The following is a 57,671-nucleotide window of genomic DNA, read 5'->3' as shown; positions in this document are numbered from 1 at the left end:
TCTCATGCGTTAAAGGAATTCCAGGACTTAAGACAATTGTATCTAAATTTTGCCATCTTGAATCAGATAAAGCAGCGATAGCAGTTTTACTATATAATTCTTCAAATATATCTCTATTTGCTTTTAAATCATCATAAACAATTACATCATATTTATTTTGCAATTCCTCGTAAACCGATATACCGGTTTTACCAAGCCCAAAAACACCTATTTTTTGTTTTGTATGAGAATTCATGAATTAATTTGAAAAAACATTGCAGTCTTAGTATTCAAGAACAGGTATACTTGATTAACTTCAAAAAGAGCAAGGAGTTTACAAGTCGAGGAGCAGAGCATATACTTAATACGTAAGCACCGCAGATCTTGTAAAACGACGTAGCCAATTTTTGAAGTTAATCAAGTATACTAATGCATGTCCTGCATTAATGCTTGTTCACCTTCATTAAATTCACCTTGTCCTTTTACATTACTGTAAGTTGTTTTGCTATGCCCAGGATCAGGTAAATAATAATGAGGCGGAACTTCTAGTGCTTTAGCACGCTGTACTTGATACTCATTAGGTCCAACTGTTGATATACCTACGGTTTCTTTTAACTTTTTACTACAAGCAGAAGTAATTAATAAAACAGTAAATAATACAAAAATCTTTTTCACTTAAACACCTATAAATTAAAATTAAAATAGCCTCCTTGCAAAATGAACTTCTAGAGGTAATTTGTACGTCAATCCGGTACTTGAATCCTCACGTAGGTCTACTACGCTACGGTTCTGCGTTCTGTGTTTCCTTCAAATTCCTCTCTATAAGTTTAATTTTGCAAGGAGGCTATTTTATCGTTACCACCCTTATCGGTATTACGAATTTTTTCAGCCATAGCTTCAATTTGAGCATTATCATAATTCCCTTTAGCCTTTTCTTCAATAACTTTTTTAGTACTATAATAATCTTCTATTAAGATAATTACTCCTATTGTAATAAAGCAATCAGCTAAATTAAATACGGGGAAGCTATAATTCTGATAATGAAAATGGATGAAGTCAAAAACTGCTCCTCTAAAAAATCTATCAATTAGATTACCAACAGCTCCGCCGATTACAAAGCTATAACCGGCAAAGCTTCCGATCGTTTTTGAACGTATCATCAAATAATATAAATAACAGACAATAATCGTGTTCGTTATTAAGAAAATAGCATTGCTATATTGATAATATTCACGCATTAGACCAAAGCTAATACCGTAATTCCAAGTATAAACCATATTTAAGAAAGAAGTAACCTTAAGCATTAAGTCCGGCTTCCATCTCAAATTATCAATAAACCACCATTTACTTAACTGATCAATAATCACTAAGGTTATTATTATACGACTACTACGAGCAAATGTGAGATATAGTTTTTTTAATAGTGGGAGCATAATTGTAAATGTCATTCCCGCGAAAGCGGGAATCCAGAAAAAATAACCTTAATATTAATACAAAATTATATATTTGATAAAATAAACCTATAAAAAACAAGTTTTTTATAGGTTTTACTAGATTCCCGCTTTCGCGGGAATGACATAAGAGTCGTACAACACCAAGTTGATTACGATATGACAAGGATTCACTCTACAATGAAACTGTAGCTGCTTTATCAGCTTGCAATTCCTTATCAAGCTTAACACTTAAAGTTTTTATTTCTTTTTTAAATTGTTTAAATTTCTCTAAATTTTTTCCGTTTAATTCTATACCCGGTGTTGTTTTAACTGACATAGGATTAACATGTTTGCCATCAATTTTAACTTCATAATGTAAATGTGAAGCTGTAGCTCTGCCGGTACTTCCAACATATGCGATGATTTGTCCTTGTTTTACGATACTTCCCACTTTTAAATTTTTTGCAAAATTTGAAGCATGCGCATAAGCAGTAGATAGCGTACCGCTATGTTTTACCTGAATAAATTTTCCATAACCCGACTTCCAACCTATTTCTGTTATAACTCCGTTTCCTGCGGAATATATAGGCGTACCGGTTGGAGCTGCAAAGTCAACCCCCCTATGCATTTTAGTATAACCGAGTATCGGATGCTTTCTATTACCGTAATGTGAAGAAACTTTTATAACTTTTAGCGGAGTTTTAAGTAAGCTTCTTTTTACGCTTTTACCGTCTTCGGAAAAAAATGCATGATTATTTGCGTTATTATCATGAGAATAACGATATATATTATATTCTTGCCCTGAAAGATTTAATGAAACATATAGAATTTTACCGTGGTGGAAAAATTTACCATCTTCCGTTACGTATTTTTCCGTTATTACGGTTGCAGTATCACCGCGTTTTATTTGACGCTGAAAATCGATTTGATAAGCATAAGCATTAATCAGCTCTATTATACTGTTATCCGATAAGCCCAGTTTTTTAAGAGCTGACATAAAATTTGCCTCAATACTTACCGACGATTTAGCAACTTTTTTACTTAAAGGTACTACAATTTCTTCAACTTTAAAATTATCACCTTCTCTAATTACTTCAATAGTTTTTAGCTTATCGATAATTATAACGATTTTATTTAAGAATGCTACCTCTGAGGTTAAATCTTCATCCTCGTTTTCGATAATTTTTGTTTCATATTCAAAAGTAATTTGCTGCCCTATTTTAAGAGCAGAAGATAATTTTCCCTCCTTTATTAAACTTACAATTTTGTCTATTTCATTTTTAGGGATATGTTGTTCTATCAAAATTGACTTTATAGTATCGCCTTTTTTTACTACTACTTCTTTAAATGAAATTGTTTCTTCTTCACTACTATCAGGTTGTACTAAAGTTATAGATAAAGTGTTGTTAACATAATTATTAACAGCAAAAGAGACAAAAACAACTAATCCTATAAATAATAATAAGGAGGCAGAGGTGAGGATTTTCCTGAGACGTGCACTAATAAAAGATGATGGCAATATGCCATTAAAATCATAAGATAGTGCGGTATCATTCATTAAAATTGCTCTGAAGATTATTTGAATCAATTTTTCATTACTAGTAATAATATGAACTATATACAAACAAATTACAATAGAAAATTGTAAAATTTTGTTTTATTTCTGTCTTAATTAGTTTTTTATTGATTAAAATTTAATTTTTTATATAAGTTAATTTTTATTAACTTATATAGATAAATATTATGTCCTGCTCATCTAGCCATAATACTGTCAAATTACCTAAAATAGAATATTATGAGAATATTTCTTTAAATAAAAACTGTCCTGTAAATAGTGAAATAGTTCTAGTAGGCGGTTGTTTTGATTTATTACATTACGGTCATATAGAATTTCTACGCAAAGCTAAAAAACACGGTAAATACTTAATCGTTCCTTTAGAGCCGGATGAAACAATTATTAAATATAAAAACCGTCAACCTATCCATAATCAATTACAACGAGCAAAAATTTTAAGTTCTTTCACATTTGTTGATAAAGTACTTATATTACCTAAACTAAAAGATTTTAATGATTATGCTCGGTTAGTGCAAAATATTTGTCCTTCTGTAATCGCCGTAACAAAGCACGATCCTCAGTTAATAAATAAATTCAAGCAAAATTAAGAAATGCGAAAGTAATAGAAGTTATTGACTGACTGCAACATCCTAATATAGGTACACTTTCTAGCTCAACTTTCTAGCTCAAATATTATTAAAAATATGTAGTTTTTACAAAAATTTATCGATTTTTACTTTAATAAAACTGTATATCCATTTATATTAAATGTAAATAACTTTATATGTGCTATGAAAAATATTATTAGACATCTTTCCAAACCAGCTTATAGAGAGGAATTTAAAGAAGACACTTCCCCTCGAATCGCAGAGTACAAAAGCGTAAGTGAGGATTCGAGTACCGGATTGGCGTATACATTACCTCCAAAAGCAAAATTTGGAAAAATGTCTATTGCTTTAATTTGTTTTTTGATTGTTAGCAGTAATTGCTTTGCTTCCGAGCCGTTACCTTGGCAAGTAACGTTCCAGCCGCCGGCAAGCCCGATTATGGAGGAATTACATCATTTTCATAATTTTCTGCTTTATATCTCAACAGCTATTGTTTTATTTGTTGCCGGATTACTTGGCTTTGTATGCATCAGATTTAATGCAAAAAATAATCCCGTACCGGCAAAATTTTCACATAATGTTTTAATAGAAATAATTTGGACTGTAATACCTATAATAATTTTAGTTATTATTGCAGTGCCGTCTTTTAAAATATTGCGTCATGCCGAAAAAATACCCGAAACGGATTTAACTATTAAAGTAGTAGGTTATCAATGGTATTGGCATTATATATATCCTGATCATGATAATTTAGAATTTGATAGCGTAATGATCTCTGATGAGAATTTAAAACCTAACCACAAAAGATTATTAGACGTTGATAATCGAATTGTTATCCCTGAAAATGCTACCGTAAGGTTTCTCATTACCGCAGGTGACGTAATACATAGTTTTGCCGTTCCATCACTTGGATTTAAAATAGACGCAGTCCCCAGGCAGAATAAACGAAACCTGGACAAGAGTGGCTAAAAAAGGCGTATATTACGGACAATGCTCCGAACTATGCGGCATCCATCACGGCTTCATGCCGATTGCTATAGAAGTAGTACGTAAAGAGGATTTCGACAATTGGATTGCAAGCAAGAATAAGACTGCTATGAATGGCAAGAAGCCAAAATTGGTAGCTAACTAATTATATTTAGAAGTTCTATGGAAAATTATAATACAAAAATATCTGAACTAGATAAATTACTAAACGATATAACCGATTCTAATCGACATCAAGAAATTATTAAGTAGTAATGATTCAGCAGGTAAAGAAGCATGGTAATTTATAACGCAAGTATTTTATAAACTAAAACTATTACTTTAAATTTTTTAATATATGACCAACCACAATAACCCTTATCCCCATCTTTTTCCTAAACAAGCAAAAGAAACGATATTTTTAAAACATTTTATCCATAATCTAAATATAATAGTCGGAGGTTACACTTATTACAATGACGCTAATCACCCTGAGAAATTTGAATATGAAAATGTTAGAGGAGCTTATTTTGTTAAATTGATTATAGGAAAATTTTGTGCTATTGCTATGGGTACTAGTATAGTATTGTTGTCGGTAATCCTACAAAGATATAGATTTCCTGATGAGATAGTTGAGCAATTACTTGAAATTCAATGGTGGGATTGGGATTATGATAAAATCACTCGGAATATTCCGGCAATTGTTGGAGCAGATATCGAACAATTAAAACAGGCAGAATAATAATTATGGATATAACTACTACCGAAATTTATCACGATGGCCACCACACCCCACACGGTTGGAGGCGATGGCTTTTTTCTACCAATCACAAAGATATCGGCATTATGTATATCATATTTGCCGTTTTTGCCGGAATTGCCGGAGGTTTGTTTTCACTGCTTTTTAGGTTAGAGCTTGCAATGCCCGGCGGCACTTTCTTAAATCATGATTTCCAGCTATATAATGTGCTTATCACAGCACATGCGGTTATTATGGTATTCTTTATGATTATGCCGGCTTTGTTCGGTGGCTTTGGTAACTATTTCGTACCTCTGTTAATAGGAGCTCCCGATATGGCATTTCCACGCCTTAACAATATCAGTTTTTGGCTACTAGTGCCTGCTTTTCTTTTACTTATGGGATCAGCTTTTGTTGACGGTGGGCCAGGAACGGGCTGGACGCTCTACCCTCCTTTAAGTAATTTAAGCGGTCACCCCGGTGCAGCCGTTGATATGGCTATTTTCAGTTTACATTTAACCGGTCTATCGTCAATCCTTGGATCAATTAACTTAATCGTTACTATCTTTAATATGAGAGCTCCGGGAATGGGCCTTTTCAAGATGCCGTTATTCGTTTGGTCTATTTTAGTTACCGCATTTCTAATAATTCTTGCGATGCCGGTACTTGGTGGAGCTATTACTATGCTACTTACAGATCGTAATTTTGGAACTACTTTCTTTAAGCCTGACGGCGGCGGTGATCCTGTATTATTTCAGCATCTATTTTGGTTCTTCGGTCATCCTGAAGTATATATCGTAATACTTCCAGGCTTTGGTATAATAAGTCAAGTTATTTCAACTTTTTCACGCAAACCTATATTCGGCTATCAAGGTATGATCGGGGCTATGGTGATCATAGGCTTTGTTGGATTTATCGTATGGGCTCACCATATGTTTACTGTTGGGCTTTCTTATAATGCACTTATATATTTCACTGCCGGAACGATGATTATAGCAGTTCCGACGGGTATTAAAATATTTAGCTGGATAGCGACTATGTGGGGTGGTTCGATTACATTCCCAACTCCTATGCTATTTTCGATAGGATTTATTATATTATTCACGATCGGCGGCGTAACCGGCATAATCCTATCAAATTCGGCACTTGATAGAGTTCTGCACGATACATATTATGTTGTTGCACATTTCCATTATACGATGTCGCTCGGCGCTTTATTTACGGCATTTGCAGGCTTTTATTATTGGTTTGGCAAAATATCTGGTAAACAATATCCGGACATTTTAGGCAAAATTCATTTTTGGATTACCTTTATAGGCGTTAACTTAACTTTCTTCCCGCAGCATTTCTTAGGTCTTGCGGGCATGCCAAGAAGAATACCGGACTACCCTGAAGCTTTTGCCGGCTGGAATATGGTTTCGTCGATAGGAGCAGGTATTTCTATGTTTGCTGCCCTTTATTTTGTATTTATCGTTTTCTATACGCTAAAATACGGCAAAGATTGTCCAAACAATCCTTGGGGAGAAGGAGCAGACACATTAGAGTGGACACTTACCTCACCACCACCGTTCCATACTTTTGAAACACCACCGCATATTGAGGGGTAATAGTGGCTTTGCTGCGTGGATGCCAAGTCATCATCATTGCGAGGAGTTGCGTTAGCAACGACGCGGCAATCTCATAAGATAATATAAAAAAAACTCCTGAGATTGCCACGTCAGCATAAATGCTGGCTTGCAATGATAGGACCTTTATGAACTGTCCGGTACTATGAAGAATGACATAGCTGACAGAAAAATAATAAAATGTATAAAAAACCGATATTAGGTGTTACACCTGATTTAGCTCAAAATTGTGAAAAATATACTTACGCTGCTTTTCCATGGTACGCCTTGCGAAGAAACTATACCGATGCGATTATTGCAGCCGGCGGTGTACCGCTATTATTACCTTATCAAAGTGATACAATAAATCAGCTTATGGAACTTGTTGATGGTGTTGTAATGCCAGGCGGTGATGAGGACATACATCCTAAATTTTATGAGCCGGAATACGCCGAAGATATAGTAGTTTCCAATGAAGAACGTGATAATTTTGAGATATTAGTTTTAAAGAAAGCATTAGAGAGAGATATTCCGGTTTTAGGAATATGCCGAGGTATGCAGTTATTAAACGTTATTTTTAAGGGTACGCTTATTAAACATATTCCTGATTATATTGAAACTGTAATTAATCATACACAACCTTCGCCTAAAAACATCGTTTCGCATACAATTAATATAGAAGCAAATACTAAACTTGCTAAAATAGCTAATAATCAGCTACAAACTATGGTTAATTCGACTCATCACCAGGCTGCTAAACAACTTGGTAATGATCTTATCGTATCTGCAACAGCAGAAGATGGTATAATTGAAGCCATTGAATCAACGAAACATAAATTTGTTATCGGCGTTCAATGGCATCCTGAATATCTTAACGATAATGGAGTAGATTTAGAATTATTTAAAGAATTCGTAAAAGTTAGTAAGTAAATATTAGTTTTTAACATCATTAGATGAACATATTACAAACGCTTTATTATATTCATATCCAAGCGGCCAACAACATACGGAATTTTTAGAGCATTCATATACGAAAGTAGAACCTCTACCATTGCCTTCTAGTTGATACTGACCATAAATTACAGGTCCACATTGTTCTTGCCAAGCAATTGAATATTTTACCCAATTATCTTGCACATCCCATTGTTGTAAACAGCCGCTAATAATACAATTCATTTCAGTCACAAATAGTTTAACCAATTTTTGTATTACCAAATCTTCTTGTTGTTCTACTTGTATATTATCACAATAAGCTATATGTGAGTTTAAATTATTAGCATAAGCTCGTGATATTATAGAGACTATAATAGTAAATAATATAATAAAAATTTTCATATGATACCTTATTTATTAAATTTAAATTAATATATTTAAAAATACTTAATAAGAAACTAATAATCAAATATTATTTATTGTACTATATTATCATTTTAAATAAGATTTCGGACCTTTGATCTGCTATATTATCGTCAAAAACATTATTTATGACTGCTGATTATTCTTTTTTGAAAAGTTTTGCTGAGTATATCATTGATAAATTAGGTAAAGATATAAAAGTTCAAATAATATTGCCTAATAATTTCTCATGCCTAGAATTAAAGAAGATTTTAACCGATAAATATAAAATTAAATTACCTATCATTATTCCTTTTAATTCTCTTATTTCAAAAAAAATCGATTCGGATTATATATCTAAAATAGAAGAATTACTTATTTTATCATCAATTATCACCGAATATAAAGAATTACCTTTGAATAAAAATGAATCATTAAAAGCTGCAGAACTTTTAAGAAAATTGTTTAATGATCTTATAATCAATAATATCGATATAAAATTAATTGAAGTCTATAACAATTCTAACTATTGGCAAAAGATTTATAAATTTCTAGAATATTGCTTTTTAAGATGGCAAGAAGAAATATCGTTTACTCAAAAACAAACTAAAGCAGTTTATAAATTAAAGCTATTACAAGAAGAAATAATAAAAATAAAAACAGGACATAAGCAGGTAATACTCGCCGGAATATTCAAGCCTAATGTTTTTTTTAAAAGATTTGAAGAAGAATTAAAGGATTACATAATTCACTATAATCCTGCCTCCAAGCAGATTAGCAATGGTATATCTTATTATGAACCTAATGACATTTATGAAGAAACTAAACAAATATCTTATATATGTAGCCGTAATAAAGACAGACGGATTGCAATCGTTACAAATAATAATAAGCTTAAAAGAGTATATTGTAATTTTTTAGACAAATATGAAGATCTACTAGGTAATGACTTAAGGCTTACTAATATAGGTGAATTACTAACGTCCATTATTAACATATTATGTAATAATTTTGATTTAAAACTTCTATTTTTATTACTTAAAAATCCTTTAATTAACTGCCCTACTGTGCAGCAGTTAGAGTTAATGCTATCTAATAAAAACCGTTTTATATCCTCACCGAAATATTTATTGCAATTACAATTTGATAATGAGGATATAAGAGAGTATTGCCGTAACTTAATAGATATTTTATTTACCGATACTCCACACAATATACAAGCTATTCTAACCTTAACTAAAGAAATAACTGAAAAACTTTTGCCTACTATTTGGGAAAAAGAAGGAGGAGCAGAACTACTTGAGTTTTTAACAAATTTAACTGCATATAGTAAATATATAAATTCAACAGATAAAAAGGATTTTCCTAAAATTTTTTCTTTTTTACTTTCTAATATCAAATATTACAAAAATACCGACGCTGCTAGTATTATTATAGGACGGCCTGAAGATTTAGCATTATGTGAATTTGACTTAATTATATTACCGCATTTTAATAATGAAAACTGGACACTTAGTGCTAAAGCTCACCCATGGCTTAGCAAGAAAGCATTGCAGATACTAAATATAGATTACGATGAAATTGCCCCTACTCTATATTCAGATTACTTCAATTTATTTCTACAAAATAAGCAAATAGTTATACTGAATGCTAAAAAATATGATGGGAAACTGTCAGTACCGAGTAATTTATTTTTGAAGCTAGAAAAAGGTTCTGTGTCACCCCGTGACTTGATCACGGGGTCCAGTAATTATATGGATACCGTGGTCAAGCCACGGTATGACAAGAGTATTGAGATCCACAGCCCCTCTTTCCCAACCACCTTATCAGTAACCGAAATAGAAACATTAATAAGAAACCCATACGGTTTTTATGCTAAGAAAATTCTTGGACTACGTAAAAAAGATCATATATGGGAAGAACCTAAAATATCGGATTTCGGTAATTTGATTCATAAAGTTTTAGAGGAATATTCTAAAAATTACGACAAACAATATATTAATTTAAATTTGCTTGATAAACAAAATGCTTTAATAAATATCGGTAATCATATTTTATATAGCACTATTTTACCAAGCTACACAAAAAAAACTTGGCAAATAAAACTCACGGCTTTCAGCAAAGCTTTTATTTTATTTGATATAGAACGCCGAAAAAACTGCAAAGAAATCTATTTTGAAACTAAAGGGGAGTTACGGCTAAATATTGTAGGTCAAGATATAAAAATAATCGGTATAGCTGACCGAATTGAAATAAGTAAATCCAACAATATCACTATACTAGATTATAAGACCGGTACTATTCCGACTAAGAAAGAAATAGAGCTTGGACTCTCTCCGCAACTTATCATAGAAAGTTTGATGTTACTAGAAAACGGATTTACGAAATGTAATTCTCTATCCCTTTTATGTCATTCCCAGCCCCTTTTGTGTTATTCCCGCGAAAGCAGGAATCCAGTTATAAATAACAATATTACTATCGCCTACGTAAAAATAACTAGTACCGAACCTTATGTGCACACAACGGAAATAGCTTTAAGCATCGAGACTTTAAATAGACATAAAGCAGGCTTAGTAAAATTACTTGAACATTATATTACAAATAAATTCTTTTCTTATGATTTGAATTTATCAAAGTATACTGATTATTTGCATTTGAGTCGATAGGCTAATTATGTCATTCCCGCGTAGGCAGGAATCCAGTACTTTAAAACTTTTTTTAAAGCTCGATTTATCTCGCTTTACCCTAGGATTCCCGCCTACGCGGGAATATGGCATAAACAAACCATGCAACAAGGCTTTCAGTTGCTCGCAATGACGGCTTAGCAACTGCTCACAATAGTGCTTACAACCCCATCACTAACTTAAATTCTTTACTTTTAATAATCTTACTATTCGTATTATAAATAATCGGATCGTTAATTTTTTCATGACCGAATCTATTTGTTTTAAATACCGGTATATCTAAACTATCTGCAAAATTACGAAGCACTAACATTGTGGCATCAAGATCTTTACCAAATGAACCAAATATTATAGCCTTAACATCCTCAAGTAACCTTGCTTGCTTTAAGTGTAAAAGCTCACGCTCTAATCTAAAAGGAACTACATTCACATCTTCTAAAAAAAGAATTTTGCCCTTAGTCTTTATTTGCCAACTCGTTCCTATACTAGTCTGCACCATAGTTAAGTTACCGCCTGTTAGTTTGCCATTAACAAGATCACTTGATTTTGCTATATCGTTAAGAGGCACTAAATTATCTATAGTAACCTGCTTTACTTTACCTTTTAATATTTCAGCAAGCTTGGTAAAATTACCTTGATCTTGTTCCGGCTTTAAGAGATCGGCTATATTACTGCCGTGAATAGTTTTCCAGCCCCATTCTTGTGATAGAAAAAGATGTAACGCTGTTATATCGCTATATCCTATAAAGAATTTCTCTTTATTTGGTTTTGATAGCTTTAGTAAATCGGGAATTATTCTCGCAGAGCCGTAACCACCTCGTAAACTCCATACTATATTATCAGACTCATCAAATAATGCATCCCGCAGGCAATTAAATCTTACTTCATCGCTACTTGCAAGAAAGGGTAGCTTACCTTTAGCAAAACACTTAGAAGAAATTTGTAAATTTAGTCCATTAATATTTTTTAAATCCGACAAGGTTTTATTATCCGCTCCTGTTGCCGGAGCAACAACAGTAATAGAGATATTTTTTAGACTATGACCAACAGAAAAAGTTGATATTGAAAAAAATAATATTATTAGTAAAGATATATTTTTAAGAATCATGAATATAATTGATAGGTATTGTTGAACAGGTAAACCTACTATGTCATGCCGTGGCGCTTGACCACGGCATCCAGTCTTTATTTTATTTTTTCTAGATACCGTGGACAAGCCACGCTATGACAGAGGCAAGCACTGGATTCCCATTTTAGCTAGGGACAGACATGACATAGAAAATGCGAATAACCTATAAGAAGCTATTCTAAAGCAGCAGCATCACCGGCAATCTCTACTGCTTTAGCCTTGATTTGGTCAATAGTAAGGCCACTATATTCTACAGACCCACCTAATACAGTATCGTCCTGACCAAAAAAATTAATGTTCTTAACAACAGTTGCTTTATCTATATTACCTTTCCTCATATCATATACAAGCTTTAATGCTTCTTTTTGTGCTGGTAGTTCATGAGTATTAGATAGTGCTAAAGTCTTTACTTTTGCTCCAAGTTTATTCGCCGAAGCCTCTGATATTTCATCATCTTCAGATTTATCAGTTGAATTTTCGCTTATTCTAAGGTTTTCTATTATAGGTTCAACAAGCTTTGTCCATAGCTGGTCAGTTGAACTACAATCACAATCGGCTAGATATTGTCTACCTTCTTCTCCAGTTTTTACAGCATTATCAACAAACTCTTTAACTATCCACTTATTGTCAAATTTGTTATAAGCAGCTTCTATGAATAGTTCTAAATGATTAGAACCTAAATCTAAGAATTTTTGTTTAAGGTCCACAGGGATATGACTTTTTGTATCTAGCCATGTTTGCATTCCTGATAATATTTCTGACATTACCTTATTAGTGTCTTGTATCGGTACAGTAATATTATTACTCTTAATAGTAACCTCAAGTACATTTTTAGTACTAGCATCCAAGTTAGATACTAAGTTTTCATACTGGGCTGGGTTACTTTGAGCTTCTTTTAAAATGCTTACTATTTTCTTAAATCTTGGTACTATTTCTGAATGACTACCCATAATGCTTGTCATCCAATCCCATTTAAAATATTCAAAACCGCCGGTAGCATGATTTGGAACTGCAACATGTGCAAATTTATGGTCATATCTAATGCCGATTACATTAAGATCGTCTTTATATTTCTTTACTTGAATATCGTTATCATTGCGCTGTTTTTAAAGTGTTGCTCTAATTTTTTCATATTCTCCTCCTTAATTCATAGTTTTTAATTAGTGTCGATATTATACTTACATATTACTATATGTCAAAATAAAACACTAATAGAAATTAACTTTTTGCTATATCACAAGCATGTAAGTCATGCTTAAAGTACAAACTACTATTCTTATTTAAGATTACCCGATAAATCTGAACATTTTCAAGTACTCTTTGAACGTAATCTCTTGTTTCTCGATAAGGTATAAGTTCTATCCAGTCAATAACTTTTCTTGTATCTTTTATATCCCTTGGATCACCAAACCTATCTATCCATTTTACTACATTATGACTTCCGGCATTGTAAGAAGCAATGGATAGAATATAAGAACCTTTATGATTATCTAATAATTTTTTGAAATAATGCGCACCAAGTTTAATATTATATACCGGATTTCTAGTTAAGTCTGCTACATTACATTTAACATTTATGGATCTTGCGGTATCACAAGCAGTACCTTTAATAAGTTGCATGAGCCCCATAGCATTTGCATAACTTACTGCTTTATGATCAAAAACCGATTCTTGTCTAATTATTCCATAAGTTAAATGAGGTGGGATAGGCAAACCTACTAGATTATAAGGCGTTGGAAAAGCACAATCCAGAATAAAAGCATTATTTTGGGCAGCAATTTTTGCCACCTCAACCATATGATTAGTATTATTATTGGCTTTAATAATATTCGCAATTATTTGAATTTCTGCAGAATTTTTAGTATTTTTCATTGCTGCTTTGGAATATATCAGGGCTAAGTAGTTTTTATTATATTTAACCAATAACCTTATTGCTTTAATAATCTCTTTATTTTCTATAATTTTCCTTTCTTCAGAAGTTATTACGGGAATAGGAGGTAAAACTAACTTTGTCCTATTTAATTCAATATTTGCTACCTGCCCATAAAAGGTAAAAGAATATTTAGCTGCCTGCTCGTAAAATTTTCTAGCCATTTGCTTATCGCCTTTTGCTGCATAAGTATGACCGAGCCAATAAAACCCACGTGCCAAACTAATCGGAGTCTTAACAACTTTAATAAACTTATTAAAATGTACTAATGCTTGATCAGGCTTTTTTAAAAAACTTAAAGAAAGCCAGCCCGCAAGCCACTCCTGCTCCCTTATAGTTTCAGGACAAGTAGCAAAAGGAAGCGTTGCCATTCTATAGCTATTAACAAAATCTTTGTACTCGATGAATTCACGAGCATAATAGGACTGAATACGACACCATTTAGCAAAATGTTTACGGTTATTTTTAGCTTTCTTAAATAAAGTAATAATTTCCTTTGTCGGCTTTTGCATTTTTTTAAAATCTAAATAACGATATAATAAACCGGAAGTATAGTATTTTTCAGGAACACTTTTAAAAAGCTTTTCAGCATTTGGCGATTTACCTATAATCGCAATTTGGACTTTAAAAGAATTACGGTAACCTTGCTCTACATATTTCAGGGATTGCTCAGCAGATCTAATATCATTTTTCCATAAATGTTCTTCTATTCGCTCTAAATGATCACTCGCAGTTAAATATTTATGCCACTTATTGTAATATGCATTTTCTTCTTCAGGAGTGAAATTGGCGTATACCCAAGCCTCTTTAATAATAGGTAGTAATATCTTCTGATCTTTGATTAAACCACTTGCAGCTGCTGCATAAAATTTATAACCTTTACCGGTAAGAGGAGAATGTTTACTAAACCAATCAACAATTACTTTTTTATTTGTATTATTATTTAGATATTCTTCTGCTCTTTCTTCAAGCAGCTTATTTTGAGGCCAATCCGGGTTATTGCATAAAAACCTTATTACATGTTCAAAACTATTATCTGAATATTTATTATCTAAATATTTCTGAGAAAGTACAATTTTTGTTAAAATTTTATTATTTACTTCTAAAGATAAATCTTCGGCTTGTGACCAATTTTTTTGATCGATATAGGTAAAAACTTGCTTAACATTATCTACAGCATCAGAATTAGCATTTACTTTCAAAGCTAATAACAACAATATAGAGGTTAACAATTTTATTGTGATTTTCATAAGTTTTATGATTTGTTGCGTGGATACCTAATAGTCATTACGAGCTACTAAAAGCGTTGTTACATGGCTCGTTAATGTCATTCCCGCGAAAGCAGGAACCCAGTAAAACCTATAAAAAACTTATTTTTTATAGGTTTATCTAATATGTAATTTTTGTATCAATATTAAGGTTATTTTTCTGGATTCCCGCCTACGCGGGAATGACATAGAGACCCACTAAACACCGGTAGAACCAAAGCCACCGCTACCACGCATCGTTTCCATAAGACTACTACTTTCTTCCCATAATATACGTTCGTACTTTGCGATTATCATCTGTGCAATTCGCATGCCTTTTTCTATAATAAAATCTTCTTTACCGAGATTAATAAGAATGACCTTTATTTCACCTCGATAATCTGCATCAATAGTACCGGGTGAATTAGCAACCGTGATACCGTGTTTAACGGCAAGACCCGAACGGGGTCTTATTTGGGCTTCAAACGAATCCGGTAGTGCTATAGCGATGCCTGTTGGAATTAGCTGTATTGCGGCTGCTTTTATTGTTATAGGTTGCTCGTTTGCGGCTATTAAATCCATCCCCGCACTATGCTCTGTAGCATATTCCGGCAAACCGCCGGAAAAATTTTCTAGTTTTTTAATTTTAACGTGTGTTAGTGTCATATTATTTCATATCAAATTTATCGTTAATAATTTTATTTTCTACCGCATCAATTAAAGAATTAGCAAGATTATCGGTTAATATCTTACTTCCCATGCCAAGTTTCTTTTTAAGCCAAGGTTGCTTAGCACACAGATATTGAAACTTAATATTATCACCGAATTTTTCTTTCATGACGCTATACATATCACCTATGCCATCAATTAAGCCGTAATCAAGCGCCGTTTGCCCTGCCCAAAATGCACCGTTAAATAAAATTTCGTCTTGCTGAGTTAACTTCCCTGCTCTTCTTGTTTTTACATATTCTATAAAATGTTCATAAACCTGCTTTTGCAAATCTTTGATAATTTTAAGATCATCTTTATTAATAGGTTTAAACGGATCCAATACTGATTTATTCTTGCCTTCCGTATAAACTCTTCTCTCTATCCCAAGTTTATTAATTGCTTCATGAAAACCGAATCCGCTTGATACTACTCCAATACTACCGATAACCGAACTCGGCAAAGCATATATCCGGTCACCGCTGCAAGCCAGCCAATATCCGCCTGAAGCCGCCATATCTTCAATAAAACTATAAATTTTTATTTTATTTTCTTCAGCGAGATCACGAATACGTGTTGCAATAAGTTCAGATTGTACCGGAGAACCGCCGGGAGAATTAATAATTAAACATAATGCTTTTAATTTCTTTATTTTAAAAGCTTTTTCTATTAGTGCATTTAATGATTCTAACGTAAGTCCCGATTGCATAGTACTTACTTTACCGATAACACCGCTAAGGCGTAAAACGGCAATCACCTCTTTAGAATTACCAAAAACCGAAGCAAATAATTGGTCTAATTTACTTATCTGTCGTTTGGTTATTATCTGATCAAATTCAGCATTCGCCATAGTTGATTTATTTACTTCATTCATTAATTTTACTCATTTTTAATTTAATATATTCGTTTCATTTGAAAAATTGGCTATGTTGTCTTATAAGACCTGTGGTACTCACCTATTAAGTATACGCTCTGCTCCTCGCCTTATAGACTCCTTGCTCTTTTCCAAATTACACTGCGTCTATTTACTTGGAGTTACTATAGAGCATCCTTTTTTATTGGCAGCAAAGGCTTAGCCGGTTTATTCAGAAGTTGCGCGTTATAACTATTTTTAGGTTCAGGATAATTGCCGGAAATGGCAGATAGAATAGTACCTCTAACTTTTTCGTCATACCAATTTGTATTGCCAACAAAGCTAGTTACTATTTTGCCGTTTGGGTCTATTAATATACTAGTCGGCAAACTAACAACCCATAAGGCTTTAAATAATTCATTTCTATAATCATGATAAAGCGGCAAATATCTTATTTGATAGCTTTTAAAATATTCTTTCACAACTTTTATGTCTTGATAATCTTCTGAAATCGGAATTACTGAAAAAGGTAATTTCCTAAAATCTTTTTGCAACATATCAAGGTCAGGCATTTCTTTGACACAAGGAGCACTCCAAGTAGCCCAAAACACTAACAATATAGTCTTTCCTTCAAACTGATCAAGAGAATATTGATTTTTTTCTTCATCAAAAAAAATTATATTATCAGGAACGCTTGAACCTCTTAAAAATGCTAATTTATCCTTAGGCTGCTCATAGAGCCTAGCATGAATTTTAGGAATAAAAATTATTATAGATAATAAAAATACTATAATATATATAAGATATTTATTATAATTTCTTAAGGTCATATAATAATTTATAGTAATGAAGACATTTTATTTATTCGTATTAGCACTTACATTATGTAGTTGTGGTATAAAAAAGCCTTTAGAAACACCGCAGAAAGAGGCACAACGTCATTGCGAGCAGTCGTAGACTGCGTGGCAATCTCGTCAAATATCCTGAGATTGCTTCGTCAAATTACTTCGTCATTTTCCTCGCAATGACGTACTGTATCAATACCTCTTAAGCGTCGTACCTTGCAAAACTAAGTCAACACAATAAGACGGCATATTTTCCTGCAGTTCGATCAATATCGGATTTACTTCACCGCACTCATTATCACACATATTTTGATCAGATAAGTCTAAGCGTGTTTCGAGAGTAGTAAGACTAGGATGCTCTATTCTTATATTTGCACTTCTCAAATAACGAGCAGATGTATAAGGCAACATACTAATAAAGTAATATTCTCCTTTATTATTAGTAGTAGCAATACCGGAACCGGTAAAACTTGAATCGCTTTTACTTGTAAATCTTCTTTTATCAACTCTAGTTTTTAAAGGTTCGTAAGGATATTTACCCCCGCTTCCTGCTTGCCATAAATAAACTGTAGCATCCGCAACCGGCACGCAATTTTGATCTAATACTTTTCCTTTAATTAATATCCTTTCACCGTAAAATTTTGATAATCTTCCTGTTTTACGTAATAAATTATTAGTAGTTTCAAAAACTTTCGGTTCATAATCATTAAATATATTTCTAGTAATTTTACAACGATTAAGCTTATTAGGGTAAGTTTTAAAAGCAGCAAATATGTTTAATGTCCATAAACATAAAAAACAAAATATAAATTTTTTCACTTTTCACCGCTATATTTATAAAATTCTGCATCTAAATTTAAATCAATTATTTTTATTAATCAAATTATTTTTATTCTCATTTGATTATTAAGTAATGGATTGTTATAGTACACTTTGTTATACTAAAAATATTATATATATGCAAAAATTTTTATCTTTAATAATTGTAATTCTAATACTTTACAATATAGTAAAGTTAAAAATATCTCCCGACAACAATAATCTTACAACTGTAGAGCAAACGGCTTCAAATAATTCATCTACCGATGAAAACCAAACTAGTATAAATAATGAACCTCCTATTTCATTAAACGGCAACTTATTTGAACGTACGGTTTCAAAAATAGTAATAAATGCTCTTAAAACCGAAGAAGGGAAAGCATTTTTTGAAAATATTTTACAACCGTTAAATGGACCTATCAATCCTAATGATTACACTATTGAAGTACGTAAGGATTTAGTAAAAACACTGTTCAAAATTAATACGCTCGGTAGCGGTAATATCGGTCCCGCTTCTTGCGGACATGTAGTTACCGTATTTTATCAAATATCAGATATGAACAATACTTTAATATCTGAAGATACTAAGACTTTTACTTTAGGCTCTGCTCCTGTAATGCTTGGCTTAGATAATGTAATAATCGGTATGATGGTAGGAGAAGCACGAGAAGCTATTATTCCGGCAAAATATGCTGTTAATAATAGTAATAATATTATCTTCGATGATGCTTATAATTATAAAGTTAATGTAATTTTAAAATCCATATTACCGCAAAATTTTGTTAAAAGTAATGAAGTTAAAATTTATGACGATGAGATAGCTTATCGTGTTCCTTTATTATGTGGTGAAAAAGTAAGCTTTAATGCTAAAATTACTCGCTTATCAAACGGTAAAATACTATATGATTCAAAAGCAACAGGACAACAAATAGATATGAAAATCGGCGATATTACATATCCTTTAATTTTTTCTTACGCCTTGCAAGGTAAAGTAACGATTGGAACACGCAGTGTTATTGCTGCAGGCAAAACATTTAAAACTTTAGGTTCTAACATAAATAAAATTATTTCTCATGAATCATTACCAACAAATGAATATCTTTTGCTTGAACTAGGAGACTTTAAACAAAATTAAATAAATATGAAACAAAATAAAATTCAAAGACAAAAAAATTATATTTTATTATCTATCCTTGTCATAATGATAATAATTGTATATCTTATAGCATTAATAAAAATTGCAGGATAAATTTTGTAATTATTAAAAATTTAAAACTCAAATTAAACGAGTATATAAGCATCTTACTTTAAACTTTAATTATAGTATGGAAATTATTAAAAAAAACAAAAATATTATTATATTAGCAGGTTTAATATTAGCAGGTTTAATATTTTTAGCAGTAATTATTTATATCTCTACAAGTAAGAGTTCCGATAATAAAACAAACAGTAATATATTAGAAGTAAAGATAGCTATACAAGATCATAAATTTGTTCCGAATATAGTTGAAGTACCAAAATCGACTAAGATAAGGTTAATTGTTCATAATGAAGATGATACTGTAGAAGAGTTTGAAAGTCATGATTTACATCGTGAAAAAATAGTTATGCCAAATGAGTCAATACATATTATACTTGCACCTCTCAAGTCCGGAAAATATGAATTTTTTGGAGATTTTCATCAAGATACGGCTCAGGGTTTTATAATTGTTAATGATTAGATAAAAAATATGTTTAAAATTGCTTTAGTAGTGTTTCGTGAATGTTTAGAAATATCCTTATTACTTGGTGTAATACTCGTCGTAACAAAACAAATAGAAAAATCTCGTCTTTATATTATTGCTGGAGTAATGCTTGGAGTAGTATTTGCTTCAATTTTTGCATTTTTTACACGTAAATTATCTTTATCTTTTGGCGGAATAGGCGACGAGTTATTCGATTCCGGAATTATGATACTAATAACAATTCTGATTAGCTGGACAATAATATGGATGCAAGGTTACGGTATAAAAGTAAAGCAACATATAAACGACTTATCAGTAAAAATTCATGAAGGTAATGCCAGTTATTTCATGTTGTTTTTTTTAGTTGCCACTACTATATTACGAGAAGGTGCAGAAATTATTATTTTAGTATATAGTATATCTTCAGTTGAAACAATATCAAGCAGTATTTACTTGCAAGGAGTGATAATAGGTGCTACAAGTGGCTTCTTACTTGGTTTAGTAATATATTTCGGTTTCATTAAGATTGCTAATCAAAAATATATTTTTAAAATCTCTACCATATTATTAATGCTAATAGCAGGTGGATTTGCAGCAAGTGCTGCAGGTATTTTAACCTCTTCCGGTCTAATTATGTTTTTATCCGATCAACTTTGGGATAGTTCATGGTTAGTAGCAGATAGAAGTATGATAGGTAAAATCTTACATATTGTTACCGGTTATATTGCAAGACCTAACGGGCTACAAGTACTGGCTTATTTTACTACTATATTACTGATAAATATTTTCATACAAATAAAATTAAGATATTCCAAAAATAACTTATAATATCAGTACAAAAAAATGAATCAAATTAATTTTATCAAAGAGAACAATTAAATTAAATATGTTAAAACTTTTATCAGAAATTGGTCCGGTAATAGCATTTTTTGCAGGCTTTTTTTATGGAGGCGGTATACAACACGCTACTCTTTATATGCTTATTACCTCTGTTATTTGTATTACCCTTTGTTATGTTATAGATAAGAAAGTATCCAAACTTTCTATTATTTCTACGACTGTTTTATTAGTTTCAGGAAGCATTACTTTAATTAGCGGCGATTCAATGTATATAAAAATCAAACCTACTATATTATATGTTATTTTTGGAATAATATTTCTCATGAGCGGTATAAGAAAAAATCCTTTTATCAAATATGCTTTAGAGAGTATAGTACGTCTTAAAGAAGAAAGTTGGATAACCTTAAGCTATAGAACAGCGGCTTTTTTCTTTTTTATGGCTGTAGTTAATGAAGTAGTTTGGCGTAATTGCTCAGATGAAACATGGGTAAAATTCAAAGTATTCGGTGTAATACCTATTACTTTTATATTTATTTTACTGCAATTACCTCTTTTATTAAAGAATAAATTACCGGATAGTAAGATATGATATATAATACCTTACTATTTTTACTTTATGTCATTACCGCATCGGTGTTATCTCTGTGAAAGCAGGGATAACACCGATGGCTTTTTTAAAATCGTAGGGTACTATTATTATGATATTACGAGTTCTAATTTTTATAACTCTTTCTTTTAGTCTATCTGCTTGTTTACCTGCTATTTTTACCGCAGCAACCACTACCGGTATTGTTGCTTCAAAAGATCAACCAATATCTGAAACATTAAATGATTCAAGGATTTCTGCCAGCATTAAAGCTGATTTAGTAAAAAATAATTTTAGAGATTTAGGTGCTAAAATAAAGATTGAAGTATCACAAGGAAGAGTATTATTAACAGGAAATATTCAAAAAGAATCTGATGCGTTAAAAGCCGTAGAAATTGCTTGGAATCAAAAAAGCGTAAAAGAAGTGATTAATGAGTTGAAAGTAACTAAAAACAGTAATCATTTTGACTTGGCCCAATATACTAAAGATAGTATGATAACCACGCAAATTAAAGCTAAAAATTTAGTCAGAAAAGATATTAAATTTGCTAATTATACTATTCTAACTATAGATAATATTGTTTATTTATTTGGAGTTGCAAGATCAGAAGAAGAGCTAGAAAAGCTTGCTTCTATTGCATCAAAAATAAAAGGTGTTGAAAAAGTTGTGTGTTACGCTAAAATAATGAATAACTTTAACACCAATAATGATAATAGTGAAGAATCATAAATTCGAATTAGACCTCTTGCAGAATGAAGCTAATAAAGAGAAATTTGAAGGAAACACGGCATGTAGTACTGCAGCATACACTTTAGTACGTGAGGATGCGAGTACCGGATTGACGTATACCGCAGATATTTCAAAAGTTGGAACTCAAATAAGTGGTGAGCCTGCACAGCGTATAAAAATACGTGAACACATGCGAATCCCGAAGTTTGACTTACCAAATCTTAAAGTATCAAAGGTATACAAATTACCTTTAGGAGCAAGTTATGCAAAGGGTTTATTACTTTTGTTAATTTTTTGTTTTGGTCTAAGCGGTTGTAATACCTCAAAAAGATTACCTTATTCCCACAAATATTCTTACAAAGAATTATCAAAAGATGATCCTCATAATCTAACTTATAAAGGACATTATAAAGTCGGTAAAAATTATAAAATAAAAGGAAAGACTTACAAACCTCACAACCCTAAATCTTTTACCGAAACAGGTTATGCCTCATGGTACGGTGGACTTAAAGACGGTTTTCACGGTAAAAAAACAGCTAATGGCGATAGATTTAATAGACATTTATTAACTGCTGCACATAAAACTCTTCCGCTCCCTTGCTTAGTTAAAGTTACCAACAAAGCCAATAATAAAGCAGTAATTTTAATGGTTAATGATAGAGGTCCTTTTAAGAAAAATCGTATAATAGATGTTTCTCAAAGAGCGGCTGAAATTTTAGCATTTAAAAATCAAGGTACAACTAAAGTAAAAATAGAATATTTACCTAATGAAACTGAGAAATTTCTAAAAAATATTAATCTAAAAAAACCACAAAGTAAAACTTTAGCTAAAAACTCTAAAAAATCTTCATCTAATAAAGTTACAAACAACAATAAATGTAGCGTTAATTGTCATATAAAACTTATAAATTTAAAGTATAAATTGGCAGTAACTCCCTTAAAAGATGCGTGAATATTAAATCGTCAATAGTCGTAGGCGTTGTTGGATGGCTCGATTTTTAACGTCATTGCGAGGAGCCACTTAAGTTTCGACGAAGCAATCTCAGGAGTTTTTGTATTACCTCATGAGATTGCCACGACCACTTGTGGTCTCACAATGATGATACATATCAACTACGTATATTCTTTTTCTTTATTATTTTTGATTTAGCTTTTGTAGTAGATTTATTATTAGAGGCAAGCTTGATTGAAGGTTTAGGGACTATAGGCTTAATATTAAAATGCTGATCTAATAGCCCCATCATCTTTTGATCACGAGATGCGGCACTTTTACCGCCTGTAACAATGGCAATCAATGATTTACCGTTCCTAGAAGCAGTAGTTACTAAATTATAACCTGCCGGTGTATGAAAACCTGTTTTCATCCCTTCTGCACCTTGATAATTTTTAGTAACCCTATTATGTCCGTTTACTACATTTCCACGAAATACAAAGCTGGTTTTAGCAAATAACGGATAAAATTTAGGATAATCTCTCTTCAAAGCCATAGCAAGTTTAGCCATATCTCTTGCGGTAGTTTGCTGCAATGGGTTATGCCAACCTGAAGCATTTTTAAAATAGGTATTCTTCATACCGAGCTGTTTAGCTTTAACATTCATTAAATGAGCAAAAGCTTTCTCTGAACCTTTCATGCCCTCAGCAACCGTTACAGCAGCATCATTAGCAGATTTTATAATTAATCCATTAATTGCCTCTCGAACGGTTATAGTTTCCCCTGCTTTTAAACCCAGCTTACACGGTGGCATTTTTGAAGCTTTTGCTGATACAAGTAATTTTTTATCTAAAGGTAACTTACCGGCTTCAATTGCTTCAAACATTAAGTATAGAGTCATTAGCTTAGTTAAAGAAGCAGGGTAAATCCGAATTTGTGAATTATGGGCCTGCAACACTTTACCGCTTTTTGCATCAATTACTAAACTAGTTTGAACAGGAGGTTTAGGGGTATTTTTTACGGTTTTTTTTGCTTCGCTTATAGGCGCAAAGAAAAATGTTACGACAAAAATATAAGGTAATAAAAATTTCCTAAACATTTTAAATAAATAAAATATTATTCAAATTAAACCAAGTGTGATTTTTCGTCATTGCGAGGACAAATTGAAAATTTTGACGAAGCAATCCAGTAAAAAATGCTATGCATTTTCTTATTATTTTCCTAGATTGTCACGCTTCCTACGGTCGCTCGCAATGACAATGAAAATAATACTTACTACACATTAACCTTTTTATTAAGATACATGAATATAAATAAAGCAGGCAAGGCTAAAATTATAGTAAAGAGGAAAAAACCGTCCCAGCCCATCATATTTACGAGTTTTCCAGCATAAATAGTGACAGTATTGTTACATAAACTACTAGCACTACTAAGTAAAGCATATTGTGTTGCGGAATATTTTTTATTACATAAATTACCTATATATCCGACTAAAGCAGTAGCACCCATAGCGGCAGCAAAATTCTCTATAGTAATAGCAATTAATAAAGCTTCAAAAGAAGGAGGCTGATGGTTAAGCCAAATAAATGCAAAATGCGTTAAGCTTTGGGCAATACCGGTAATAATCAAACCTTTAAAATTCCCCACCCTATACATTACAATACCACCGACAAAACCGCCGACTAAGGTTGCAATCAATCCATAAAGTTTAGCTATTATTGCTATTTCGCCTTTTGTATAACCAAGCTCTATATAAAAAGGTGAGGCAACCGCTCCAAGCATAGCATCACCTAATTTAAAAAATATTACCGCAAGTAAAATAGTTACAGCAAATTCTCTTTTGAAAAAATCCTTGAAAGGATCCATTACTGTAGAAATCCATGAAGTAATAGAAATAATATTAATGTTTTCTCTTACTAATTCTTTTTCGTTTACGGTTATTATAAATATCGTTGCAACGACAAATATTATAGCTATAACACAAAAAGTTAGTTGCCAATTATTTCCAGTTATTTCTGCAAGGTACAAAGCACCTGCCCCTGTAATAAGCATACCGATTCGATAACCGAATACAGCGGTTGCACTAGCTATGCTTTGTGTTTCTTGATCAAACTTATCTATACGCAACGCATCAACGGCAATATCAAACGTGCTAGATAAAAAGCCTAATAATATAGTCAAAAAATAGAAAGAAGTTAAAGAAACTTCAGGATTTTCCTTGCTCATAGCAATTAGTACTAAAGCCATTAAAGAGCTACATAATATAAGCCAGCTTTTGCGATGTCCCCACCTACTTAAAAAAGGTATTTTAAAATTATCGACTAGAGGCGACCAAAATACTTTTAACGAATATGATAACCTGGCAACCGCAAAAGTAGTAATAACGGCGATATCTATACCAGATTCTTTTAACCATACCGCAAGAGTAGAAAAAATTATAACCAGCGGCATACCGCTAACTATTCCTAAAATAAATATTTCAAATAATCGATAGTCTTTAAAAATCTTGGTAATGCGCATTGTGATATTTCATTAAATCGTCATTGCGAGGAGGGGCATAGTCCCAACGTGATGACAATCTAGGCAAATAATAAAAAAATGCTATGCATTTTTTACTGGATTGCTTCGTCAGAATTTTCAATTTGTCCTCGCAATGACGAAAATATTAGTGTTGCAATAATAATTAATAAATATAAGTTATTTACTTTATAAATCAACCATTTTCTCTTAACTCCTTATTATACAACCTATAATATTCATCTTTATTCTTAAGCAATTGTGTATGAGTTCCTTGTTCACAAATCTCACCGTTTTTCATGACGATAATATTATCAAGATCGGTAATACTGCTTAAACGATGCGTAATAATTAAAGTGGTTTTGCCTTGGCGTAATTTCTTTAACGATTCTAGAATTTTCTGTTCGGAAGCTTGGTCTAAGCTGCTTGTTGCTTCATCCCAAATTAAAATAGGGGCATCTTTTAAGAAAGCTCTAGCAATAGATAAACGCTGACGCTGACCGCCTGAAAGAGTCGTCCCCTGCCCCCCTATCTGCGTGTCGTAACCATTCGGCAGATGCATAATAAACTCATGAGCATCGGCATATTTTGCTGCTCTAATTATTTCTTCTCTTGTAGCGTTTTCCTGACCGTATGCTATATTTTCTGCAACGCTTGTATCAAATAAATGAGTATCTTGAGTCACTAAGGAAATCTGACCTCTAAGTGAAGTAAGCTTAATATCTTTAATATCATGATTATTAATTAAAATTCTTCCTTCATTTGGATCATAAAAACGCACTAATAAATTACTAAGCGAAGTCTTAGCACTACCTGAACGCCCGACAAACGCAATAATTTTATGAGGTTCTAGCCTTAAATCTATATATTTTATAGCTATTTTACTCTCAAACCTTAAAGCTAGTTTTTCAAAAGTAATTTGTGGATTATATAAATCTACGTCTTTAGCATCTTCATGATCTTTAATAAGAGGCTCGGTATCCAAAATACTAAATACCCTCTTAGCTGCTGCTATTCCTTCTTGCAAATTAATATTTAACGATACCAAACTTTTAAACGGTCTATAAGCCGCTGCAAAAGAAGCCAAAAAAGCAAAAAGAGCCCCTGGCGTACTTTTCCCCTCCAGGACTAGATTACCTCCATACCATATCATCCCTCCAACTGCAAGACCGCTTAAACCCTCCATAATCGGTGAAACCATCGCATCTAGCTTAGATGTTGTTTTGTAGAACTCTAAAATATTATTAATAATCAACGATGCTCTATTACTTTCTATTTGTTCGCCTACAAAAGATTTAATAATCTTAATTGACTGAAATGTTTCATCAAGCCGAGAGGTATAATGCCCAAGCTCTTCTTGTGACTGTGCAAATATTCTTCTCATCTTTCTACCCATCCTTTGCACCGGATAAACAGCTAAAGGGAAAACAAGAAAAACTACGCAAGATAATAGCGGTTCTAAATGAAACATTGTTGCTATTAAACATACTACAGTTAGGAAATGTTTAGCACATCCGACAAGTAAGTTAGAAACAGCTCCACGCATCAAAGCAATATCATTAGTAAAACGAGATATTAAACGTCCTGAAGATTGGTTTTGAATAAAAGAAATATCGGCAAATAACAAATGCTCATACATTTTTATCTGTAAATCGTTTAGTACCCTCTGCCCAACAAATTTTATTAGATAATTCTGATAATACTCTGAAATTCCTTTTATAACAAAAGTTACAGTAAGCACTATAGGCATTATTATAAGCATTTCCTTATCATGCATTAAAAAAACCTTATCAATAATAGGTCTAGCCGCATGTACGATCAATGCCGTACAAAGTGCTGCAACAACCATACAAAATATCGCAAAATATATTTTATTTGCGTAAGATTTAACATGATCTTTTATCAGCCTTTTTATAACATCTGCGGCTGTGTAGTTATCATTTAAATTATTGTTATTCATTCTCGTTAAAAATATTAAATTGATGATGTGATTGATTCGGTACAGGCATTTTCAAATGCTCAAAAGCGGCAATCGTGATTATCCTACCTCTAGGAGTTCTTTGTAGTAAACCTATCTGTATAAGATAAGGCTCTATGGTTTCTTCAAGTGCATCACGTTGTTCAGATAAGGCAGCTGCAATCGTTTCAATTCCGACAGGACCGCCGTTATAATTATCCGCTATGAATTTTAGATAACGATAATCATTGCTATCAAGTCCTATGCAATCAACTTCCAAACGATTTAACCCAAAATCAGAGATTTCCTTATCTACTCTTGATTTACCGTCAACTGCTGCAAAATCTCTTATACGACGAAGCAATCTTAATGCAATTCTTGGCGTTCCTCTACTTCTTTTAGCTATTTCTTTAGAACCCGAATCGGTCAAATCAATATCAAGTAGTTTACTTGCTCTATTTAGAACTTTCTTCAATTCCTCGGTATTATAAAAATTTAGCCGCATAGGGATACCGAACCTATCACGCAAAGGATTACTAAGCAGCCCGAGGCGTGTGGTAGCACCGATTAAGGTAAATTTCGGCAAGGTTATTTTCACTGACCTTGCGGCAGATCCTTCACCGATAATTATATCAAGCTCAAAATCTTCCATAGCAGGATATAAAACCTCTTCAACCGCAGTATTTAAGCGGTGGATTTCATCAATAAATAATACATCGTTCTTTTCAAGATTGGTAAGAATAGCAGCAAGATCAGCGACCTTAAGTATAGCAGGACCGGAGGTGGATTTAAAATTACCGCCGATTTCGTTAGAGATAATTTTAGCAAGCGTAGTTTTACCAAGCCCGGGCGGACCGTAAAATAAAGTATGATCAAGATGCTCATTTCGAGATTTTGCAGCCTTAATAAATACCGAAAGATTTTCTTTAATCTGCTGTTGACCGACAAATTCTTGCAAATATGACGGCCTTATCGGCAATTCTTGATCATTTTCACTTTTTTCAGGTGATAATATATTAGTCATTATTTTAAATCGAATATAATGACTAATAATAGCCAAAAAATAGTTTTATGCTATAAATTATTTTAGACTTTTATATTAGCCCTCTTCATAGAAACTAGTTACCCCTTCTCTAAGTTTATCTACGGTTTCAAAAAATTTTTCTGTATCAGTGACGCCTAAGTTTTGTAATTCTTCTTTAAGGTAATTTTGATTTAATCCTTTACATAACTTGAAATAATGGCCAAATATCTCATTTGATAATATTATATTAGGATTTTCATAATAATTTTTCAAAACTTCTGCTACATCTTTTAGAGTAAGGTTATTTTCATCAGTTATTTCTGTAATTTGTGCGTCCAATTCTTGTCTATCTTGAGATTTCATTCCTATCTTATAACCTAAAATATTACATCCAATTAAGCTTTTATTCTATTTTATAGCATCCGATAAGACTTTCTTTTATTCCTTGCTTACTTCTGTACTTAATGAAAAATTCAATCCGGCAAGTTTAGTATTTTTAACAAATGAGGATCAGGCAGGAACATTATTATCAAAAAATATCCCACTTATATCTAAATCGCTTATTTTTGTTTCGTTTACTCTTAAGGTATCTAAAAGAACATCTATCTTATTAACATTATTCAAAGCATTTATAAAACTAATGTCAGTAATGCGGCATAGCGGATCTTTAAAAAATTCAGCAAATAACTTTATTGATTTTAAACTCCACGCAAAACTATCAGTACTTAAGTACTTTATAGTAGCGTCTCCTTGTAAAGCATCAAATAACCCATTTTAAAGCATCTTCAGGAATTTTAGAGTATCCAGCAGCTGCAAATACCGGTGATTGTGGTACAAAATTAACCTCGGTAATACTTAAAGTAGCAGGGTCTTTCCATAGGCTCTTTTAATATTTCTTCAGCCTGTATTTTTTCTAAATATTCTATTAACTTGGACACATATTTTACCTATTAATTTTAGTAATTAAAATTAATATAAAATGACTGCTAATTTATCAACTAAAAATTAGAATTTCGATTTTTCAGGGCTGTTTTGATTAATTCATCAATAGAGATTTCGGGATTTCGGGTAATGATGCCTTGAACAGCATTTTGAGCTTCAAATCTAGAAAATCCTAGATTTACTAGAGCTTTTATTACTTCATTACTTGCAATGGGTGTGATATTCTTAATATTTAAGCTCTCTTTAATAATAGCTGAACCGCTTGATATTTTCGCTACTTTACCTTTCAGCTCTAACACTATACGTTCAGCAAGTTTAGCCCCTACTCCGGATATTGCTTTAAATATATTTTTATCTTCATTATTTACAGCAATTTGAATATCTGAAGGCGTAAGGCTTGATAAGATAAATAAAGCCATTCTTGTACCTATACCGTTTACTGATTGTAGTAAATTAAAAAAAATCTTCTCTTCTAGAGTCAAAAAACCGTAAAGATGAATATGTTCCTCTCTAACATGGGTTTCGATAAATAGTTTATAAAACTCCCCTTCAGCAAGTTTACCTAAAGTTTTACCTGAAGCATAGACTAAGTACCCTACCCCGTTTACGTCAATTATAACGTAATCATCGCCTTGGGCATCAACTTTACCACTTAATTGACCGATCATATATTTACTTTTTCTTTTTACTATATATTAAAATTAGTGTCGGTAAAGCGGTAACAATTGCTGCTAAGATGTAATGAATAACAAACGGTCTATCCATCATATGACACTGCCCATCATTAGGAATAGTTTGAGCTAAAACCATATAAGCAACTATTATCGTCACTACTATATATAGACCGGTGAAAAACAAATATTTTATAAAATTTTTCATGTTAATCTCTTTTTGAATCAGTGATATGATGTTATTCCTGCGAAAGCAGAAATCTAGGGGTAAAGCAAGATAAATCGAGCTTTTAAAAAGCTTTAAAGTACTGGATTCCGGCTTTCGCGGAAATGGCATCAGAGGTTTTTTCTTCTCTTAAGTTAACACTCATACACGAAAGCGGGAATGACATTAAAAACTACACAAACTTATAATAAGTTTGATTCTTATACCCTTTACTTATTAAAAGTTTACGCTCTAAACCATATAACAAATCTCTACTAGCCGTTGCCGTAGAAATATTTTTATGTACAGTAATATAATCTTTTCTAGAAAACCATTGATCTATTAAATTAACCTTAGCAAATTCCATTCTAGATAAAGGCGTATTTGCCTCATATGTAATATTATTACTATATAATCTTAATGCTGCAACTATTTTATCAAGCATAAACTCGATAAATAAGGTCGATTCACCAAGCTTATCACACTTACTTAAAACACTATAATATTCACTTTGATTATTCCTTATCAAACTTTCAACGGAAATATACTCAAAAATTTTATTAGCTTGCATTAGTAATAATTGTTGCCATAATCTACCGATTCGTCCGTTACCGTCTGAAAAAGGATGGATAAATTCAAACTCATAATGAAATATACAAGCTTTAACTATTCCAGAAATTTGCTTATCTTGTGCTATAAACTCAAATAAATCCTGCATTAATAAAGATACACGGCGTGCCGTAGGGGCAAAATATATAATCTCTGTGCCTTTAAATATAGCGGCATTACCTTTACGCCACTTTCCGTTATCTTCTACTAATCCTTGCATTAATATCTCATGTGCTTTTAATAATGATTCAATTTTGAAGGGATTAAATATAGTCAGATTAGTATATAGTTTTATAGCATTTTTTACTTCTACAATATCTTTTTCAGGTGCAAGTACACGCTTGTCGTTTATTATATCGGTTATCTGCTCTACGCTTAAACTATTTCCTTCAATTGCTAAAGAAGAATGGATGGTTTTAATTTGATTATTTTTTCTAAGTTTTATAGGTTGAGAGTAAAGCTTGCTACCGGCTAAAATACCAAGCTCATAAGAAATATCTTGTGATAACTCCAAGATTTTATTAGTTATTTGAAAAGACGGTTTACTATTCATTATATGATAGTATCATATGATATTATCATTGTCTACCCAGAATATTTTTGCTATATCATTCGCATAGGGTATTAGCCTTATTGCATGACTCCAAAATCGTCATTGCGAGCAGCCGTAGGCTGCGTGGCAATCTCATGAAATAATAACAAACTCCTAAGATTGCCTCATCAATTGCTATGCAATTTTCTCGTAATGACATACATCTCTTTATTTTACAATACTCTCATTAGACTACCTACCTCAATATCTTCTATAACACCACTTTTACGATCTTTTAATTCAACAATATTATTTGCGGCTTTTTTAGAACCAATTATAATTTGATGAGGTGAGCCTATAAGATCATGCGTTGCAAATTTACTGCCTGGACGTGCTTCGGTATCGTCATATAACACTTCTATATTTGTATCTGATAGCTCTTTATAAGCCATTTCCGCAAGCTCTACGCATTTACTATCATGAATATTTAAATTAATTAGAGAAACTTTGAAAGGAGCAACGCTAGAAGGCCATATGATACCTTTCTCATCGCAATTTGCTTCTATGATAGCAGCAACTAACCTTGAAATGCCTATGCCGTAAGAACTCATTTCTATAGGAGTTAGTTTACCATACTCATCATTAATAAGTGCATTCATATTAACCGAATATTTTGAGCCTATATAAAAAATATGCCCGACTTCTATTCCTTTACTGTTGGTTATTTCTTGCTCAGATATAGGTAATTTATTTACTTCATATTTTTCTTCAGCTGCTGCGTACCAACTTTTAATTTCCTCTACATCGATATCAGGATTATCTTTTAAGGTCTTAAATTTTTTATCGTAATAAATAGTACTTTCACCAGTTTCAGCGATTATATGAAACTCATGGCTTAAATTGCCACCGATCGGACCGTTATCGGCAATAACAGGGATAACAAACACGCCTAAATCCCTGAAAGCATTGATATAAGCCTTATACATTTGATTATAGGTTTTAACGGCATTTTCTTCATTTATATCAAAAGAATAAGCATCTTTCATTAAAAACTCTCGTCCTCTCATAACACCAAAACGAGGTCTAATCTCATCACGAAATTTCCATTGGATATGATAAAGATTTTTCGGCAAATCCTTATATGACTTAATATTATGACGAAAAATATCCGTAATCATATCTTCGTTAGTAGGACCGAATAGTAAAGTATTATCGTGGCGATCTTGAAATTTCAGCATTTCTTTACCGTAATTATCAAAACGTCCCGATTCCATCCATAAATGTGCCGGCTGAATGCAAGGCATTAGAACTTCCAAAGCTCCCGCTTTATTCATATTTAAGCGTACTATATTCTCGATATTTTTCAATACTTTTAAGCCAAGCGGAAGCCAAGTATAAATCCCTGCTGCTTGCTGCCTAATCATTCCGCTTCTAAGCATTAATTTATGCGAAGTTACTTGAGCTTCACTTGGCTCTTCCTTTAACACAGGTAAAAAATATTTTGATAATAACATATTTTATTTACTTTCTTGCTATATTTATAATCATTTATTTGGTTATCCCGAGGCCTCGCCACGGGATCCAGTTTTTTTAAATTTTGTTCTGGATACCGCGATCAAGTCGCGGTATGACAAAATGACTGGATTCCCGCTTCCGCAGAAATGACATTAATAACGTATCACCTTTTAGTAGTAAGGTTTAAAAACTCATGACGATATTTCTGCTGTTCGGCAAATATACCCGTATAATGCATGGTACTCATAACGCTATTATCTTGCATTACGCCACGCATTGACATACAGCTATGTACGGCAGAAATCTTAACGGCAACGCCAAGCGGCTTTAAATTCTCCTGCACGCTTTCTGCTATCTGTACCGTCATTTTCTCTTGGATTTGTAGTCTTCTAGCAAAAATATTTACTATTCGTGCTAGCTTACTTATGCCGACAATACAATTATCAGGAACATAAGCTATATCTACTGTACCGTTAAAAGGTAATATATGATGTTCACAGAAAGAGGTAAATTTTATATTCAGTAAGATAAAATCTCGAAAATTACAAGTTTCATAAAACTTGGTATTTAATATTTCTGCTACATCCTTTCCATAACCGGAAAATATTTCTACGTAGCTATTAATTACTCTATCAGGCGTTTGAAGCAACCCTTCTCTGCTTGGATCTTCACCAATGAATTTTAGTAACGTTCTTACTGCCTCTTTAGCTTCTTCTCTAGTTGGTTTACTCATGCGCTAGTTTTATACTTTTAAAAAATATTACTTTAACACAAATATATACAAACATCAAGCCACCTACTATAGCAATAACCCCTCCTCCACCCATCATTCCCATTAATAGCTTAGCTGACATCGGCATTACACTATTTGGGTCTTTTCGCATAACACTGTAACCACCGGCGAATGCTAGACCTAGTATGTGCAGAATCTGTCCGAATGTTAGGAGGTAAAATGTAAAATTAATAATATTGTCATTGTAAAATTAATAATATTGTCATTGCGAGGAGGCACGAAGTGCCGACGCGATAATCTAGGGAGTTTTTGTATTACCTCATGAGATTGCCACGCTCTTTTTAGTCGCTCACAATGACGTTGATACCTCCCAATACCCAAATAACTACACCCCATACAAGCAATGCTAATCCCTACTATAGACCCGTGATAATGAGCAGGAATTGCTACATTTATCCCTGTGATATTCATTGCTATAAGCCCGCCAAGTAAGAATAAAGTAATAGAGCAAAGTAAGATGGTTTTGATTACTCTGTCATTTATTGTAACCGTGTCATCCCGCGGGATGACAAATACCCACACCAACTCAACCCCCATACCTATTAAACATAAAACAGGAGCAATGCCGCCTAGATATTTCATATGATTTGTATAGAATACTTTGAAGGCTCCATCGATAATATCATAAAATATATGACCGAAAAGTGTAAGAATTCCGAAAATAAAATTTAAATAAAGTAAGAAAAGATAGAATTTTGACATTTCACTTCTCTAGCTATTAACTCTCTAAATAAACTAACCCAAATAAATATTAATATTTGAGTATATATAAATTGCAGTAAATGACCTCCGCTCCAAAAAAGTAATTCATAATAAAATTCTATCTCGATTGGAATAAGTTGAATGATGTTTTGCAAGCCATTATAAGACCATCCAAAACAAACAAAGCTTAAAATAAACATTATAATAGTCGATAATACGGTAAAATTAACTAGACTATTTAAGTTCGTCCAATCGAAGAAATATAAAATATTTATAGCGTACAATAGCAACGTAACACCAAATAAGCTTAACCCCCCAATAAATACGATATTTTCAAGCATCGGTATATAATTATTCATCACCGGATTATGCCCGGCTATTGGGGAGATGGCGATTAGAAGAGTAGCTAGAAAAGCAAGTTTGGGGTAAAGGCGAAACACGTCATTGCAAGCGAACGTAGAGAGCGCAATCTCAGAAATTTTGTATTGTTTCATGAGATTGCCGCGTCGAGGCTTTGCCTCTCCTCGCAATGACGTTTCACCCCCCCAAACACTAGCCGTAACGGACAATAACCAAATCAATACCGATAAATTAACATGAATAATTAAAGCAGATTTGAAAATATGCGGATTTGGGAAAAAGCTTGATAATTGCGGGGTACGTAGTACCACCAAAATAATTGAATATAAACCCGCAAATCCCAAAGATAAAATACCAAGCTTAAGCCAAGAATTAGTTAAGCTATTATTTTGTAATTGATTGGTAGAATTCATAACTACAGGTAAATATTAAATATAATCTACAAATAGCTCACAGTATTTAAATAAGCAATATTTTTTTATTTGCTTTAGAAGCTAACATACGATATTAATCAGTCAATCCAGAGTTAATAGTTAGATATGACTAACCACCTACGCATCGGTATCGGTATTTTAATCTTTGAATAATAGGAATGAAATTTTATTAGGTAAACATATTAGTTCCCATGGTGAGTCTAGTTATGCTCCTGTCGGTGGACATTTAGAATTTGGAGAAACATTTGCAGAATGTGCTATCCGTGAAGTTTTAGAAGAAACAAATCTGATCATTGAAAATCCACAATTGATAGCGGTGACTAACGATATTTTTGAAAAAGAACAAAAAAGTATTACATCTTGATTTGCCTTAAAGCTCATTGTTTAAATGAGCATGAATTACAGAATCTTGAGGCTCATAAAGTAGAAAACTGGTAGTGGTTTACTCTTGATAATTTACCCTCTAACCTTTTTCTACCTCTAAAAAGACTCATTGAGAAAAAATGTTATTTATATAAAAAAAGTATTGATTAACTAAGTTTATCTAATTTTAAATATCCGGACGCGTATTTGTGTAAAACACTAGCAATAAGAGTTTGATAAGACATTCTTTCTTGTGCTGCAATTCTTTTTATATGATTTAAATCGTATAACGGCAATCTAATATTAATTCTTTCCGATTTTTAAAAAAAATTAGCTGCGGCAATTTTAGCTATATTTTTTGGCTCTCTAACTCTTTTTTAGGCAACTCTAAAAGCTCATCTTGTTCAAAATAATCTAGTACTTCTTATTCTTTTTCAGTAAATTTGTATTTTTTCATAATCTAATCCTTAGCGTGACAATATCATCCTAACTTAGCAATATTAATAAATGATCACCTTGATTTATAATTATGATAATACAGATTTTATTGTTGTAGCGGATTGAATGGTGGGTTTGAGAAGACTTGAACTTCTGACCTCACGCTTATCAGGCGTGTGCTCTAACCAGCTGAGCTACAAACCCACAGTGTAGAACTATGGTGAGCTCGCCGGGATTTGAACCCGGGACCCTTTGATTAAAAGTCAAATGCTCTACCGACTGAGCTACGAGCTCTTAAATATATTGCATATATTCAAAAATTATGTTTTACTATATCGCCGAAAAAGGCTAATCTGTCAACAATTATTTTTTAATTTAAACTTAGGAAGTTTATGCGGCATCAGGACGTGGCTATAATTATCCCCTCAAGGCTAAGTTCAACTAGGCTTAAACAAAAACCGCTGCAGCTTATCGGCTCTATAACTTTAATCGAGCGGGTATTCAAACAAGTAAATCAAGCGGGCCTTGAGCATACATATGTTGCGACCGACTCGGAAGAGATAGCAAGCGTTATTACAAAAGTCGGAGGAAAAGTAATATTCACGGATAGTGCTATCCCAACCGGTACTGATCGTACTTATGAAGCTTTTAAATTAATTCCAAATAATCAAAACATTAATTACATAGTTAATGTACAGGGAGATATGCCTTTCATTGAACCTAGCTCTATTTTGAAAATTATAGAATATTTAAAAAACAGCAAATACGATATTGTTACACCGATAGTCAAAGTAGATAGGGAATCAGTGAAAGCTAGTAGTAATGTTACCGTAGCGGTTGACTCGGCGGGGACAGCATTGTATTTTTCGCGTAGTCTTATTCCAAACGGTGCAGAAGAATTCTTATATCATGTAGGCATGTATGGTTTTCGCAAAAACGCTTTAGAAAAATTTGTATCTCTTAAGCCAACTTTTTTAGAAAAAACAGAACATTTAGAACAATTACGTGTCCTTGAAAACGGCATGACTATAGGTACATGTTTAGTTGAGAATGTTCCTATTTCCGTAGATACGGAAGAAGACTTAAAAAAAGCAGTAAAATTTTACGAAAATATTAGTAAACTAGGTTTATAATAATGGTACATTTCATTTTTGTTACCGGCGGCGTTGTTTCATCACTCGGTAAAGGTCTAACAGCAGCATCGCTTGCTATGCTATTGCAAGCGAAAGGTTTTAGAGTAAGTGTACGAAAACTAGACCCTTATCTTAACATTGACCCGGGAACTATGAATCCTCACGAACATGGTGAGGTATATGTAACCGATGACGGAGCAGAAACCGATCTAGATCTTGGACATTATGAACGTTTTACCGGAGTTTCCGCATGCAAATTTGATAGCATCACAACAGGTGCGATATACTCAAAATTACTTAAAGATGAACGTTTAGGAAATTACGCCGGCGTTACTGTTCAAGTCATCCCACATGTTACAAATATAATAAAAGATTTTATACTTTCAAACACCAAGGGTTTTGATTTTATTATTTGTGAAATAGGCGGTACAGTCGGTGATATTGAAGGTCTACCATTTTTTGAAGCTATAAGGCAAATTGGTAACAAATTAAAAAGCGCAAATTGTTTATTTATTCATTTAACATTGTTACCTTATGTTAAAACCGCCCGTGAATTAAAAATAAAACCTACCCAACACTCAGTTACAGCATTACGCGCTATAGGTATTTCACCTAATATACTAGTGTGTCGTGCAGAACGTAACATTTCAAAAGGCGAAATAGATAAAATATCTTTATTGTGTAATATAGAATCTGAGTATGTTGTTCCGGCAATAGATCAAAAAAATATATATTTAGTACCAATTGCATATCATAATTCAGGTCTTGATAATAAAGTATTAAAATTTTTTAATATTAATATCATGCCATCTAAATTAGATAAATGGCATGATATAATTAATAGGCTAAAAGATTCTAATTCAAAAGTAAGAATCGCTATAATAGCTAAATATCATAAATTAAAAGATGCTTATAAATCAGTAATCGAGGCACTTGATCATGCAGGTATTTATTACAAATACAAAATTGATTTAGCATGGATAAATGCTGAAAATCTAACTGAAGAGAATATTAATAAAAAATTATTATATATAGATGGGATTTTAGTACCAGGTGGATTTGGAGAACGGGCAACTAAAGGAAAAATTATAGCAATAAAATATGCCCGTACTAATAACATACCTTTTTTTGGAATATGTTTCGGTATGCAACTTGCGACGATCGAAATAGCTCAGAATTTAATCGGTATTAAAGATGCAGTAACGGAAGAATTTAAAGTGGACGGTACAAAAATTATTGAGAAAATAAATAAAAACTGTGAAGACTCAAAAATAACAATTGAAAATGTAAAAAAGACTATGAGACTTGGCTCTTATCCTTGTAGTTTGGTCGCAAGTACCATTGCAGCTAATGCTTATACAAGCCTTGAAATAAATGAGAGACATCGTCATAGATATAAATTTAATAATGAATTTCAAAATATTTTTGAAAAACACGGAATAGTATTTAGCGGTTTTTCAAAAGATGAAGAGATTGTAGAGATAATTGAACTACCGCTACTGCGTTGGTTCGTAGGAGTACAATTTCATCCGGAATTTAAATCTAAACCTTTTGAAGCTCATCCGTTATTTATTCAGTTTATTAAAGCAGCGATTGAGTATAACAACTGTCATTAACAACAATATATGAGACTATTTTAAAAAATCTTGACATAGTTTTTATTATAGTCTAGGGTGCATAAAAAATAATAGCCGGACAGTTTCTAAAAAGCGTTTGAGGTCATTCCCGCATATGCGGGAATGACCTATAAAGCTCTAAGCCTTGCAAAAACATAACATTTTTAAAAACTATCCAGTACTAAAAAAATAAGCTCATAGTAAATCAATGGATAGCGTGGATTCTAATTTCACAATTTGGAATAAAGCCAGAAACAGTAAATTTAGACATATAGTATGGCCGATTAGATCGTATGAATTAACCAAGTTCATCCCGATGGCTTTACTAATGTTTTTTATTCTACTTAATCAAAACTTAGTTCGTAGTATTAAAGATAGTTTTGTTGTTACCTTAATTAGCACGGAAGTATTGAGTTTTATCAAACTTTGGGGCGAAATGCCGATGGGAATTTTATTTGTTATTTTTTATTCTAAACTCTGTAATATTATGACAACAGAGCAAGTTTTTAGGATAATTACCAGTACTTTTTTATTTTTCTTCGTAATTTTTGGTTTTATTTTATTTCCGTACAGAGAGTTTTTTCATCCCGATCCCGAATTAATTAAGCACTATATCACTGTTCTTCCTCACTTAAAATGGTTTTTAATAATTTGGGGACAGTGGAGTTTGGTATTATTTTATATTATGGGAGAGTTATGGCCGGTTATAGTCTTTACTCTTTTATATTGGCAGCTTGCAAATAAAATTACTAAAGTCGAAGAAGCACCACGATTTTACTCATTTTTTACTTTATTCGGACAAACTAATTTACTCATCTCAGGAACCGTAATTATTTATTTTGCTCAGAGTGAGCATTTCTTATTACCTTTATTTTCTCATCTAAACGATACAAATGAAATTCTTTTAAAATCATTTATTACGGTTATTTTAATATCCGGATTAATTTGTCTAGCTCTTCATAAACTTATTGATAAATCAGTCGTAGAAGCTGACAAAAATATTAAATTTAAAAACCAAAGAATGGATATATTAAAATTAAGCTTGGTCGACAGTGCAAAAGTAATATTAACTTCTAGATATCTCGGTTTTATTTGTCTTCTTGTAATGTCTTATTCTATGAGTATTAGCCTAATAGAAGGATTATGGATGTCCAAAGTAAAGCAACTCTATCCCGCTACAAAGGATTTTATAGCCTATCACGGTAAAGTGTTTTTTTGGACGGGAATACTCACGTTAGTTAGTGCGTTTTTAGGCAGTAGTTTAATTAGAATATGCGGCTGGTTTTGGGGAGCTATTATAACACCGATTATGATGTTTGGAGCAGGTGTTATGTTCTTTTCATTCACGGTTTTTGAAAATCACCTAGGAAATATCGTAAATACTCTCGGTTATAGTGCACCGCTTGTCGTTATAGTTTTTATCGGCGGACTTTGGCATGTACTTTCTAAATCCGTAAAATATTCACTTTTTGATGCTACCAAAGAAATGGTATATATTCCGCTCGATAGTGAAATGAAGACCAAAGGTAAAGCTGCAGTTGATGTTATGGGTACTAAAATCGGTAAATCAACAGGTGCTCTTATTCAATTCATATCCTTTAGTATTTTCCCGAACGCCATACATAACGACATAGCCGGTTTATTGATGTTTAGTTTTATTATCGTATGTCTATTATGGCTATATGGCGTGAAAGTTTTATCAAAATATTATAATAAGATGATACAACGTTGATAAGGATATCCATTCCTGCGCGAAGGCTTGCTTGCGTTGATACCTATAATCTTCATGAGCTACGTAGGCGTTGTTGCATGACTCAGAAAAGGCGTACGATGTCATTCGTAGCTCAATATTGTTGCGTAGACCGGTCAAATCCCCTGTGTCATCCCGTGGCTTGACCACGGGATCCATAAAAACAATAAAAAATACTTTTAACTGGATCCCGTGATCAAGTCGCGCGGGATGACATCAGGAAAACTGATCCACGCAACAAGGCTCAAAAGCGGGAATCTAGCACAATAACTTCAAATATCGATATAGAAGTTATTTATTAAAAAAATAAACCTAAAAAAACAAATTTTTTATAGGTTTTACTAGATTTCCGCCTACGCGGGAATGATATAAAACGATCTATGTATACAATGCTGAACAGAAATGACCAGTGCTTTTCAAAAATTGCTTGATGCTATGAATCAAACTACTGTATTTTGAACATCCTCTCCTATTAATCCTTGATCAAGCAAATTAAAAGCCTCATCCAAGCACTTATATACTGCATTTTCTTGAGCTACTGCCGAATAATTTTCGATTAACCCTAGATTTTGACAATAATAACAAGTTGAGCTTTTAAACCATCACTCTATTGATTTTTAATATTTTTAAAACAGCTTGGCTACTATCCTTTGCTTTTTCATATTTATTTTTTAAGCTCTGTAATCTGTCAACATATATTCTTAACGTCTCTACTTCTTTACTTTGATATATTAAGCTCTCTATTTTTTCAATTTTATTAACCGCTCTGCCTCTTCATACGGTTCTTTACATTGTCTTACTAAATTTGCTTTTGTAAAATTAGTATTAGCATTGTTATGCATTAATAGTGAAAGAATAATTTTGTTTTCTACTAAGTTACGACCACAGTAATGTAATACTTCAGTCATCTGTTTATAAGTCACTCACCGTAGCACCATATTCAAGTAACATTTTGGCTTTTTTAAAATTACCTGTAACCTCTAAAGCAGTATCACCATTCTCATCTTGTATATTAAGATCAATAACTTTTTACAGTAACTCTTTAAGGCCTGCTAAGTCAGTTACATAATGTAGGGTACTTTTGTTTTCTGGGCTATCTACCGTATCAAAACTAACGTCTTTACTGTTTTACTATTAAGATTATTGTTAATACTAATGCGTAAATCATGAAACATTTCTGGAGCGGTTTTACATTCTTTTGCATTACTCCCCTTTCCTATACAAAATTTAAAAATATTTATTAACTTAGAAATTTTAGGCATACTTATTTTTTTAGTTATTTTATTAAAATTCCATGTTTCATGGTATTTTTGACTCGACATTAAATATATTTTAATAAAGTCAATGTGAATGGTTAATTTTTATGAATTAACCAATTAACAATATAATTTAAAAATTCTTTTTTCTTGAATCTATTTGTAATATAGTAATAGGCATATTTAATATTTGTAGAGGGAGTAATGAAACAAAATCCAAAAATCTCATTAATAGGTAGCGGTAACATAGGTGGTACACTTGCTCACTTAATTAGTCTTAGAGAACTCGGCGATATCGTGTTATTTGATGTGACTGAAGGAGTACCGCAAGGAAAAGCATTGGATCTCATGCAAGCCGGTACAATAGCCGGGTCTGATATCAAAATACAAGGCACAAACGACTATAAAGATATTGAAGGATCTGATGCCATAATTATTACTGCCGGTTTACCAAGAAAACCAGGGATGAGTAGAGAAGATTTAATTAGCATTAACACCGGTATTATGAAAACGGTTGCAGCAAATGTTAAAAAATATGCTCCTGATGCCTTTGTAATAGTAATTACCAATCCACTTGATGTTATGGTATATGTCATGCTTAAAGAAAGCGGATTGCCTCACAATAAAGTAATCGGTATGGCAGGAGTACTTGACTCATCAAGATTTAATCTTTTTCTTGCTGAAGAGTTTAAAGTATCGGTTAGCAATGTTAATAGCATGGTTCTCGGCGGTCACGGCGATGCTATGGTACCTCTTGCAAGATATTCTACAATATCAGGCGTGCCGATACCTGACTTGATAAAAATGGGCTTATCAAGTAATGAAAATATTGAAAAAATAATCGATCGTACTAGAAACGGCGGCGGTGAGATTGTTGCATTACTTAAAACAGGTTCTGCTTATTATGCTCCCGCAGCCTCAGCAATAGAAATGCTTGAGTCATATTTAAAAGATAAACGTCAGATTCTAACTTGTGCCGCTCATTTACAAGGTGAGTACGGCGTACATGATTTATATGTCGGAGCGCCTATTATGATCGGTAAAGAAGGTGTTCTAAGAGTAATAGAACTGCCGTTAACCGCAGAGGAAAAAGCACTATTTGATAAATCAGTCGAGGGAGTTAAAAAACTCATTGAGACGATAAAATAAATGATAAAATTATATTATTGAAGCACAAATGCAACAAGATTTAAAATATTGAATTAATACTAATTATTAGTATTGTTAATTGAACATAAATGGTATTACATTTTGGTTTATTTTTATTAATAGAGGGAAATTATGAAACATAAGAATGAATTAGACCGGCTAATAAGAAATCTTTATTTAATAAAAAATACTAATTTAAATAATATTTTAGAAACAGATAAACTAGCTATAACACGTACAACTATTTTATAGAAGCTCTAATAAACAAAATAGACCCTAGAACGCCACGACCGTATGTTTCTCAACAACAAGCTAACTTCAAAGTAACAAATGATAAAAATATACAGGGTGCTAGTAAAGAAATTTATTTAACAAATCTACCTATTAGTATTGGTAAAGTTGAAGGCTTTAAGGAAGACGGAAAAGGTCGAAAAACAAAGGCTCAACTTGATACCCTAATATCCCCTTCAGATTTTTCAGCATGATTAAGACTAAGTAATTCATTACCGATCACTAATGAGCAAGAACTAGAAATAAAGGGCAATATTAATCTATTGCAATTGATGGAAGAAGTTGTTCAGAAAGTAGGGGAAAAGAGCTTCAATATAAAGCAAGATAAAAAAGTACTTACCTCACAAAAAAACGAACAAGCTATAACACACGGTCAACAAAAAGTAGAACTTAGCCTTAAAGCAGAAATAATCAAGTTAAGGGCAGCAGTTCAAGAAACAATCAAAAATCCAACTAATAATGAAGAATTTAATAAGACATCAAAAGAAATTTTAGGTTTGATTAATAATATCAACGCTCATCAACCATCTAGATTACAGGCAACTAGAAATAAAATCCTGAGTAGCGGAGAAAGCCCTAATACTAAAAATACAAAAATAGAGGGATTTTTTCTTGAACCACCTGAATGGGATAAATTTCAAGAATTAAGAGAGAGCTTACCAAAAATAAAAGAACCTAGAGAAAAATTATATGAAATGAAAAATTTTTATGATGTGATTAATTCATTAGATAAAAATATCATTCTAGGAGTAATGCAAGAGAAATAAAAAGTGCAACAAGCGTCCAATCAAAAAACGCAAGAGATTATAAGAAGTAAATTTTTATACCTTGATAATGCCTGGGATTTTTCAGATGGTTTACAAAATTTATTTGAGAAGTTAAAAAATAAAGAAGCAACAGGGGAAAAAGAACTTATAGAAGCTTCTAAAAATATACTCAGCAAAAGTATATCAGTAAATAAAAATTACTTCCGTAATACTAATAATTCAAGCGAATTAGATTTACAATATAAGCTGTTGTTAAGATAATATCTCGCAAAATATAAAGAGGCTCTAGTCTTATATGCCAGAAGTAATAACAATAACAAAATTGATATATTATCCAAATAAATTTATATCAAATTTAATCAAGCAAAATGAATCGGTACTACAAAAAGAAACAGGTAAATATTCTCCTTCTTTAGAAACTATACCTGAAGATTCTATACCTAAGTTATCACCGGCAATAGTACATTCCTCAACAGAACTTTTTGCAAAACTAGAAAATTCATTCAATAAACTAGCACAATTCACTGATAACATATTAATAGATACCGGCAAATCTTATGTACAACAGGCAAATATTAATCCTCAATCTAATACCGTTTCTAGATCTTCTTCTATTGATTCAGGAATAGCATCAAGTCAAGAAGAATTATCTTACCACATTTGGAAAAAGCAGCTCTACTAATTTAATTGAAGCTCTTTTTAGTACAAGCGCAAATTTTATCAAATTCAAATATAGCAAAAGACAAGTTAACGGTAACAAAAGAACTACAAAAATCCATCCAACAAAAAAAAAGTAAGCAATGAAAGACTTACTCAAGAAGAAATAGATAATATTTATAAGACACTAGGTATATTTGAAGAAATTAAGGAATATGAAAAGAGCGACAATTCACGTGTTCCTCGTTTACTAAATAAAAATTACTATAAGCTAACTGATCCTCGTGAGGAGCGTAGAAGCGATAACATCGCTTTAGAGCAGGATGATACTGGAATGCTAACTACTGATACTGATTTAGAGTGGGATGACACCGGAATACTGCCTCCTGCCCAAAATAGTGCCGTTTCAGATAAATTAAAAAAAGCAGTAGATGATTATATATCTGAGCTACAAAATGAAAAGCTATCTAAAGATACATCCCCGAAACAAGTTGAGGCAATAACTCATCCAATGCAGGAAGCAATACCGACTCCTCTTGCTCTTTCCTGAAATATTCATCCTATATTCGATGATACAATAAAGTTCTTAAAGAGGTTTAAAGAAGAGATCGATAAATTTCCACAAGATTATACTAATTATACTAAAACCTCTACCATACCTCTATATTGAAATAATGTTAATAGAAATTTAGGAAGCAGTGAATTTTTAGCAAGTATGGTATCAACTTCTCAACAAGATGAGAGAATTAATGATATATTAGATAAACTTCAAAAAATTTCTACTAATTGTAGTAAGATAATAATGATGATAAATTTAATCAAGAGATTAAAGCATCTTTTGTAGAAATTAATACCACATTAAAAAATATAATGGAATATAAAGGACCCGAAATAGAATATTTAAATTCCAATATAGAAAAAGTTTAAAAGAATTTATCTAATTTAGAATCTTTGACTTATGAATTATCTAAAAATACATCTCCGAAACATATTAAGCAATCAACCTAAGATCAACCTAAAATATCTACAGGAGCAGTTACCGGTATAAAAGATAGAATAGCAAAAATTGAAGCAGACTCTGACAGCAAAATCAAAAAATACTGGATAGAAGAAAAGAAACAGACTGTAGAAAAACAACATGAAAATACTCAATCTGACTATATAACGCCTCAGAAAAATTTTGAGTTTGAAAATCGAGGTAAAGAAATTAAAGAGAATAGTACCAAAAATTTAATAAACAAATTTGAAAACTTAGCAAAAGAAGCGAAGCAAATTGGGATACAAGCACAGCAACGCTCCAAATCTTCAAGCAGTCCTAACATAAAACCTACAGGTTGCAGTAAAGACGGAAGAAATATATAAGGCAATTGATGTTATTCTTGTTTTGGGGTCTTGTTGCATGGCTCGTTTATGTCATTTCCGCGAAGGCGGGACTCCAGTAAAAAAAACAAGTTTTTTATGTGTTTATTTTGGCAAATATATCAATATTGAAGTTATTTTGCTAGATCCCCGCTTTCGCGGGGATGACATTGAGTAGGTTTTTCAAGCCATGCAACAAGACTTTACTATTGTGAGGATGACATCCTACGTAAAACCAACACTGTACTCATTAATATTATAAGCAAAAATATGAAAAAGCTTAAAGTGAGAGATAGTGACTTAAAATTTTGCCATAACAACATACTAAAGAAAGGAGTAGTTGAGGATAGAATAATACCTCCAAAAGAATGTGATAGACTATAAAGCCTCATTTTAACATTAGTCTTAAATAAGGATTGAACAATAATTTGTAGCGGTACTGCATAAAATGCTGCAAGTCCTATTAATATAACGGGACAGAGAATATTAAATATTTGTTTGTATAACATTATTTGCATTCCTAAAGCAACAATAATGCTGACAAATAAAGCCCCTGTAATCTGTCTTAAAGGGTTTATTTTATCGGCAAACAGCCCTGCAAAAACAGCTGATATTCCATAGGTAGTAGTAAGAGCTATATTCATAAATCTTATTTCAGGATGATTTATAAGAGCTATTTTTGTTAAAAAAACTCCTAAGAAAATTACTAAAAAGTGATACACTCCTCCAATAGCACCGTTTATTAGTAATGCTATTATAACGGATAGTTTATTATTCCATATAATTTGCCGCAAGGTACTTTTTGATGACGTTCTTAAAAACTCGCTACTTTCTTTAAAAAAATTTCTCATCAAAATAGCAAATAAACCAAATATTGCTCCAATAAAGAAATTAAAACGCCATAAATATTGGATATCGGAATTACTAGCGTAATAATAAGCTATAGCCGCAAGTAATGCACCTATTTGGCCACAGCATGAAACTATTCCTATATTTAAATTTTTCTGATTATCTCCTGTTTTTTCAGCTACATAAACCTTTATTCCGTCAACCTCTCCGGCAAGGCTTGCTAAAAAAACCATTCGACATAATGTTAGTATTACCGTAGCAAAAATACCTATTATCTCAAAGGAAGGAGTAATAGCAATGAATCCGGTAGCAATGCTACTCATGCACATTGATATCTTGATAGATTTAGTACGCCCGTATTTATCTCCGATAAATCCAAAAATTAAGGACCCTAAAGGTCGTACTATAACAGCTGCACTAAGAATAGCAAAAAAACCAAGTAGTTGTTTATCCTGCTCTATATTAGGTAAGAAATTTTGTGCAAGAATACTAGCCGATAAACCGAATAGAGCATAATCATAATAACGGATAATCGTTGTAAAAAATGCAACTAAACAAGCTGAATTAGACATATAATATTTTCTTTGTGTGGCAACAACACATGATACCAACTATTTAGGCTGTGTGAAAGAAAATTAATTTAATCTATTTTTACTCTGTGCGTCTACAAATTATAAGATTTTTTTGAAATAGGGACAATTACAGCATAATTTCAATATAGAAATATTTTATATTTATTTTACTATTGTAGTTTTAATTATAATATTTTATATTTGGTATATATTTAATTTTTAACCGTTTTAAAAATATGCACTTAGAATATAAAGTTACTATATCTGAAAATGGCAGAATAAATATTCCTGCAACAATTCGTGATCAATTACATCTTTCTTCTCTAATAATATTAGAATTAGCTTTTTTTTTCTTCAAGCCACTTTTTCCTCTCTTCTAGTTCTTTCTGTTTTTGCTTTAACTCTTCATCAAAAGAAAGCGGTTTATTTCGTACAGGCTGCCCTAAATCAGAATGTATTAGATCGTCAAAATTGTCTCTAGAAGCTAACGGTTTTTTACTGGCATCAGGTATTTAAGGATCGTGTTTTCGTAAATCTTTTGTAATGTCTTGTATATTTTTATGAAGTTCTGTAATCGACACCACTTTACCTCTCACAAGTTAATTGATTTTAAAGATATAGTAATTAAACCTCGTTTATAGCTTCAACGCAAGCAAAAGTTGCTATTTTTAGTATTTCATTAGCTGTTGCTGCAGCTTGAAGTATTTGAACGGGTTTTTCAAAACCGTTTGTTATAGGACCTATAAAGCTGTTTGACGAAAATTCTTGTAACAACTCAGTAGAAATAGCAGCTGAATTTAAACCAGGCATAATTAATACATTTGCAGATCCTGATAATCTACAAAATTTATATAATTTACGTAAATCACCATCTAAAGCCACTTTAACCGACATCTCTCCATCATATTCAAAATCTACTTTCATGCCGCTCAGCTCTTCTTTGTCCTTGCTAAAATTATCTAGTATATTTACTGCTTCACGAATACGAGCTGTTTTTGCCTTAGAAGAATTACCGAATGTTGAAAAAGAAAGAAGTGCAACACGAGGCGTGATTCCCATATTTTTAGCAATTTCTGCAGTTTGGGTTGCTATTTGTGCAAGCTCCCAACTGTTTGGATATTCTGTAATACAATTATCGGCAATAATAATATTATTATCTTTAGCAATCATAATTGAATAGCCAAGGATGCTACGATTAGTTTTTGGTGAAATGACTTTCATGATATCTTCTAAACTATCGATATAACTTTGTGTAACACCGGTTAGAAGAGCATCACCGTCACCGCATGCTAACATACAAGCAGCGAAAATATTCTTATCAGTTTTAACAAGCTTTACACAATCACGGTATAAATAACCTTTTCTCTGAAGTCTTTTATATAAATAATCAGTATATTTCTCTAAACTATCGCTTAAGGCCGCATTCATTATTTGAATTCCGTCTAAGCTAATATCTTGACCTATCTTTTTTAACATAGCTTCAATTCGTTCAACACGACCAATTATAATCGGATGACCGTATTTCTTGTCTCGCATCATAAGAGCGGCAGAAATTACTTCTTCTTCTTCACCTTCAGCAAAAACAATCCGTTTAAGCGGTGCATTATGAATTTTTTCAGCTAAGAAATTCATATAGTTAGCAGTAGGATTTAATCTGCTACTTAATTCTTTCTTATATTTACCTATACTAAAATCCTTAACCCTAGCAACGCCGCTTTCTATTGCAGCAACGGCAACCGCCGCTGCTACTACGGTAATTAAACGAGGATCAAACGGTACAGGAATGATATATTCCTTACCAAAAACCATCTTACGCCCTGAATAAGCTTTATACACCTCTTCCGGTACAGGTCTACGGGCTAAATCTGCAATGGCTTTTGCTGCAGCTATTTTCATTTCCGTATTAATAGTCTTAGCTCTTATATCTAATGCTCCTCTAAAAATATAAGGAAATCCCATAACATTATTAATCTGATTATTATAATCAGATCGCCCTGTTGCTATAATCGCATCATCGCGTACAAGTTGTATATCTTCCGGAGTAATTTCCGGATCAGGGTTAGCCATAGCAAAAATAATCGGATTACTTGCCATTCTACTCACCATATCTTTAGTTACTGCGCCTTTTACCGATAACCCTATAAATACATCAGCGTTATTTAAGCTTTCCGCTAAAGTTCTAAACTTGGTATCACTTGCATATAGCTCTTTCCATTTATTCATACCTTCTAGGCGTCCTTTGTAAACAACGCCTTTAGTATCACATACAATAATCTTTGATTTATCAGCTCCAAGAGCAATTAATAAATCAATGCAAGCAATAGCTGCTGCACCTGCTCCGTTAACTACGATTTTTAAATCTTCAAGCTTGCGATTAGTAAGATACGCAGCATTTATTAGCCCTGCGGCGGTAATAATCGCTGTTCCATGCTGATCGTCATGAAAGACCGGTATATCCATTAAAGATTTTAATTTTTCTTCTATAATAAAACATTCCGGAGCTTTAATATCTTCAAGATTAATACCCCCAAAACTATAACTGAGATACTTCACGGCATTAATAAATTCTTCAGGATCTTCCGTATTCACTTCCAAGTCAATTGCATCAATATCAGCAAATTTTTTGAATAGTACCGCTTTACCTTCCATCACCGGTTTTGAAGCGGCAGCTCCTAAATTACCAAGCCCAAGTACGGCAGTACCGTTAGAGATTACGGCAACTAAATTACCGCGAGCAGTATATTTATACACATCCTCTAAATTTTTAGCAATTTCAAGGCAAGGAGCCGCAACCCCTGGGGAATAAGCAAGTGATAAATCTTGCTGAGTAACTAAAGACTTTGTTGCAGAAATAGCGATCTTACCAGGCTTATCTTTTTCATGATATTCAAGGGCCTCAGCATAATTTATTTTATTCATTTCATCCATTTTAGAAATTCCTGTTTTATTTGTTTGTTTTAGTTTTTCGTCATTGCGAGCAGACGCAATAGGCATCGACGAAGCAATCTCAGGCAACATTCCTGAGATTGGCCATGCTCCTTTCAGTCGCTCGCAATGACGTGGTAAATTCACCCCATTATATACATAATAATTGATATAGTAACTACCGAGAAAAAAGTAGTAAATGTTATAATCGACGCCATAGAATCAGGATCACCGTTAAGTTGACGAGATAAAACATAAGCCGTACTCGCACATGGAAGGCAGCTATATAATATTCCTACCGATCTATTTAATCCGTCAATAGACATTAACCATAGTACTACTACACTAACTAGAGGAAATGCCACTAATTTAACAAAGCTTGTAAACATTACATTATGTAAAAGCTCTTGTCTAATAGTAAAATTAAGCCCTGCCCCAACATTTAGCATACCGATAGCTAAAGCGGCATTAGAAAGGGTATCTAACGTTTTCTTAAGCCCTAAATGTAATTCAAGATTTGAGTAATTAAAAACAAATCCTACTAAACTTGCGATAATTAACGGATTACGCACAATTAATTTCATCATTAAAACAAAACTAGTGCTAATAGTATTAGTCACGGATTTATTAGGGATATAATAAGCGAAAATCATTACCGATAAAATATTGGTAAAAATAATCATATAAGAAGAAATAATGGCAACGATTGAAAGTCCGCTAGAACCAAGCAAGGGGCTACTTACCCCAAAAAAAATGTAGCTATTATAACGAATCGATCCTTGAAAAATGGAAGTAAATTGGACTTTATCTATGTTGTATTTTTTTTGGTAAATTATAAGACCGCTTGATACAAGAATAGTGGATATAATAAGAGCCACTACTAATTTAATTATGGGCGCAATGCTTAAATCGGCAGTAGATACGTAACTAAACAACATGGCAGGAAATAGTACAAAATACGATAATTTCTCAATACCACGCCAAAATTCTTCTGAAGTTAACCATTTATTTTTGATAATACTACCAAGCAGCGTAATTAAAAAAATAGGTAACGTACTACAAAAAATTGCATTCATTTGTTAATAGTTTTTATTTTAACATCCTTGCGAGGAGCGAAGCGATGTGGCAATTTCGTCCAACTTCCTGAGATTGCCACACTCACTTCGTTCTCAATGACGCTTAGATACCCATGCGGGAATGATATATAGGCTACAACTGCCCTTCAACCAGCTTTTTCATTTCCTGCACCCCGTAAAGCTTTATAAAAGTCCCAAGTCTTGGACCTTCATTCTGTCCAAGCAATATTTGATATAAATCTTTGAAGTAATCACGCAGATTTTCATATCCTGCTTTCATTCCTATATCATATATTGCTTTCTGAATTGTTTCAGCTTCGGTTTGATCAGCTATATCAGATAACATATCTAATATATCCTGCAAAATAACCTTATGCTTTTCAGAAGGAGATAAATATGATTTATGTGCTTTAATAAAGTCATTATAATATCTTATAGCAAATTCTGCTAAATGGTCAAGATAAGGGTTAGTATTTGGAGTTGCTTTTGGCTCATATTTGCTAATAAATCCCCAAAGCACCGATTTATCCGAAGGATTACACACAGAAGTAAGATTTAAAAGCAACGAATAGGTAATTCCAAAAGTCTCAATTTTCGGTACATTTCCGTGATGGATGTGATAAACGGGATTTGCAAAACGCTTTGCCCTGTCCTCTTCTAAATGATATTTCTGGTTAAAAGTAATATATTCATCAACATTTTTAGGAATTACATCAAAAAACAAACGCTTAGCTCTAGTCGGATTTTGATACATAAATAATGCCATACTTTCAACAGGAGCATATTTAAGCCAATCATCAATGCTAATACTATTACCTTTTGATTTTGATATTTTCTCACCGTTTTCATCTAAGAATAACTCATAACATAACTGCACCGGCGGCTTTCCTCCTAGGATTCGGCAAATTTCCGAATAAAGACGAGCATTTGCCAAATGGTCTTTGCCGTACATCTCATAATCGACTTTAAGCGCAGCCCAACGCATACCAAAATCCGGCTTCCACTGTAATTTGCAATGCCCTCCCGTTACCGGTACTTCTATATAATTACCGGCTTTGTCTTTATACGTTACAGTGCCTGCTTTAGCATCCCATTTCTCTATAGGTACTTGCAGTACCTTACCTGTTTTCGGACATATAGGCATGAAAGGTGAATAGGTAGCCTTGCGCTCTTCTCTAAAAGTCGGTAGCATTAGCTCCATTATCTCGTCATATTTCTCAAGCACCATTATCAGCATCTCATCAAACATACCAGCTTTATAACAGTTAGTACTGCTATAAAATTCATACTCAAAGCCGAATTTATCAAGGAATGAGCGAAGCTTTGCATTCATATAATGCCCATAACTTTCACATTCACCGAATGTATCAGGGATAGAAGTAAGCGGCATATCCATATACTGTGCCACCATTTCAGGATTTGGGATATTGCTAGGTACTTTACGAAGCCCGTCCATATCATCGGAAAAGCAAATTAGTTTAGTCGGAATATCGGATAATTGCTCAAATGCTTTCTGTACCATCACCATACGGGCATTTTCACCAAAAGTACCGATATGAGGTAAACCTGAAGGACCGTAACCCGTTTCAAATAATACATACCCCTTCTCAGGAATTTGACCGTTTAAGCTATCTAATATCTTCTTAGCCTCAACAAAAGGCCACGCGTTTGACTTAATAGCATCTTCCCAAATTTCTGACATTGATTTTTCTTGCGCTTTAATTAATAATCAGTGACAATATACTAAATTTATTTATTTGTAAAATATCAACTTAAACACCGTCATTGCGAGGAGCGAAGCGACGTGGCAATCTCATCAAACTTCCCGAGATTGCCACGCTCCTTGCAGTCGCTCGCAATGACATTAAGAAAAAAAACATGCCATTTAATACTATTATAAATTACATCAGAAAAGATAGCTATAAAGTTCTACATTTAGGACTGATCGCAATTTCTATAATAGCACTTTCTACCGCTTATATTGCTGAATATATATTCCATTATACACCCTGTCCTTTATGCGTTTACGAACGATTTCCCTATTTAACCCTAATCAAAATTTGCTTAACTGCTTTAATCATCCGACAGTTAAGTAAGTATACTTTAATATTCATTCTCCTAACTATCCTTAGCTCTTGTATATTATCAACCTATCATAGCTTCATAGAAAGAGACATATTACAACCAAGTGCTCTTTGTGTATCAATGCTTCATATCCCGAAAGGCTTGTCTATACAACACATCAAACAAATGTTCTACTCACAGCCAATCACGTCCTGCATGAAACCCGCCATCAAAATCTTTGGTATTTCTATGACAGAGTATAATCTACTCTTAAATATCGGTCTTCTAATCTGTTTACTCCCCGTTTGGTTTTATCCAAAATCTAATAAATAGTTAAAAAATTAACTATTGGATTGCAGAAATTCAAAATATTATGTATAATGCTCGCACGACAAAATAATATTTAAACATAAAGGAATATTTATATGATGAATCAACCAACAAATAATGCCAATTACAGACTTCCAGACGGTAGTACGGTTTTACATAATGCAGCAACATATAGGGAATGTAAATAATGTTAGACTTTTACTTTCACAAGGTGCCGATGTTAATGCTTTAGATGCTAAAGGAAAAAAACTATAGATTATGCATCTAAACCAGAAATTAAAGAAATACTAACTGATTCCGCTAATGCACGCTCAGCACTACCTAAATTCAAAGCAGAACAAAAGCTTGCTGAGATGAAGAAAAATATTAAAAATGAGGATGATAAAAATAAAATTATCAACGGATTAATTATGAATCCTGAATTTTATTCTGATATAGATGATGTTACAAGAGAGAAATTAATAGAAAAACTTTTTAATTATAATTTAACGATAATAATCCAGTAATAGCTCCGGTAGCAGCACCGGCACCAGTAACAACCACTACTTCTACAGAAATAGCAGCAGAGAACAATGTACGTGCACCAAACCCTGAAATATATGACACCTTAATTGAAGCTGAAGACAACTGTATACCATTTAGTATAGCAGCCTCAGCTGGAAATGCAAATATTGTTCAAAAATTAATTGAGCAAGGTCATAATGTCAATGCTAAGGATGAACAAGGAAATACGGCATTATTTTATGCAAGCACTAAAGAAATAGCTAAAATTTTATTAGACAAAGGGACAAGTTTTGAAGTTGAGCATAAATATCTATACTCACCTATACATTATGCGGCAACAATAGGAAATAAGAATGCGGCAACAATAGGAAATAAGAAGCTTTTTACTTAAAAAAAATGTGGCTGTTAATACTAAAGATGGAAAGGGACGTATACCTATACATTATGCAACTTATTCTAAACAGCACGAAATAACTCAAATTTTATTACAACCCGGCAGTGCAAGTGATACAGTAGACAATTATGGCGGCACACCTTTTTTCTATTTGCTACTAAAGCATGAATCAGGTCAAAATAAAACGTTACTGGACTTCTTTTTACGTTAATCTTAAGATTAATGCGTGTGGTGAGTCAATTTTTAATCACGCACTAACATCAAGAGATAACTGGTTACTTGAGAAGTTAAGATCTAAAGGTGCTGATATAGGACGACAAGGCGTGCTATTGCATAATCCATTCGATCACAGTATAGCAAAACGCGTATTTTCAGGAGCATTTTTTACAGCCACAGGCATATCATTGAAATTTTGTATCATTACCGTGTGCAGAGAAATATTGTTTTTGCCAGCATATAATTTTAATATTTCTACTTCAGGTATAACTTTCTCACTACTGCTATAAATTACAGTAATATTCTGTAAAAAAGGTAATTTACTAATGGTGTCAGTGATTTTTATCTCATCGTTAACACCAGTAACTAAAGGTAGGTTTTTACTATTAATCATAGCAGCAGCATACACAATCGGTTTATTTGTTATATGAGAAATAACAGTTTGGCTGGCTGTCGTGCCTATTGGAATTATTACATCAATATCCTGATCTGTTATTTGCTTTATAATGGCAAGTAAAATATTAGAATCAGCATGAGCATTTTTAACTATAATTTCTGCATCTATATCTTTTAGCAACTCTTTAATTCCTGATATAATCTCAGTCATTGCGGCATGTTCAAGTGGCACAATGACTGCTACTTTTTTTTGATCCGCATAAACTGCAGCTGTGATGAATAAAACAAAAAGAAAAGAAAACAATTTTTGAAAAATATTAGAGATAAACATTTTAATATCCTGTTATAAGTTATAATTTAATAATCAAAATTTAAATTTGCATATAGCAAACACATAAACGCAAAAAATTATCTACGCCAACGCCAATTTTGTATTAAACTATTAACCTTTAAAGATATCATAAATATTTTTAACTGTAGAAATATAAAGTAAAGATAAAAAACTTAGCTTTCTTTGACTAGAAGCTAAATAGTCACGAAAGATCTACCTTAGAGGCTATCTGTAAATAAGTTTTAATGTTTAGCACTATTTTTAGATTATGTCAATAACCAATAAATAGTACTAAAAGAATTACTTGAGATAGCCTATACTTCGATGTCATGACCGCTTTTACGAAACGTTATTATTGCATAAAGTTGTTGCACGGCTACAAACAACCTACTCGATGTCATCCCTGCATAACATTGTTGCGTAGATCGAAAAATGTATTTGGTGTCTACCGTAGCTTGACCACGGCGTCCATAAAAGTAACTTTAAAATACTAAATTTTTAGTTTAAATTGTATCCCGCGATTAAATCGCGGGGATGACAGGGGTGGAATCGATCCACGCAGAAATGACCTAAACAAGCCATTAATCCTTTTAATGACGATTCAGTACCCATGCAGCAAGGCTTGCAAAATGAAAAAGGAATTCATTTCTTAAACTATGCATTTTCTGTTTGTTCTAATACCGTTTGCCCTAGTAATTGCGATAGAACATCTTGACCTGCTTCAGTCCAACTTACAGGTGGCTCTTCGTTTGGTAAACCTGTACCATAACGATCATTAAATACTCTCACTGCTTGCTGAGTAAATTGATCAAATGTACTTGTGGATTCCACTCCATAGCCATATTCTTTTAAATTTTCCTGTAAAGTATTAACTTTTTCTCCAGTACTCTCAAGACTTAATAATAATTTACTCTTTTGCTCTTGCGTAGTCTCAAAATATCTACCAAAACCAGCTTCAGCTAATTCTTTCCAAGGAAATTTTGATCCAGGCGCTATATGAGCATTGCCTTCTCGGTTTACAGTTACTTCACCAAAACCGACTAAATCATGTTTTAAATCTAAATTTGGATATCTTTTTGTTACATCCTTAAGAAATTCTTTTAATTTTCCTATTTGCTCTGCAGGAAAATCACTTTTTGCATCATTAATAAGCATGACTCCAATACCAAACTTATTAACACCTACTTCTCCTTTCCAACTACTCTTACCTGCATAAAAAGCTTGATCTGTTACATCATTATGATATTCTTTTTGAGTCCCATCCTTATCAATTATGTAATGAACACTTGCACCTCACTCATCCAATACTTCACGAACAGCCTTAATATCCTTGCTTACAGAATAAGTAATTACTACACAGGTAGGTTTTACTCCTTCCGGTCTTAGGGCCATATATTTACCATTTGGACTATTGGTATTACTAATACCGTTATTTTCAATAGCCTTACTTTTACTTATAACCTTCCTCCAATATATTTAATAATTGTTGACGGTTCAGAATTTACTAAACCTTAACGAAAATTAATACTTTGGTAATACTAAGTCAATGAAAATTTAAATATTATTCACAAGGTATCGATACTGATCTGACACGTTCAATGATTATTTTTCTAATATTTGTAGTAAATGCTCTAGTTAACAATAAAAGTGCTCTTTCCATAGTCCTTGATAATTCTTTATAATCAAAAGAGACGTCATGTTCATATTGCCCTTCTGCTTCAGCAATATT

General features: G+C 32.6%; 48 protein-coding genes, 2 tRNA genes and 11 pseudogenes (1 of these 61 only partly in view). 28 read left to right on the top strand and 33 right to left on the bottom strand.

Features of this window, described 5'->3' with window-relative positions; translation table 11 throughout:
- The 5 genes and pseudogenes from murD to ABVF33_RS03405 form a co-directional block, all read right to left on the bottom strand.
- Positions 1-235, bottom strand: partial view of a UDP-N-acetylmuramoyl-L-alanine--D-glutamate ligase gene (murD, locus tag ABVF33_RS03425; RefSeq protein ID WP_499706275.1) — the 5' end (the start) only. The gene continues 1,268 nt to the left of window position 1, outside the view; only the first 235 of its 1,503 coding nucleotides appear in the window; it begins with the start codon at positions 233-235; its stop codon lies off the left edge, out of view.
- A gap of 170 nt (positions 236-405) precedes the next feature.
- Positions 406-654, bottom strand: coding sequence for a DUF3035 domain-containing protein (locus ABVF33_RS03420; protein ID WP_004995830.1), 249 nt, complete (start codon positions 652-654; stop codon positions 406-408).
- A gap of 33 nt (positions 655-687) precedes the next feature.
- Positions 688-803 (bottom strand): annotated as a pseudogene (locus ABVF33_RS03415) (palindromic element RPE1 domain-containing protein); the annotation flags it as partial.
- Between the two features lie 3 nt (positions 804-806).
- Positions 807-1,412 (bottom strand): signal peptidase II, encoded by a 606-nt coding sequence (gene lspA / locus ABVF33_RS03410; RefSeq protein ID WP_499706274.1) that lies wholly within the window; start codon positions 1,410-1,412, stop codon positions 807-809.
- 193 nt (positions 1,413-1,605) lie between these two features.
- The gene (locus ABVF33_RS03405) at positions 1,606-2,970 is read right to left on the bottom strand and encodes a M23 family metallopeptidase (RefSeq protein WP_499706273.1); all 1,365 of its coding nucleotides are present in this window, start codon (positions 2,968-2,970) and stop codon (positions 1,606-1,608) included.
- Between the two features lie 185 nt (positions 2,971-3,155).
- Between ABVF33_RS03405 and ABVF33_RS03400 the strand changes: the two genes are divergently transcribed.
- The 5 genes and pseudogenes from ABVF33_RS03400 (at position 3,156) to ABVF33_RS03380 (ending at position 7,814) form a co-directional block, all read left to right on the top strand.
- Complete coding sequence (locus ABVF33_RS03400; protein ID WP_499706272.1) at positions 3,156-3,575, top strand: adenylyltransferase/cytidyltransferase family protein; 420 nt, start codon at positions 3,156-3,158, stop codon at positions 3,573-3,575.
- 183 nt (positions 3,576-3,758) lie between these two features.
- Positions 3,759-4,707, top strand: a pseudogene (coxB, locus tag ABVF33_RS03395) (cytochrome c oxidase subunit II).
- Between the two features lie 192 nt (positions 4,708-4,899).
- Entirely contained in the window at positions 4,900-5,283 is a 384-nt protein-coding gene (locus ABVF33_RS03390; protein ID WP_499706271.1) for an LbetaH domain-containing protein, read from the top strand.
- A gap of 5 nt (positions 5,284-5,288) precedes the next feature.
- Entirely contained in the window at positions 5,289-6,887 is a 1,599-nt protein-coding gene (gene ctaD / locus ABVF33_RS03385; protein ID WP_499706270.1) for a cytochrome c oxidase subunit I, read from the top strand.
- Positions 6,888-7,085: 198 nt separating this feature from the next.
- Positions 7,086-7,814 carry a gamma-glutamyl-gamma-aminobutyrate hydrolase family protein gene (locus ABVF33_RS03380; protein WP_499706269.1) on the top strand — a complete coding sequence of 243 codons (729 nt, stop codon included), beginning with the start codon at positions 7,086-7,088 and terminating at the stop codon, positions 7,812-7,814.
- Positions 7,815-7,817: 3 nt separating this feature from the next.
- On the opposite strand, the gene ABVF33_RS03375 is transcribed toward ABVF33_RS03380, so the two are convergent.
- The gene (locus ABVF33_RS03375) at positions 7,818-8,219 is read right to left on the bottom strand and encodes a hypothetical protein (protein WP_499706268.1); all 402 of its coding nucleotides are present in this window, start codon (positions 8,217-8,219) and stop codon (positions 7,818-7,820) included.
- A gap of 149 nt (positions 8,220-8,368) precedes the next feature.
- Between ABVF33_RS03375 and ABVF33_RS03370 the strand changes: the two genes are divergently transcribed.
- Positions 8,369-10,885 (top strand): PD-(D/E)XK nuclease family protein, encoded by a 2,517-nt coding sequence (locus tag ABVF33_RS03370; protein ID WP_499706267.1) that lies wholly within the window; start codon positions 8,369-8,371, stop codon positions 10,883-10,885.
- Between the two features lie 178 nt (positions 10,886-11,063).
- On the opposite strand, the gene ABVF33_RS03365 is transcribed toward ABVF33_RS03370, so the two are convergent.
- From ABVF33_RS03365 to ABVF33_RS03335, 7 genes and pseudogenes are all read right to left on the bottom strand, one after another.
- Positions 11,064-12,011: an LD-carboxypeptidase gene (locus ABVF33_RS03365; RefSeq protein WP_499706266.1), complete on the bottom strand. Its 948-nt coding sequence runs from the start codon at positions 12,009-12,011 to the stop codon at positions 11,064-11,066.
- 194 nt (positions 12,012-12,205) lie between these two features.
- Positions 12,206-13,164, bottom strand: a pseudogene (gene srfF, locus ABVF33_RS03360) (SrfF family effector protein).
- An 86-nt stretch (positions 13,165-13,250) separates the two neighbouring features.
- A complete protein-coding gene (locus tag ABVF33_RS03355; RefSeq protein ID WP_499706265.1) occupies positions 13,251-15,212 on the bottom strand; it encodes a lytic transglycosylase domain-containing protein in 1,962 nt (653 codons plus the stop codon).
- Positions 15,213-15,428: 216 nt separating this feature from the next.
- Positions 15,429-15,875: a dUTP diphosphatase gene (gene dut / locus ABVF33_RS03350; RefSeq protein WP_499706264.1), complete on the bottom strand. Its 447-nt coding sequence runs from the start codon at positions 15,873-15,875 to the stop codon at positions 15,429-15,431.
- A gap of 1 nt (position 15,876) precedes the next feature.
- A complete protein-coding gene (locus ABVF33_RS03345) occupies positions 15,877-16,791 on the bottom strand; it encodes a S49 family peptidase (protein WP_499706263.1) in 915 nt (304 codons plus the stop codon).
- Positions 16,792-16,955: 164 nt separating this feature from the next.
- Complete coding sequence (locus ABVF33_RS03340; RefSeq protein WP_499706262.1) at positions 16,956-17,600, bottom strand: TlpA disulfide reductase family protein; 645 nt, start codon at positions 17,598-17,600, stop codon at positions 16,956-16,958.
- Positions 17,601-17,807: 207 nt separating this feature from the next.
- The gene (locus ABVF33_RS03335; protein ID WP_499706261.1) at positions 17,808-18,434 is read right to left on the bottom strand and encodes a dioxygenase family protein; all 627 of its coding nucleotides are present in this window, start codon (positions 18,432-18,434) and stop codon (positions 17,808-17,810) included.
- A 139-nt stretch (positions 18,435-18,573) separates the two neighbouring features.
- On the opposite strand from ABVF33_RS03335, the gene ABVF33_RS03330 reads away from it, so the two are divergent.
- The 6 genes and pseudogenes from ABVF33_RS03330 to ABVF33_RS03305 all read left to right on the top strand — a co-directional run bounded on the left by ABVF33_RS03330 (position 18,574) and on the right by ABVF33_RS03305 (position 23,266).
- Positions 18,574-19,569 carry an FKBP-type peptidyl-prolyl cis-trans isomerase gene (locus tag ABVF33_RS03330; RefSeq protein WP_499706260.1) on the top strand — a complete coding sequence of 332 codons (996 nt, stop codon included), beginning with the start codon at positions 18,574-18,576 and terminating at the stop codon, positions 19,567-19,569.
- Positions 19,570-19,759: 190 nt separating this feature from the next.
- Positions 19,760-20,155, top strand: coding sequence for a cupredoxin domain-containing protein (locus tag ABVF33_RS03325; RefSeq protein WP_499706259.1), 396 nt, complete (start codon positions 19,760-19,762; stop codon positions 20,153-20,155).
- A gap of 9 nt (positions 20,156-20,164) precedes the next feature.
- A pseudogene (locus ABVF33_RS03320) lies at positions 20,165-21,015 on the top strand (FTR1 family protein).
- Between the two features lie 29 nt (positions 21,016-21,044).
- A complete protein-coding gene (locus ABVF33_RS03315; RefSeq protein ID WP_004995863.1) occupies positions 21,045-21,587 on the top strand; it encodes a septation protein A in 543 nt (180 codons plus the stop codon).
- 109 nt (positions 21,588-21,696) lie between these two features.
- Positions 21,697-22,314 (top strand): BON domain-containing protein, encoded by a 618-nt coding sequence (locus tag ABVF33_RS03310; protein WP_499706258.1) that lies wholly within the window; start codon positions 21,697-21,699, stop codon positions 22,312-22,314.
- Positions 22,292-23,266, top strand: a complete 975-nt coding sequence (locus tag ABVF33_RS03305) for a septal ring lytic transglycosylase RlpA family protein (RefSeq protein ID WP_499706257.1) — start codon at positions 22,292-22,294, stop codon at positions 23,264-23,266. Before ABVF33_RS03310 ends, ABVF33_RS03305 begins: the two co-directional genes overlap by 23 nt.
- 157 nt (positions 23,267-23,423) lie before the next feature.
- Here ABVF33_RS03305 and ABVF33_RS03300 read toward each other — a convergent pair whose 3' ends face one another.
- The 11 genes and pseudogenes from ABVF33_RS03300 to ABVF33_RS03250 form a co-directional block, all read right to left on the bottom strand.
- Positions 23,424-24,344 carry a D-alanyl-D-alanine carboxypeptidase family protein gene (locus ABVF33_RS03300; RefSeq protein ID WP_499706256.1) on the bottom strand — a complete coding sequence of 307 codons (921 nt, stop codon included), beginning with the start codon at positions 24,342-24,344 and terminating at the stop codon, positions 23,424-23,426.
- A 176-nt stretch (positions 24,345-24,520) separates the two neighbouring features.
- Positions 24,521-25,765 (bottom strand): AmpG family muropeptide MFS transporter, encoded by a 1,245-nt coding sequence (locus ABVF33_RS03295; RefSeq protein ID WP_499706255.1) that lies wholly within the window; start codon positions 25,763-25,765, stop codon positions 24,521-24,523.
- A 193-nt stretch (positions 25,766-25,958) separates the two neighbouring features.
- Positions 25,959-27,722, bottom strand: coding sequence for an ABC transporter ATP-binding protein (locus tag ABVF33_RS03290; RefSeq protein ID WP_499706254.1), 1,764 nt, complete (start codon positions 27,720-27,722; stop codon positions 25,959-25,961).
- Entirely contained in the window at positions 27,715-28,743 is a 1,029-nt protein-coding gene (ruvB, locus tag ABVF33_RS03285; protein ID WP_499706253.1) for a Holliday junction branch migration DNA helicase RuvB, read from the bottom strand. The genes ABVF33_RS03290 and ruvB overlap by 8 nt, the downstream gene beginning before the upstream one ends.
- Positions 28,744-28,818: 75 nt before the next feature.
- Positions 28,819-29,106 carry a hypothetical protein gene (locus ABVF33_RS03280; RefSeq protein WP_012719642.1) on the bottom strand — a complete coding sequence of 96 codons (288 nt, stop codon included), beginning with the start codon at positions 29,104-29,106 and terminating at the stop codon, positions 28,819-28,821.
- A gap of 635 nt (positions 29,107-29,741) precedes the next feature.
- Positions 29,742-30,353, bottom strand: coding sequence for a Holliday junction branch migration protein RuvA (gene ruvA, locus ABVF33_RS03275; protein WP_499706252.1), 612 nt, complete (start codon positions 30,351-30,353; stop codon positions 29,742-29,744).
- A 4-nt stretch (positions 30,354-30,357) separates the two neighbouring features.
- Positions 30,358-30,564, bottom strand: a complete 207-nt coding sequence (locus ABVF33_RS03270; RefSeq protein ID WP_499706251.1) for a Holliday junction ATP-dependent DNA helicase RuvA — start codon at positions 30,562-30,564, stop codon at positions 30,358-30,360.
- A 190-nt stretch (positions 30,565-30,754) separates the two neighbouring features.
- On the bottom strand, positions 30,755-31,723 hold the full coding sequence (locus ABVF33_RS03265; protein WP_499706250.1) for a Fic family protein: 969 nt from the start codon (positions 31,721-31,723) through the stop codon (positions 30,755-30,757).
- Between the two features lie 212 nt (positions 31,724-31,935).
- Entirely contained in the window at positions 31,936-33,216 is a 1,281-nt protein-coding gene (proS, locus tag ABVF33_RS03260; RefSeq protein WP_499706249.1) for a proline--tRNA ligase, read from the bottom strand.
- A gap of 164 nt (positions 33,217-33,380) precedes the next feature.
- Complete coding sequence (folE, locus tag ABVF33_RS03255; protein ID WP_499706248.1) at positions 33,381-33,950, bottom strand: GTP cyclohydrolase I FolE; 570 nt, start codon at positions 33,948-33,950, stop codon at positions 33,381-33,383.
- Positions 33,943-35,485, bottom strand: a pseudogene (locus ABVF33_RS03250) (hypothetical protein). Before ABVF33_RS03250 ends, folE begins: the two are co-directional and overlap by 8 nt.
- Before the next feature lie 166 nt (positions 35,486-35,651).
- Between ABVF33_RS03250 and ABVF33_RS03245 the strand changes: the two are divergent.
- Positions 35,652-35,944: pseudogene (locus ABVF33_RS03245) on the top strand (nucleotide triphosphate diphosphatase NUDT15).
- A gap of 490 nt (positions 35,945-36,434) precedes the next feature.
- On the opposite strand, the gene ABVF33_RS03240 reads toward ABVF33_RS03245, so the two are convergent.
- Both ABVF33_RS03240 and ABVF33_RS03235 read right to left on the bottom strand, forming a co-directional pair.
- Positions 36,435-36,511, bottom strand: a tRNA-Ile gene (locus ABVF33_RS03240).
- Between the two features lie 14 nt (positions 36,512-36,525).
- Positions 36,526-36,601, bottom strand: a tRNA-Lys gene (locus ABVF33_RS03235).
- Between the two features lie 98 nt (positions 36,602-36,699).
- Here ABVF33_RS03235 and ABVF33_RS03230 point away from each other — a divergent pair.
- From ABVF33_RS03230 to tlc2, 3 genes are all read left to right on the top strand, one after another.
- Entirely contained in the window at positions 36,700-37,440 is a 741-nt protein-coding gene (locus ABVF33_RS03230; protein ID WP_499706247.1) for a 3-deoxy-manno-octulosonate cytidylyltransferase, read from the top strand.
- A 2-nt stretch (positions 37,441-37,442) separates the two neighbouring features.
- A complete protein-coding gene (gene pyrG, locus ABVF33_RS03225) occupies positions 37,443-39,056 on the top strand; it encodes a CTP synthase (RefSeq protein WP_499706246.1) in 1,614 nt (537 codons plus the stop codon).
- Positions 39,057-39,264: 208 nt separating this feature from the next.
- Positions 39,265-40,788, top strand: coding sequence for a nucleotide exchange transporter Tlc2 (gene tlc2 / locus ABVF33_RS03220; protein WP_499706245.1), 1,524 nt, complete (start codon positions 39,265-39,267; stop codon positions 40,786-40,788).
- Positions 40,789-41,546: 758 nt separating this feature from the next.
- On the opposite strand, the gene ABVF33_RS03215 is transcribed toward tlc2, so the two are convergent.
- On the bottom strand, positions 41,547-41,714 hold the full coding sequence (locus ABVF33_RS03215; RefSeq protein WP_032849810.1) for a hypothetical protein: 168 nt from the start codon (positions 41,712-41,714) through the stop codon (positions 41,547-41,549).
- Between the two features lie 552 nt (positions 41,715-42,266).
- Between ABVF33_RS03215 and mdh the strand changes: the two genes are divergently transcribed.
- The 7 genes and pseudogenes from mdh to ABVF33_RS03180 all read left to right on the top strand — a co-directional run.
- Positions 42,267-43,211 (top strand): malate dehydrogenase, encoded by a 945-nt coding sequence (mdh, locus tag ABVF33_RS03210; protein WP_499706244.1) that lies wholly within the window; start codon positions 42,267-42,269, stop codon positions 43,209-43,211.
- Positions 43,212-43,774: 563 nt separating this feature from the next.
- Complete coding sequence (locus ABVF33_RS03205; protein WP_499706243.1) at positions 43,775-44,269, top strand: hypothetical protein; 495 nt, start codon at positions 43,775-43,777, stop codon at positions 44,267-44,269.
- Positions 44,270-44,272: 3 nt separating this feature from the next.
- A complete protein-coding gene (locus ABVF33_RS03200) occupies positions 44,273-44,530 on the top strand; it encodes a hypothetical protein (RefSeq protein ID WP_499706242.1) in 258 nt (85 codons plus the stop codon).
- A 34-nt stretch (positions 44,531-44,564) separates the two neighbouring features.
- Complete coding sequence (locus tag ABVF33_RS03195; RefSeq protein ID WP_499706241.1) at positions 44,565-44,951, top strand: hypothetical protein; 387 nt, start codon at positions 44,565-44,567, stop codon at positions 44,949-44,951.
- A gap of 309 nt (positions 44,952-45,260) precedes the next feature.
- Complete coding sequence (locus ABVF33_RS03190) at positions 45,261-45,476, top strand: hypothetical protein (protein ID WP_499706240.1); 216 nt, start codon at positions 45,261-45,263, stop codon at positions 45,474-45,476.
- Between the two features lie 165 nt (positions 45,477-45,641).
- A pseudogene (locus tag ABVF33_RS03185) lies at positions 45,642-45,853 on the top strand (hypothetical protein).
- A gap of 24 nt (positions 45,854-45,877) precedes the next feature.
- Positions 45,878-46,174: pseudogene (locus ABVF33_RS03180) on the top strand (hypothetical protein); the annotation flags it as partial.
- A 317-nt stretch (positions 46,175-46,491) separates the two neighbouring features.
- Here the strand turns inward: ABVF33_RS03180 and ABVF33_RS03175 are convergent.
- Positions 46,492-47,706 carry an MFS transporter gene (locus ABVF33_RS03175; protein ID WP_499706239.1) on the bottom strand — a complete coding sequence of 405 codons (1,215 nt, stop codon included), beginning with the start codon at positions 47,704-47,706 and terminating at the stop codon, positions 46,492-46,494.
- Positions 47,707-47,942: 236 nt separating this feature from the next.
- On the opposite strand from ABVF33_RS03175, the pseudogene ABVF33_RS03170 reads away from it, so the two are divergent.
- Positions 47,943-48,029: pseudogene (locus ABVF33_RS03170) on the top strand (AbrB/MazE/SpoVT family DNA-binding domain-containing protein); the annotation flags it as partial.
- A 301-nt stretch (positions 48,030-48,330) separates the two neighbouring features.
- Here the strand turns inward: ABVF33_RS03170 and ABVF33_RS03165 are convergent.
- The 3 genes from ABVF33_RS03165 to ABVF33_RS03155 all read right to left on the bottom strand — a co-directional run bounded on the left by ABVF33_RS03165 (position 48,331) and on the right by ABVF33_RS03155 (position 53,409).
- Positions 48,331-50,634: an NADP-dependent malic enzyme gene (locus tag ABVF33_RS03165; RefSeq protein WP_499706436.1), complete on the bottom strand. Its 2,304-nt coding sequence runs from the start codon at positions 50,632-50,634 to the stop codon at positions 48,331-48,333.
- A 140-nt stretch (positions 50,635-50,774) separates the two neighbouring features.
- Positions 50,775-51,707 (bottom strand): AEC family transporter, encoded by a 933-nt coding sequence (locus ABVF33_RS03160; protein ID WP_499706238.1) that lies wholly within the window; start codon positions 51,705-51,707, stop codon positions 50,775-50,777.
- Between the two features lie 133 nt (positions 51,708-51,840).
- Entirely contained in the window at positions 51,841-53,409 is a 1,569-nt protein-coding gene (locus ABVF33_RS03155; RefSeq protein ID WP_499706237.1) for a lysine--tRNA ligase, read from the bottom strand.
- Between the two features lie 176 nt (positions 53,410-53,585).
- Here ABVF33_RS03155 and ABVF33_RS03150 point away from each other — a divergent pair, with 176 nt between their 5' ends.
- The 4 genes from ABVF33_RS03150 (at position 53,586) to ABVF33_RS03135 (ending at position 55,210) form a co-directional block, all read left to right on the top strand.
- Entirely contained in the window at positions 53,586-54,104 is a 519-nt protein-coding gene (locus ABVF33_RS03150; protein WP_499706236.1) for a disulfide bond formation protein B, read from the top strand.
- Between the two features lie 350 nt (positions 54,105-54,454).
- On the top strand, positions 54,455-54,607 hold the full coding sequence (locus tag ABVF33_RS03145) for a hypothetical protein (protein ID WP_004995953.1): 153 nt from the start codon (positions 54,455-54,457) through the stop codon (positions 54,605-54,607).
- 50 nt (positions 54,608-54,657) lie between these two features.
- Positions 54,658-54,996: an ankyrin repeat domain-containing protein gene (locus tag ABVF33_RS03140; RefSeq protein ID WP_499706435.1), complete on the top strand. Its 339-nt coding sequence runs from the start codon at positions 54,658-54,660 to the stop codon at positions 54,994-54,996.
- 7 nt (positions 54,997-55,003) lie between these two features.
- Positions 55,004-55,210, top strand: a complete 207-nt coding sequence (locus tag ABVF33_RS03135) for an ankyrin repeat domain-containing protein (protein WP_499706235.1) — start codon at positions 55,004-55,006, stop codon at positions 55,208-55,210.
- Between the two features lie 138 nt (positions 55,211-55,348).
- Here the strand turns inward: ABVF33_RS03135 and ABVF33_RS03130 are convergent.
- Positions 55,349-55,942, bottom strand: a pseudogene (locus tag ABVF33_RS03130) (ABC transporter substrate binding protein); the annotation flags it as partial.
- Positions 55,943-56,596: 654 nt separating this feature from the next.
- Positions 56,597-57,400: pseudogene (locus ABVF33_RS03125) on the bottom strand (N-acetylmuramoyl-L-alanine amidase).
- Between the last annotated feature and the right edge of the window lie 271 nt (positions 57,401-57,671).

Origin of the sequence: Candidatus Rickettsia barbarica, assembly GCF_041477405.1 — a bacterium.
GTDB lineage: Bacteria > Pseudomonadota > Alphaproteobacteria > Rickettsiales > Rickettsiaceae > Rickettsia > Rickettsia rickettsii.
The sequence above is the reverse complement of the archived record's forward strand: the minus strand, read 5'-3'. Positions and strand labels throughout refer to the sequence as shown.

What these genes read in the sequence shown, in the direction of transcription:
- lspA (WP_499706274.1), bottom strand. Translation starts at nt 1,412, where the DNA reads ATGCTCCCACTATTAAAAAAACTATATCTCACATTTGCTCGTAGTAGT.
- ABVF33_RS03405 (WP_499706273.1), bottom strand. Translation starts at nt 2,970, where the DNA reads ATGAATGATACCGCACTATCTTATGATTTTAATGGCATATTGCCATCA.
- ABVF33_RS03400 (WP_499706272.1), top strand. Translation starts at nt 3,156, where the DNA reads ATGTCCTGCTCATCTAGCCATAATACTGTCAAATTACCTAAAATAGAA.
- ABVF33_RS03390 (WP_499706271.1), top strand. Translation starts at nt 4,900, where the DNA reads ATGACCAACCACAATAACCCTTATCCCCATCTTTTTCCTAAACAAGCA.
- ctaD (WP_499706270.1), top strand. Translation starts at nt 5,289, where the DNA reads ATGGATATAACTACTACCGAAATTTATCACGATGGCCACCACACCCCA.
- ABVF33_RS03380 (WP_499706269.1), top strand. Translation starts at nt 7,086, where the DNA reads ATGTATAAAAAACCGATATTAGGTGTTACACCTGATTTAGCTCAAAAT.
- ABVF33_RS03375 (WP_499706268.1), bottom strand. Translation starts at nt 8,219, where the DNA reads ATGAAAATTTTTATTATATTATTTACTATTATAGTCTCTATAATATCA.
- ABVF33_RS03370 (WP_499706267.1), top strand. Translation starts at nt 8,369, where the DNA reads ATGACTGCTGATTATTCTTTTTTGAAAAGTTTTGCTGAGTATATCATT.
- ABVF33_RS03365 (WP_499706266.1), bottom strand. Translation starts at nt 12,011, where the DNA reads ATGATTCTTAAAAATATATCTTTACTAATAATATTATTTTTTTCAATA.
- ABVF33_RS03355 (WP_499706265.1), bottom strand. Translation starts at nt 15,212, where the DNA reads ATGAAAATCACAATAAAATTGTTAACCTCTATATTGTTGTTATTAGCT.
- dut (WP_499706264.1), bottom strand. Translation starts at nt 15,875, where the DNA reads ATGACACTAACACACGTTAAAATTAAAAAACTAGAAAATTTTTCCGGC.
- ABVF33_RS03345 (WP_499706263.1), bottom strand. Translation starts at nt 16,791, where the DNA reads ATGAATGAAGTAAATAAATCAACTATGGCGAATGCTGAATTTGATCAG.
- ABVF33_RS03340 (WP_499706262.1), bottom strand. Translation starts at nt 17,600, where the DNA reads ATGACCTTAAGAAATTATAATAAATATCTTATATATATTATAGTATTT.
- ABVF33_RS03330 (WP_499706260.1), top strand. Translation starts at nt 18,574, where the DNA reads ATGCAAAAATTTTTATCTTTAATAATTGTAATTCTAATACTTTACAAT.
- ABVF33_RS03325 (WP_499706259.1), top strand. Translation starts at nt 19,760, where the DNA reads ATGGAAATTATTAAAAAAAACAAAAATATTATTATATTAGCAGGTTTA.
- ABVF33_RS03315 (WP_004995863.1), top strand. Translation starts at nt 21,045, where the DNA reads ATGTTAAAACTTTTATCAGAAATTGGTCCGGTAATAGCATTTTTTGCA.
- ABVF33_RS03310 (WP_499706258.1), top strand. Translation starts at nt 21,697, where the DNA reads ATGATATTACGAGTTCTAATTTTTATAACTCTTTCTTTTAGTCTATCT.
- ABVF33_RS03305 (WP_499706257.1), top strand. Translation starts at nt 22,292, where the DNA reads ATGATAATAGTGAAGAATCATAAATTCGAATTAGACCTCTTGCAGAAT.
- ABVF33_RS03300 (WP_499706256.1), bottom strand. Translation starts at nt 24,344, where the DNA reads ATGTTTAGGAAATTTTTATTACCTTATATTTTTGTCGTAACATTTTTC.
- ABVF33_RS03295 (WP_499706255.1), bottom strand. Translation starts at nt 25,765, where the DNA reads ATGCGCATTACCAAGATTTTTAAAGACTATCGATTATTTGAAATATTT.
- ABVF33_RS03290 (WP_499706254.1), bottom strand. Translation starts at nt 27,722, where the DNA reads ATGAATAACAATAATTTAAATGATAACTACACAGCCGCAGATGTTATA.
- ruvB (WP_499706253.1), bottom strand. Translation starts at nt 28,743, where the DNA reads ATGACTAATATATTATCACCTGAAAAAAGTGAAAATGATCAAGAATTG.
- ABVF33_RS03280 (WP_012719642.1), bottom strand. Translation starts at nt 29,106, where the DNA reads ATGAAATCTCAAGATAGACAAGAATTGGACGCACAAATTACAGAAATA.
- ruvA (WP_499706252.1), bottom strand. Translation starts at nt 30,353, where the DNA reads ATGATCGGTCAATTAAGTGGTAAAGTTGATGCCCAAGGCGATGATTAC.
- ABVF33_RS03270 (WP_499706251.1), bottom strand. Translation starts at nt 30,564, where the DNA reads ATGAAAAATTTTATAAAATATTTGTTTTTCACCGGTCTATATATAGTA.
- ABVF33_RS03265 (WP_499706250.1), bottom strand. Translation starts at nt 31,723, where the DNA reads ATGAATAGTAAACCGTCTTTTCAAATAACTAATAAAATCTTGGAGTTA.
- proS (WP_499706249.1), bottom strand. Translation starts at nt 33,216, where the DNA reads ATGTTATTATCAAAATATTTTTTACCTGTGTTAAAGGAAGAGCCAAGT.
- folE (WP_499706248.1), bottom strand. Translation starts at nt 33,950, where the DNA reads ATGAGTAAACCAACTAGAGAAGAAGCTAAAGAGGCAGTAAGAACGTTA.
- ABVF33_RS03230 (WP_499706247.1), top strand. Translation starts at nt 36,700, where the DNA reads ATGCGGCATCAGGACGTGGCTATAATTATCCCCTCAAGGCTAAGTTCA.
- pyrG (WP_499706246.1), top strand. Translation starts at nt 37,443, where the DNA reads ATGGTACATTTCATTTTTGTTACCGGCGGCGTTGTTTCATCACTCGGT.
- tlc2 (WP_499706245.1), top strand. Translation starts at nt 39,265, where the DNA reads ATGGATAGCGTGGATTCTAATTTCACAATTTGGAATAAAGCCAGAAAC.
- ABVF33_RS03215 (WP_032849810.1), bottom strand. Translation starts at nt 41,714, where the DNA reads ATGACTGAAGTATTACATTACTGTGGTCGTAACTTAGTAGAAAACAAA.
- mdh (WP_499706244.1), top strand. Translation starts at nt 42,267, where the DNA reads ATGAAACAAAATCCAAAAATCTCATTAATAGGTAGCGGTAACATAGGT.
- ABVF33_RS03205 (WP_499706243.1), top strand. Translation starts at nt 43,775, where the DNA reads ATGGAAGAAGTTGTTCAGAAAGTAGGGGAAAAGAGCTTCAATATAAAG.
- ABVF33_RS03195 (WP_499706241.1), top strand. Translation starts at nt 44,565, where the DNA reads ATGCCAGAAGTAATAACAATAACAAAATTGATATATTATCCAAATAAA.
- ABVF33_RS03190 (WP_499706240.1), top strand. Translation starts at nt 45,261, where the DNA reads ATGCTAACTACTGATACTGATTTAGAGTGGGATGACACCGGAATACTG.
- ABVF33_RS03175 (WP_499706239.1), bottom strand. Translation starts at nt 47,706, where the DNA reads ATGTCTAATTCAGCTTGTTTAGTTGCATTTTTTACAACGATTATCCGT.
- ABVF33_RS03165 (WP_499706436.1), bottom strand. Translation starts at nt 50,634, where the DNA reads ATGGATGAAATGAATAAAATAAATTATGCTGAGGCCCTTGAATATCAT.
- ABVF33_RS03160 (WP_499706238.1), bottom strand. Translation starts at nt 51,707, where the DNA reads ATGAATGCAATTTTTTGTAGTACGTTACCTATTTTTTTAATTACGCTG.
- ABVF33_RS03155 (WP_499706237.1), bottom strand. Translation starts at nt 53,409, where the DNA reads ATGTCAGAAATTTGGGAAGATGCTATTAAGTCAAACGCGTGGCCTTTT.
- ABVF33_RS03150 (WP_499706236.1), top strand. Translation starts at nt 53,586, where the DNA reads ATGCCATTTAATACTATTATAAATTACATCAGAAAAGATAGCTATAAA.
- ABVF33_RS03145 (WP_004995953.1), top strand. Translation starts at nt 54,455, where the DNA reads ATGAAGAAAAATATTAAAAATGAGGATGATAAAAATAAAATTATCAAC.